This is a genomic window from Rubrivivax sp. A210 (genome assembly GCF_904426505.1).
GTDB lineage: Bacteria > Pseudomonadota > Gammaproteobacteria > Burkholderiales > Burkholderiaceae_C > Rubrivivax.
Genome location: NZ_CAJGBN010000071.1, coordinates 1 through 57,671, shown reverse-complemented (window position 1 = coordinate 57,671; position 57,671 = coordinate 1). Strand labels below are relative to the sequence as shown.

Here is a 57,671-nt window from a genome sequence, read left to right as displayed (position 1 = left end):
CTACAAGCGCGGCGCCACGCTGGAATTCGAGAAAGGCAGCGAGCCGCGCTACATCGAGCTGCGCATCCGCGACGTGCAGGCGCTGCTGCAGCCGGAATTCGAGGTCAAGGTCTGGCAGTGATGCGTCCGTTTCCGCGCCTGGTTGCGACGCTGCTGCTGGCCGGCTGCGCCGCCGGCGTGGGCGCGCAAGGCCAGGTGGCCGATGGCCTGAAGCCGCGCGCCGTCGCCGCCCCCCACTACGGCGACACGCTCTACCAGTTCTACCAGGGCCGCCATTTCGAGGCCCTCACCGGCCTCATGGTGTCGCAGCACTTCGGCCGCGTCGCCCCGCACGACGACGAGGCCGAGGTGCTGCGCGGCGGCATGCTGCTGTCCTACGGCCTGCACGACGAGGCCTCGGCGGTTTTCGCGCGCCTCATCGAGCGCCAGGCGCCACCGTCGGTGCGCGACCGCGCCTGGTACTTCCTGGCCCGCATCCGCCACCAGCGCGGCTTGAATGACCAGGCCGAGGCGGCGCTGGCCCTGATCCTGGCGCCGCTGCACGCTGCGCTGGAAGAAGAACGCCGGCTGCTGCAGGCCCAGTTGCTGCTGCAGCGCGAAGACTATGCCGGCGCGGCAGCCCTGCTCGAGCCGCTGAAAGGCAGTGCCGGCGCCGGCCTCTATGCCCGCTTCAACCTCGGCGTGGCCCTGGTCAAGAGCGGCGATGCCGAGGGCGGCCAGGCCCTGCTCGACGAGGTCGGCCAGGCGCCCGGCGCCGACGAAGAGATGCGCGGCCTGCGCGACCGCGCCAATGTCGCCCTAGGCTTCACCGCGCTGCAGGACAAGAAGCCGCGCGAGGCGCGCGCCGCGCTGCAGCGCGTGCGCCTGAACGCGGCCCAGTCCAACAAGGCGCTGCTCGGCTATGGCTGGGCGGCGGCCGAGTTGAACGACCCCCGCCTGGCCCTCGTGCCCTGGACCGAGCTGGCCCAGCGCCCGCTGTCCGACGCCGCGGTGCTGGAGGCCCAGATTGCCGTGCCCTATGCGCTGGCCGAGATCGGCGCCTTTGGCCAGGCGCTGGACAAGTACGGCCAGGCCGTTGACGCCTTTGCGCGCGAACGCGAGGCGCTGGCCCAGACCATCGCTGCCGTGCGCGGTGGCGCCCTGGTGCGCGCGCTGATGGCAGGCGGCCAGGCCGGCGAATCCGAGTCCGGCCTGGCTGCCTTTGCCGGCGTCGAGCGCCTGCCCGAGCTGCCGCACAGCGGCCACCTGGCGCCGCTGCTGGCGGGCCATGCCTTCCAGGAGTCGTACAAGAACCTGCGCGACCTGCAGTTCCTGCAGCGCAACCTGGGACGCTGGCAGGGCAATCTGGTGAGCTTTGCCGACATGCTGGAGGCGCGCGGCCGTGCCTATGCCGAACGCCTGCCGCGCGTGCGCGCCGCTGCCGGCGCCATGGATCTGCCGGCGCTGGTGCTGCGCCAGGCTGCGCTGCAACAGGATCTGGACCGCGCCCTCGAACACGGCCACGCCGCCGCCTTTGCCGATGCGCGTGAACTGGCGCTGCAGCAGCGCATCGACAGCGCCCGTGCCGCGCTGCGCCGCGCCGGCGACGACCCCGAGGCCGGCGCCGCCGCCGAGCGCCTGCGTCGCATAACCGGCGCGCTGGCCTGGCAGCAGGCGCGCGAACTGCCGGCACGCAGCTGGCAGGCGCGCAAGGGCCTGCGCGAAAGCGAGCGCACCCTGGCCGCGGCCCAGGCGCGCGACGCCGCCCTGCTGCAGGCCCAGCGCGACGAGCCGGCCCGCCAGGCCCGTTTTGCGGCGCGCATCGCGGCGCTGACGGCAGCCCTGGTGGGCCTGCAGCCGCGCATCGCGGCGCTGGACGCCGAGGTCGGCCGCCAGATGCAGGAGGCCGTGGTGGCCGAGTTGGAGGCCCAGCAGCAAAGGCTGGATGTCTATGCCGCCCAGGCGCGGCTGGCGATGGCGCAGATCCACGACCGCGCCCAGCTGGCGCGGCGCAGCGACGGGACGTTCGCCAAATGAGCGCGCGCCGCCACCTCGCCATCCCTCTGGCCTTGGCCGCGCTGGCGCTGCTGGCCGCCTGCGGTGGCACGCGCCGCCTGCCCGGCGACGACCAGCCCACGCTGGCCACGCTGGCCGCGCGCAGCATCAAGGTCGAGGCCGAGCCCGATCTCGTGGTCAGCGACGACCAGACCATCGCCGCCTACCGCAGCTTTCTCGAAGTGGCACCCAAGGCGCCGCAGCGCGCCGAGGCCATGCGCCGCCTGGGTGACCTTGAGATGGACCGCGCCGACCGCCAGGCCGCCGAAGGCGCCGGCGCCGAGCCCGACTACCGCGGCGCCATCGCGCGCTACGAAGAATTCCTCAAGGCCTACCCGAAAGACCCGCGCACCGACCGCGTGCTCTACCAGCTGGCCCGCGCGCAAGAGCAAGGCGGCCAGCTCGAACCGGCGCTCGCCACGCTGTCGCGCCTGGTGCAGCAGCACCCGGGCACGCTGCACGCCGACGAGGCCCACTTCCGCCGCGGCGAGCTGCTGTTCGCGATGCGCGACTACCCGCGCGCCGAGGCCGCCTATGCCAGCGTGCTGGCCAGCGATCAGGTCACGCCCTTGCGCGAGCGTGCGCTCTACATGCAGGGCTGGTCGCGCTTCAAGCAGGGGCGGCTGGACGAGGGGCTGCGCGCCTTCTTCGGCGTGCTCGACCTCCAGCTCGGCGGCCTGGCGCCGCTGGCGCGCGAGGAGGCCGACCTGTCCAAGCTGCGCGCGCTGAAGCGCGCCGACCGCGAGCTGGTGGAGGACACGTTCCGCGTCGTCAGCCTGAGCCTGGCGGCGCTGCAGGGCGCCGATGCGATTCCCCGCTACATCGACAGCGACAAGCGTGCCGGCTACGAGTTTCGCGTTTACCAGCAGCTGGGCGAGCTCTACATCCGGCAGGAGCGCATCAAGGACGCGGCCGACAGCTTTGCCGCCTTCGTGCGCCGCCAGCCCCTGCATGCCCAGGCACCGCTGCTGCAGGCGCGCGTGATCGAGATCTACCAGGCCAGCGGCTTCCAGGCGCTGGCGCTGCAGGCCAAGAAGGACCACGTCGAGCGCTATGGCGCCGAGAGCGATTTCCGCCGCGCCAACCGCAGCGGCTGGACGCGCGCCCAGCCCCTGGTCAAGACCCACCTGGGCGAACTGGCCAGCCACCACCACGCCCTGGCCCAGCAGACGCGCAACCCGGCCGAGGTGGCCGAGGCGGTGCGCTGGTACCGCGCGCTGCTGAAGTCCTTCGGCGACGATGCCGATGCGGCGAAGAACCGCTTCCTGCTGGCCGAACTGCTGTTCGAAAGCCGCCAGTACGGCGAGGCCGCGGCCGAGTACGAGTTCGTTGCCTACCGCCAGGCCCAGGATGCGCGCGCACCCGATGCCGGCTATGCCGCGCTGCTGGCCTATGCGGCGCTGGAGAAGGGCGCCGGCGCCGGTGCCGACGGGCGTGCGCTGCAGCGCCAGACCGTGGACAGCTCACTGCGCTTCGCCAAGGCCTACCCCAGGGACGCTCGCGCCGGCGCCGTGCTCACCAACGCCGCCGACAAGCTTTTTGCGCTGGGCGAGGGCGAGCGCGCCCAGGCCATCGCCCGCGAGGCGCTGGCGCTGCAGCCGGCGCCCGAGCAGCGCCGCGTGGCCTGGACCGTCATCGCCCACCAGACCTTCGAGGAAGGCACGGCCGCCGATGCCGAACAGGCCTATGCCGAAGTGCTGGCGCTGACACCGGTCGATGCGCCCGCCCGCGGCGCGCTGGTCGAGCGCCAGGCCGCGGCCGTCTACCGCCAGGCCGAAGAGGCGCGCGCCGCGGGCCGGCCGCGCGACGCCGTGGGCCATTTCCAGCGCGTCATCGCCATGCCCGGCCTGCCCGCCACAGCCGCGGTGCGCGCCAGCGCGCAGGTCGACGCCGCCGCGGCGCTGATCGCCCTGCAGGACTGGGAGGCCGCGGCGCGCACGCTGGAAGATTTCCGCCGCGAGCAACCCGGCCATGCGCTGCAGGCCGAGGTGGCGCCCAAGCTGGCCCTGGCCTACCTGGAGCTGGGCCGCGCGCCGCAGGCCGCGGCCGAGTTCGAGCGCGTGGCCGGCGCCGCCTCCGACCCCGAGCTGGCGCGCGGCGCGCTGTGGCAGGCGGCCGAGCTGCACCAGAAGGCGGCCGAGCGTGCCGGGCCGCGCTCGCCGCAGCTGGCCAACGCCATCCGCGCCTGGGAGCGCTACCTGCAGCAGCACCCGCAGCCGCTGGAGTCGGCGGTGCAGGCGCGCTGGCAGCTGGCCGCGCTGCAGCGCCAGGACGGCCAGCCGGCCCGCGCCACCGCCTGGCTGCGCGCGGTGCAGACGGCCGATGCCGAGGCCGGCGCGGCGCGCACGCCGCTCACGCGCAAGCTCGGCGGCCAGGCCACGCTGGCGCTGGCCGAGCCGGCGCTGGAGGCCTACCGCAAGGTGGCGTTGATCGAGCCGCTGGCCCGGCAGCTCAAGCTCAAGAAGACCCGGCTGGACGAGGTGCTGGCGGCCTATGCCGCCGCCGCCGAGGCCGGCGTGCTCGAGGTCACGACCCAGGCCACCCAGGCCACGGCCGCGCTGTACCAGGATTTCGGCAAGGCCTTGATGGGCTCACAGCGGCCCAGGAAGCTGTCCAAGCTGGAGCTGGAGCAGTACAACGTGATGCTCGAGGAGCAGGCCTTCCCCTTCGAGGAAAAGGCCATCGCGCTTTTTGAGACCAATGCCGGCCGCATCGCCGCCGGTGTGTGGGACGAGGCGGTGAGGCAAAGCCTGGCCGAGCTGGCCCGGCTGAAGCCGGTGCGCTGGGGCAAGGCCGAGCGTGGCGCCGCGCCTGTGGACACGACCCTGCTCGCGCTGCAGACCGCGCTGGCCGGCGCCGAGGGCACGGCGCGTGCGCCCCTGCTCAACCAGATCGCCATCAAGGAGCGCCAGGCCGGGCGCCTGACGCAGGCGCGCGAGGCCTATGCGGCGGCCATCACGGTGGACGCGACTGCCGTCGAGCCGCGCCTGAACCTGGCCATCCTGCTCGACCTCTACCTCGGCGAGCCGGCCGCGGCGCGGGCCCTGTACCAGCAGTGCCTGGAGCTGTCGCCGGCCGACGCACAGCCGCTCTCCCGCTGGCTGGCCGAGATGAAGACGCGCAAGCCGCCCATCGACGCGCCGCCCGTGGCCGCGGCCGGCGCTGCAGCGAATACCGCATCGGCTGCCGCGGCCAGCACCGCGTCCAACACCACGGCCCCGGCCAAGGAAACGCAATGAAGCGACTGCCCGCCGCGCTGCTGGGGATGCTGGCCTGCGCCGCCGCCTCGGCCCAGGACCGCGCCGATATCGACCGTACCCAGATCATCGGCAACCGCGAGCTGCCCAAGGTGCTGTACATCGTGCCCTGGAAGAAGCCGCTGCCCGGCGAGCTGTCGGGCCGCCCGGTGCGCAGCGTGCTCGACGAGGCACTTGCGCCGGTCGACCGCGAGGTCTTCCGCCGCCAGGTCGACTACGGCCTGCAGCTGCAGGCGCGTCAGGCCGGCAAGCCCGAATCCGCCCCTCCCCCCAAAACCCCCGCCCCCTGACGGAGCTTCTCGATGGATACCTTCAATACCGTGGTCAAGTTCTTCGTCGACTGCGGGCCCTTTCTCTACCCCAGCCTGGCCATGATGGCCGTGGGCCTGGCCATCGCCATCGAGCGCTTCGCCTTCCTTTCCAAGGCGCGCAGCCAGAACCGCAAGCTCTGGGACGAGGTGCTGCCGCTGCTGCAGGGCGGCAAGTTCAAGGAGGTGGCAGCCCTGGTCGAGAGGTCCGATTCGGCCATCGGCAAGATCGTTGCCAACGGCCTGGAGCGCATGCGCAGCGCCGGCCGCCGCGAGGACATCGACCACGCGATGGAGGAAGGCATGATGGAGATCGTGCCGCGGCTGGAGAAGCGCACCCACTACATCGCCACCTTCGCCAACACCATCACCCTGGTCGGCCTGCTGGGCACCATCATCGGCCTCATCAAGGGCTTCACCGCGGTGGCGCAGGTCAACCCGGCCGAGAAGGCCGAGCTGCTGTCGGCCAGCATCTCTGTCGCGATGAACAACACCGCCTTCGCGCTGATGGTGGCCATCCCCTTCCTGCTCATCCACGCCTTCCTGCAGGCGCGCGCCTCCGAGATCGTCGACAGCCTGGAAGCGGCCAAGATCACCTTCCTCAACCTGGTCGGCCGCCTGGCCGCCGAGAAGGCCAAGGAAAGCCGCCCGTCATGAGGCTGCGCCGCCTGCGCAAGGAGCCGGCGCATCTGGAAATCACGGCCTTCATCAACCTGATCGTGGTGCTGGTGCCCTTCCTGCTGTCGACCGCGGTGTTCACGCGGCTGGCGGTGATGGACCTGCGCCTGCCGGCCCAGCAGTCGGCGGTCGAGCAGATCAAGGCCGGCGAGTTGCAGCTCGAGGTGGTGGTGCGGCGCGACGCCATCGAGGTGGGCGACCGCATCGGCGGCCTCATCGAACGCATCCCGCGCAGCGCCGAGGCGCCCGCCAAGTCCTACCAGACGCTGGCGGCGCTGATGCTGATGATCAAGAAGCGCTTTCCCGACAAGACCGAGGCCAGCGTGCTGGCCGAGCCCGACACGCCCTATGACGAGCTGGTGCAGGTGATGGACGCGATGCGTTCCACCGTCACCGCCCAGGGCACGAAGCTGGTGCGCGCCGAGTTGTTTCCGTCCATCTCCATCGGCGACGCGCCCGTGCGCGCGCCGCAGAGCTGATGGCCGCGCTCACCGGCATCCAGCGCCGCGCCGCGCGCAAGGCCCGCGGCGGCGCGGCCATGGACATGAACCTGGTGTCGCTGATCGACGTCTTCACCATCCTCATCTTCTTCCTGCTCTCCAGCGCCGCCGGCGTCGAGACCCTGGTGAGCCCCAGCGCCGTCAAGCTGCCGCTGTCCAGCGCCGAGCAGGCACCCAAGGACAGCGTGGTGCTGGTGGTGAGCCGCGAAGAGATCCTGGTCGACGGCCGCCGCGTCGCGCTGGTGAAGGATGCGCTGGCCCAGGCCGACGACCTCATCGCGCCGCTCAAGGCCGAGCTCGACCTGCTGGCCACGCGCAAGGCGGTGCGCGCCGAGAACGCCAGCGAGGCCCAGGCCATCACCATCATGGCCGACAAGGAGATTCCCTACAGGCTGCTGCGCAAGCTGATGGCGACCTGCGCCCGCGCCAACTACAGCGATGTCTTCTTCGCGGTGCGGCGGAGGGACGTGTGATGGCCGCGCTGGCGATGGCCCATCCGGGCGTCTCTTTCCGCGTGCCGGCGCTGCCGTGGTCGGCCATTGCCGACGACGAGCGCCGCTTCAAGCGCATCCTCGGCCGCGTGCTGGCCCTGGTGCTGCTGCTGGGCGTCGTTCTGCCTTTCGTGCCGCTGCGCCAGGCCCAGCGCATCGAGGCCCAGCCGCTGCCGCCGCCCATCGCGCGCCTGCTGCTGGAACGCCGCACGCCGCCTCCGCCGCCGCCCAAGCCGGCCGAGGCGCCGGTCGACAGCGCCACCAAACCCCAGGCTCCCGCCGACAAACCGGTGCCGCAGGTGGCGGCCAAGCCGCGCCCGGTGCCCGAGGCGCGCAAGCCCGAGCCGGGCAAGGCGCCGGGCGAGGTGGCGCTGGACAATGCGCGCCGCAAGGCCAGCGGCGTGGGCCTGCTGGCGCTGAAGAATGAGCTGGCCGAGATGACCGGCGCGCCTCTGGCCGTCCAGCTCAAGCAGGACATCAGACCCGGTCCCGGCGTCGGCACGGCCACCGGCCCGGGCGTGGGCGCCGGCACCGAGCCCGGCGTGCCGGTGCGCGCCATGATCACCAGCAACGCCACCAAGGGCAGCGGCGGCATCAACACCGCCGGCTACAGCCGCGACACCGGCGGCGGCGGCCTCGCCGGCCGCGCCACCACCCTGGTCGAGGGCGTGGCTGGTGGTGGTGGGGGGGGCGGTCCGGGTGGCGGCGGCGGCTCGCGCGCCGGTGGCGCGGGCGGATCGGCCCAGGCCGGGGCCGGCGCGGCGGCTGGCGGCACGCTGCACAAGGGCAGCAGCGGCCGTGCCAGCCGTTCGATCGAGGAGATCAAGCTCGTCTTCGAGCGCAACAAGGGCGCGATCTACGCGCTCTACAACCGCGCACTGCGCGAAGACCCGGCGCTGCAGGGCAAGGTGGTGCTCGAACTCAAGATCGCGCCCGGTGGCCAGGTCGCCGACCTGCGCATCGTCTCGAGCGAGCTCAAGGCTGACGAACTGGAAAAGAAGCTGCTCGCGCGCATCCGCCAGTTCGATTTCGGCGCCAAGGATGTCGAGGTGATGGTCGTCACCTGGCCGGTGGACTTCCTGCCGTCCTGAGCCTTGGGCCGGGTGCAAGGCCCGGCGCCCGCTGCGCATCCCGGTTCCCTTGGTCATGGGGGTTGCGGGCGCTCGTGGCCACGGACTTGATCCGCCTCATGCGCGGCAGGGCCAGGCTTTGCCGGCCTGCCCCGGGCCGCGTTCGCGCGTCGAACTCGGCCTCGGGCCCCGGGCTTGAATCCTTGTTCACCCTCTGCCCAGCGGAAGCCCGTGCGAAGGCACCGTGACAGCATGCACGGCGCCTTCGCCCAACCGGATGTACCCATGAACCAACGCCGCCTGACCCGCCGCCTGACCCCGATTGCGCTCGCCGCCGCCCTGGCCCTGGGCCCTGGCGGCCTGAACGCCGCCGTGCGCAGCTTCAGCGGCCCGGGCAGCTTCTGGGACGTGGTGGCCAACTGGACCGGCGGCATCGTGCCCGGCGCGGCCGACGACGCGCTGCTGGGGGCCTTCAACACCGAGGTGCGCACCACCTTCACCATCCTGAGCTTCAGCGGCACCGGCACGCTGACGGTCAACGGGGGCACGCTGACCACCAGCGCCGCGTCCACCACCGCGGGCTTCACGCTCAGCGGCGGCGGTACGCTGGCCGGCACCGGCGCGGTGACGATCAGCGGCGCGGGCAGCTGGACCGGCGGCTTCATGAGCGGCACCGGCGTGACCACGTCCACCGGCAGCTTTGCGTTCAGCGGCGCCGGCCTCAAGGACTTGATAGCCGGCCGCACCCTGGCCACCGCGGGCACCACCACCTGGACCAATACCGCCGCCGACAACGGCCGCATCCGCACCGGCAACGGGGCCACCATCAACAACAGCGGCAGCTGGGACGACCAGCAGGCCTTCAGCAGCGCCATCTCGCCCGATTTCAGCGGCACGGCCAACTTCAACAACAGCGGCAGCTACACCAAGAGCGGCGCCGGCACCACCACCATCAGCATCGCGTTCAACAACACCAGCAGCGGCGCCGGCACCGGCGTGGTGGCAGTCAATGCAGGCGGCCTGCGCCTGCTGGGCGGGGGCAGCAGCAGCGGCAGCTTTGCCGCGCTGGCCGGCACCACGCTGGCCTTTGGCGGGGGCGCCACGCTGCTGGCGGCGTCCAGCATCAACAGCGCGGGCACGGTCGAGTTCGCCGGCTCGGGCAACAACACCGTCGCCGGCAGCTACAGCGCCACCACGTCCAGCGTGTTCAGCGGCGGCACCACCACTTTCACCGGCAACGTCGGCAACGTCGGCAACCTGGTCGCCAACGGCGGCGCGGCCGTCTTCAACAACGCGCAGGCGGTGAACAGCGGCAGTGTGACCCTCAGCTCCGGCAGCCTGGCCTTCAACAACACCGGCGGCCTGGCCGCCACCACGCTGGCGCTGAGCGGCGGCACGCTGGCGGGCACGTCCACGGCCAGCTTCAGCGGCAACGGCAGCTGGACCAGCGGCACCATGACCGGCGCCGGCCGCACCCAGGTGGCCGGGGCGATGACGATCAGCGGCGCGTCCTCCAAGGACCTGACCTCCGGCCGCACGCTGGGCACGGCCGGCACCACCACCTGGACCAACACCGCGGCCGACAACGGCCGCATCCGCACCGGCGGCGCGGCGGTCATCGACAACACCGGCAGCTGGCTGGACCAGCAGGCCTTCAACGGGGGCATCGGGCCGGACTTCAGCGGCAGCGCCACCTTCGTCAACAGCGGCAGCTACACCAAGAGCGGCGCCGGCAACACGACGATCAGCATCGCCTTCAACAACAACTCGGCCAGCCCGACCACCGGCGTGGTGGCAGTGCATGCCGGCAGCCTGCGCCTGACCGGCGGCGGCAGCAGCAACGGCAGCTTCACGGGCCTGGCCGGCACCACGCTGGGCCTGGGCGGCGGCCATGCGCTGCTGGCGGCATCCAGCGTCAGCACCGCGGGCACGGTCGACTTCACGGGCGGCAGCAACACCATCGCCGGCAGCTTCAACGCCGGCACCGCCACCCAGTTCAGCGGTGGCACCAGCACCTTCAGCGGCACGGTGTCCGGCGTGGGCTCGACCATCGTCGCCACGGGCGGCACGGGCGTCTTCAACATCACCCAGGCCTTCAGCGTGAGCGCGCTGCAGCTGAGCAGCGGCGGCCTGAGCTTCAACAACACCGGCGGCGTGACCACCGCCACGCTGAGCCTGACCGGCGGCACGCTGGGCGGCACAGCCACCGTCACCGTCAGTGGCGCCACCACCTGGACCAGCGGCACCATGACCGGCAGCGGTCGCACCCAGGCCGACGGCACCCTGGTGATCAGCGGCGCCGCGCTCAAGGACATGACGGATGGCCGCAACCTCGTCGCCGGCGACACCACCTGGACCAACACCGCCGCTGGCAACGGCCGCATCCGCACGGGCGGCACGGCCCTCATCACCAACACCGGCACCTGGGCCGACCAGCAGGCCTTCGACAGCAGCATTTCGCCCGACTTCGGCGGCTCGGGTCGCTTCGACAACCAGGGCGTGTACACCAAGTCGGGCGTGGGCACGACCAGCATGGGGGTCGCCTTCGACAACACCACCACCGGGGCGGGTACCGGCGTGGTCAGCGTGAATGCCGGCACCCTGGCGCTCAATGGGGGTGGCAGCAGCGACGGCCGCTTCCAGGGAACCGGCACGTTGGTCTTCGGCAGCGGCGTGTACAACCTGCTGACCGGCTCGAGCGTGGTCAACCCCAACGTGCAGTTCAGCGGCGGCACCACCAACGTGGGTGGCAGCTACAGCGTGGCCGGCACCACCACGGTCAATGGGGGCACGGCCAACTTCACCGGCACGGTGGCCGGCAGCGGTGGCAGCCTCATCCTGAGCAGCGGCACCGCCAACTTCAACAACCTGGCCGGCGTGAGCGTGGCCACGCTGGCCTTGTCCGGCGGCACCCTCAGCGGTACGCAGGATCTGGCCGTCAGCGGCGCCACCACCTGGACCAACGGCACCATGACCGGCACCGGCCGCACCTTGGCCAATGGCACCCTGGTGATCAGCGGCGCCGCCTTGAAGGACATGACCGGAGGCCGCCGCCTGGTGGCCGGCAATACCACCTGGACCAACACCGCCGCCGGCAACGGCCGCATCCGCACTGGCGGCACGGCCCTCATCACCAACACCGGCACCTGGGCCGACCAGCAGGCCTTCGACAGCAGCATCTCGCCCGACTTCGGCGGCACGGCGCGCTTCGACAACCAGGGCGTCTACAACAAGACCGGCGCCGGCACGACGACGATCAGCGTCGCCTTCGACAACACCCGCTCCGGCGCCGGCACGGGTGTTGTCAACGTCAACGCCGGCACGCTGTCGCTGGGGGGTGGCGGCAGCAGCAACGGCAGCTTCCAGGGCCCGGGCCTGCTGGTCTTCAGCGGGGGTGTCCACGACCTGCTGGCTGCTTCCAGCGTGACCAACCCCAACGTGCAGTTCAGCGGTGGCACCACCCACATGGGCGGCAGCTACAACGTGTCCGGCACCACCACCGTCAACGGCGGCACCGCCAACTTCATCGGCACGGTGGCCAACAGCGGCGGCAACCTGGTGGTGAGCAGCGGCACGGTCAACTACAGCAACCTGGCCGGCGTGACGGTGAGCGCCCTGACGCTGTCGGGGGGCACGGTCGGCGGCACGCAGGCGCTCACGGTATCGGGCAACACCGGCTGGACCAGCGGCACCATGACCGGCACCGGCAGCACCACGCTGCAGGGCGCGTTGAGCCTGAGTGGCGCCATCCAGAAAGACCTCACCGGCGGCCGCGTGCTCAACACCCAGAGCACCACCACCTGGACCAACACGGCCGTCAGCAACGGACGCATCCGCACTGGCGGCGGCGCGGTCATCAACAACAGCGGCAGCTGGCTCGACCAGCAGGCCTTCAACGGCCAGATCTCGCCCGACTTCGGCGGCATCTCCACCTTCAACAACACGGGCAGCTACACCAAGTCGGGCGCCGCCACCACCGACATGGCCGTGGCCTTCGTCAATGGCAATGCCACGCCGGGCACGGGCTTGGTCAACCTGAACGCCGGCACGCTGCAGCTCAGCGCCGGCGGCAGCAGCCTGGGCACGTTCAACGTCGCCGACGGCACGACGCTGGACTTCACCTCCGGCACCTACACCCTGGGCGGCACGGTGGCCAGCGGCGCCGACGGCCGCGTGCGGGTAAGCGGCGGCACGGTCAACACATCGGGCGTCAAGAGCTTCGCCGGCCTGCTGGAACTGGGCAGCGGCACGCTCAACGTGAACGCCGATGCCAGCGCGGCGCGCTACTCGCAGTCCACGTTCGGCACCCTGGGCGGCACCGGCAACCTGGCGATCAGCGGCAGCGCGGTCTGGACGGTCGGCACCATGACCGGCCCGGGCAGCACCACCAGCAACGGCACGCTGACGCTCAGTGGCGCCGGCCTGAAAGACCTCACGGCCGGCCGCACGCTCAACACCGCGGGCACCACCACCTGGACCAACACTGCCAACGCCAACGGTCGCATCCGCACCGGGGGTGCGGCAGTCATCAACAACAGCGGCAGCTGGCTCGACCAGCAGGCCTTCAACGGCCAGATCTCGCCCGACTTCGGCGCCGGCGGCAGCTTCAACAACACGGGCAGCTACACCAAGTCCGGCGCCGCCACCACCGACCTGGCGGTGGCCTTCGTCAACGGCAATGCCACGCCGGGCACGGGCGTGGTCAACCTGAACGCCGGCACGCTGCAGCTCAGCGGCGGTGGCAGCAGCCTGGGTACCTTCAACGTGGTCGACGGCACGACGCTGGCCTTCAGCGGCGGCACCTACACCCTGGGCGGCACGGTGGCCAGCGGCGCCAACGGGCGTGTGCTGGTGAGCGGCGGCGTCGTCAATACCCAAGGCAGCAAGAGCTTCGCCGGCCTGCTGGAGCTGAGCGGGGGCACGCTCAACGTCAATGCCGCCGCCAGCGCGGCAAGCTACCTGCAGTCCGTATCCAGCACCCTGGGCGGCACCGGAAACCTGACTCTCAGCGGCAGTGCGGTCTGGACGGCCGGCACCATGACCGGCCCGGGCAGCACCACCAGCAGCGGCACGCTGGCGCTCAGCGGCGCCGGCCTGAAGGACCTCACCGCCGGGCGCACGCTCAACACCGCGGGCACCACCACCTGGACCAACACCGCCAACAGCAATGGCCGCCTGCGCACCGGCGGCGCGGTCGCCATCAACAACAGCGGCGATTGGCTCGACCAGCAGGCCTTCAACGGCTCGATCACGCCCGACCTTGGCGCCGGCGGCAGCTTCAACAACAGCGGCAGTTATGCCAAGACCGGCACGGGTACCACGGACATCTCCGTTGCCTTCAGCAACCCGGGCCGCCTGAGCGTGAGCGCGGGCCAGATCAACCTGACCGGGGGTCTGAGCAACTTTGCCGGCAGCACGCTCACCGGCGGCACCTTCGAGGTCATCGGCAACAGCACGCTGCGCATCACCGGCGCCAACATCGTCACCAACGCCGCCACGCTGCTGCTGGACGGCGCCGGCTCGGCCCTGCTCAACGCCACCAGCAACGCCAACGCACTGGCCGGCTTCAACACCAACACCGCGGCCGGCAGCTTCAGCATCCGCAACGGGCGCAACTTCACGTCGGCCGGCGCCTTCGGCAACGCCGGCATCGTCAGCGTTGGCGCGGCCAGCACCTTCACGGCCGGCAGCGCGTTCACCAATCAGGTCACGGCGCAGCTGCAACTGGCCGGTGGCAGCTTTGCCGGCCCCAGCCTGGCCAATGCCGGGGTGACCAGCGGCTTCGGCAGCGTGGCCCCGGTGGTGTCCAACTCGGGCACGGTGCGCGCCAATGGCGGCATGCTGACGCTGGCCGGCGGCGTGCTGGGCGCCACCGGCACGGTGCAGGTGGACGCCGGTGCCACCATGTCCCTGGGTGCCGGCAGTAGCGCGCGCAACCTGGTCCACAACGGCACGCAGCTGGCGCTGGGCGCCAGCAACATCACCGTCTTCAACGACTACGACAACGCCAGCTTCGGCGTGGGCAACGCCTTCGACCGCCGCGCGGGCGTCAGCGGCAGCGGCCAGATCCTGGCTTCAGGCACGGCGCAGCAGACGCTGAACGGCGCGCTCGTCAGCGGCGGCGACACGGCCAGTGCCACGCTCACCCTGCCCAACATCCGCGTGGGCCTGGGCGGCCTGACCACCAGCTTCACCATCAACAACGTGGGCCTGGGCGGCCCGTTGCTGCGCGGCGCGCTGGTCACCACGGGCATCAGCAACCCGGGACTCACGGGCAGCGGGGTCACGGCGCAGAACTGGGGCGCGGTGAGCCAGTTCGGCCCCGGCCAGACCTTCAGCGTCCACTTCGACCCCAGCGTCGGCCAGGCGCTGGCCGGCCAGGTGCTGCAGGTGGTGAACAACTTCGACAATGTGGCCGGGCAGACGCTGGCCATCACCGGCCAGGCCTTCAACCTGGCCAGTGCGTCGGCCGCGACGCCGAGCCCGGTGGTGTTGGCCAACCAGCGCGTGGGTGGCACGGCCACGCAGGCGTTGACGATCAGCAACACCGCCGCGGCCGACGGCTTCAGCGAAGGGCTGAACGCCAGCATCGCCGCCAGCGGCGCGGCCACGGCCGGGGGCTCGTTCAGCGTGCTGGCCGCGGGCGCCAGCAGCAACGCGCTGTTCGTGGGCGTGGATACGTCCACGGCCGGCGCCAAGAGCGGCGTGGCCAGCATCAGCCTGGCCAGCGATGGCACCGGCACCAGCGGCTTCGGCGCGCTGGGCATCGCCGGGCAGGCGGTCAACGTCAGCGGCAACGTCTTCCGCCTGGCCCAGGCCAATGGGGCCACGCCCAACCCGGTGTTCATCGTCAACCAGCGCGTGGGTGACAGTGCCACGCAGGCACTGAGCATCACCAACACGGCGGCCGCCGACGGTTTCTCGGAGCGGCTGAACGCCAGCATCGTCGGCAATGGCAACGTCGTCGCCAGCGGTTCCTTCAGCCTGCTGGCCGCCGGCGCCACCGACAACACCTCGCTGCTCGTGAGTCTGGACACCCGCAGCGCCGGCGCCCGCGGCGGCACGGCCACACTGACGCTGGTCAGCGATGGCACCGGCACCAGCGGCCTGGGCGTGCAGGGCCTGGGCACGCAGACCGTCACCGTGAACGGTGGCGTCTACCGCCTGGCCACTGCATCGCCGGCGGCTCCCAACCCGGTGCTGCTGGCCAACCAGCGCATCGGCGGCACGCTGACGCAGGTGCTCACGCTGAGCAATACCGCACTGGCCGACGGCTTCAGTGAAGGACTGAATGCCAGCATCGCGGCTGGCGGCGCGGCCACGGCCGGCGGCTCGTTCAGCGTGCTGGCGGCGGGCGCCAGCAGCAGCGCGCTCTTTGTCGGCCTCGACACCAGCAGCGCTGGCGCCAAGAGCGGTACGGCGACCATCACGCTGGCCAGCGATGGCACCGGCACCAGCGGTTTCGGCGCGCTGGGCATGGCATCGCAGACGGTCAACGTCAGCGGCAATGTCTTCCGGCTGGCCAACCCGGTCGTCGACACCAGCCCGGTGACGCTGGTCGCGCGTGTCGGCGACACGGCGCCCTCGCGCACCGTGGCCGTCAGCAACGCCGGCGCCGACGCCTTCACAGAAAGGCTGGATGCGGGCTGGGCCTCGGCGCCGGCGGCGTTCAGCGGCCAGGGCGCCGTGGTCGGTCTTGTCAATGGGCAGAGCAGCTCGGCACTCGCGATCAGCCTGAACACCGCCAGCGCGGGCAGCTTCGCCGGCACGGCCCAGGTGGCGCTGGTGTCCAGCGGCGCCGGCACCACCGGCGCGGCCGATGCCGCCCTCGGCAGCGCCGGCGTGGCCGTGACCGGGCGGGTCTACGCACCAGCCGTGGCCCGCGTTGACACGCCAGCGCTCGACTTCGGCATCGTGCGCGTCGGCGATGTGGTGGCGGCCCGCAGCGTCACGGTCTCCAACACCGCGACCGGCACGCTCGCCGACACGCTGAGCGCCACCCTGGGTGGCGCGCCGGCCCCCTTCAGCGCCGGCGGCTCGCTGGCCGGCCTGGTGGCTGGCGGCAGCCATGCGGCAGCGCTGACGGTGCAGCTCGACACGCGCAGCGCCGGCGTCTTCAGCGGCAGCGCCGACCTGGCCTTCACGAGCCAGAACCCCGAGCTGGCCGACCTGGCGCTGGCTTCGGGCCGCATCACGCTGTCGGCCCAGGTCAACCACCTGGCCGAGGTGGCGCTGGCCAAGGCGGGCGGCGCCGGTGCCTTCAGCGGCGGTGGCCTCAGCTACACGCTGGACTTCGGCACCCTGGTCCTGGGCGCTGGCCCGCGCAGCGCGTCGCTGACGCTGAGCAACGCCGCCTTCGGCCCGGCCGACGCGCTGGCCGGCAGCTGGGACGTGTCTGCCGTCGGCGCCGGCGACGCCTTCTCGCTGGCCGGCTTTGGCAGCTTCAGCGGCCTGGCCGCCGGCAGTTCGCTGTCAGGGCTGACGCTGAGCTTTGCCGGCGCAACGGCAGGCAGCTTCGACCGCGTGCTGATGCTGCAGGGCCTGAGCACCAACGGCAGCGGCCCCGACCTGGCCCTCGGCCGGGTCGAGCTGCACCTGGTGGGCAGCGTGGCGGCGGTGCCGGAACCCGGCACCTGGCTGCTGATGGCGGGCGGCCTGCTGGCCCTGGCCGGCAAGGCCCGGCGCGGCGCCCGGGCGAACGCCCCGGTGGCCGCCGGCTGATCGCGCCCGGCCCGTCGCCGGGGTGCTCATACGGATTTGCATTCGACCGGATAACTAGGCGGGGAGCCGAAGACAGTGCGCCAGCACGGCGAGGCGACCCAACGACGTTAGGCGGTTGAAGGCGAATCCGTATCAGTCGGCCTTGAGCCGCTTGATCATCGCGGCGCCAGTGAGCAGCTCGAGCTGGGCCTCGAGCCGGATCACGCGGCCGGTGAGATCCTCGATCTTCAGCTGCTGGGCCTTCATGGCCTCGGCCTGGCGCTCGACGCGGTCTTCGAGCTTGATCATCGAGGTCAGCGCGGCCCAGACCTTGTCGGTGACGCCCATCAGGCGGCCTTGCGCGGGGCAGGGTGCGCCGCCTGCGCCTCCATCGCCGCGATGCGCCGGTTGCTGGCGGCGATGAAATCGAGGGCGTCGTCGATGGCGGCGCCGGCCTTGTCAGCGGCCGACTTGGCAGCATCGGCCAGCGCCGCCAGTTCGGCCTCGGACTCGTCGGCCTGGTAGGCAAAGGCGCCGCGGCGCATCAGCTCGGACAGTGGCAGATCGAGCCGGCGCGCCTTTTCGGCGAAGGCCTGTTTGTCCTGCAAGGTGGCCTGGACGACGATTCGCTCGACTGCGGCCATGGCAGGCCTCCCGGAATGATCATGGACATGGACAGTGTATGTACATGCCTGCGGACGGTCAAGGCGACGGTCAGGGTGGGGTGGGCGCCGCCGCCGCGATCTTGGCCGCCATCGCGTCGCGCAAGGCCTTGAGGCGGGCGCGCGGGTCTTCCTTGCTGCGGGCCTCGTCGAGCTTCATTTCCTGGATGAAGCGGCTGGGCACGCCCATCACGGTGTCGCGGCCCTTCTTGCGCCGCTTGAGCGTGCTCACCGCCAAGGTGTTGCGGGCGCGCGTGATGCCCACATACATCAGGCGGCGCTCTTCTTCCAGGCGCTCGGGGGTGAACTCGCTGTTCTTGTCCTCGCTGCCGCTGCGGAACGGCAGCAGGCCCTCGTTGACGCCGGCGAGGATGACGTGCGGCCACTCCAGTCCCTTGGCCGCGTGCAGGGTGGATAGCGTCACCACGTCCTGATCGTCGCCGCGCTCGGCCAGGCTGATGATGACGCTGATGCTCTGCGCCACCTGCAGCACGCTCTGGCGCTCGCTCTCGAAGGCGGCGCCGCCCTCCTGCGTGATCTCGCCGCCGCAGCGGCGTGCGATCCAGTCGACGAAGTCCAGCACATTGGCCCAGCGCGCGGCGGCCAGCTTCTCGCTGTCCTCACCGTCGTACAGGTGCTGCTCGTAGGCTATGTCCTTGAGCCAGCCCAGCAGCAGGGCCTTGGCCTCCTCGCCACCGCTGGCGTGGCGTGCGCGCTGCTCCAGCTCGTTGAGCTCGCGGCCGAACTGCTGCAACGCATCCAGCATCTTGCCCTTGAGCACGCTGCCGAGGCTGGGCGAGAACAGGGCCTCGAAGAGGCTCACCTTCCAGGTGGACGCAAACTCGCCCAGCGTCGCCAGCGTCTGATGGCCGATGCCGCGCTTGGGCGTGGTCACGGCGCGCAGGAAGGCGGGGTCGTCGTCGGCGTTCACCAGCAGGCGCAGCCAGGCGCACAAGTCCTTGATCTCGGCGCGGTCGAAGTAGCTCTGCCCGCCCGACACCTTGTAGGGGATCTGCGCCGCGCGCAGTTTCTGCTCGAAGACCTTGGCCTGGTGGTTGGCGCGGTAGAGCACGGCGAAATCGCGGAACTGCAGCGCGCCGCCGCTCGCGGAGCCGCCGCCGCGCAGCGCCTGGATGCGCGCCACCGCGCGCTCGGCCTCGTGCTCCTCGCCGTCGCACTCGATCACGCGCACTGGCTCGCCGTCGCCCAGGTTGCTCCAGAGCTTCTTCTCGTAGATCTTGGGGTTGGCCGCGATCACCGCATTGGCCGCGCGCAGGATGTGGCCGGTGCTGCGGTAGTTCTGTTCCAGCGCAATCACCTCGAGCTGCGGAAACTCCTGCGGCAGGCGCTTGAGGTTGTCGATGGTGGCGCCGCGCCAGCCGTAGATGCTCTGGTCGTCGTCGCCCACCGCGGTGAAGAGGGCGCGCTCACCCACCAGGGCCTTGAGCAGTTCGTACTGCACCGCATTGGTGTCCTGGTATTCGTCGACCAGGATGTGCTGGAACTGCGCCTGCCACCGGGCGCGCGCCTCGGCATCGCGCTGCAGCAGCACCAGGGGCAGCTTGATGAGGTCGTCGAAGTCCACCGCCTGGAAGGCCTGCAGCCGCTCCTGCACCAGGCGCATCACGCGCGCCGCGACGCGCTCGTCGTCGTTCTGGGCCGCGGCCTCGGCAGCGTCGGCGTCCAGGCCCTGGTTCTTCCACAGGCTGATGGTCCACTGCCAGCGCCGCGCCAGCGCGTTGTCGCTGCAGCTGCCGGCCTCGCGGATCACGCCCAGCACGTCGTCGCTGTCGAGGATGCTGAAGTTGGGCTTGAGGCCGACGCTGGGCCCGTCGGCGCGCAGCATGCGCACGCCCAGGCTGTGGAAGGTGCTGATGGCCAGATCCTTGGCGGCGCGCGGTCCCACCAGGGCACGGGCGCGCTCGCGCATCTCGGCCGCGGCCTTGTTGGTGAACGTGATGGCGGCGATGTTCTTGGCCGCCAGGCCGGCCTGCAGCAGGCGCTGGACCTTGTGTACGATGACCCGCGTCTTGCCCGATCCGGCGCCGGCCAGCACCAGGCAGGGGCCTTGCAGATGCTGCACGGCCCGCATCTGGGCGTCGTTCAGCGAGACGGGGACCGGGGCATTCATGGGGGACCGGGATCATAGCGGCCGGGTCTCGGCACAAGGCGGCCCTGTCCTACATGCGCGCCGGCCTGCCGGCCCCATGATCCGAGGGTCACGACAGGTGGCGCCGGAACCCCCATGCTCATCGAAATCGGCTACGACATCGAACTCGCGCTCAGCGCGCCCACCGCACTGATCTTTCTGCTGCGCGTCCACCCCAGCCGCGAGCACGACCTGCAGGCGCCCGAGAGCCTCGGCGTCCATCCCTTCCTGCCCACGACGCAGTACATCGACGCCTACGGCAACCGCTGCGGCCGCATCCAGGTGCCGGCCGGCGTGAGCACCGTGCGCCTGAGCAACCACGCCCGCATCTACGACAGCGGCCTGGCCGACCCGGTCTATGCCGACGCCTACCAGCATGCGCCGCAGGAACTGCCCACCGAGGTGCTGCACTACCTGCTGCCCAGCCGTTATTGCGAGGTCGACAGCGAACTGCTGCCCTTTGCCTGGGCTCAATTCGGCCACGCGCCGCTGGGCTGGGCGCGGGTGCAGGCGGTGTGCAGCTATGTACACCAGCGCATCCGCTTCGACTATGCCCAGGCGCGCGCCAACCGCAGCGCGCTGCAGGGCTTTCACGAGCAGACCGGCGTCTGCCGCGACTTCGCCCACCTGGCCATCACGCTGTGCCGCTGCCTCAACATCCCGGCGCGCTATTGCACCGGCTACCTGGGCGACATCGGCATCCCGCCGGTGCCGTCACCGATGGACTTCAGCGCCTGGTTCGAGGTCTACCTGGGCGGCCAGTGGGTCACCTTCGACGCCCGCCACAACAAGCCCCGCATCGGCCGTGTGCTGATGGCCCAGGGCCGCGACGCCGGCGACGTGCCCATCACCATGACCTTCGGGCCCAATACGCTCAACCGCTTTGCGGTGGTGACTGACCAGGTGCATTGAGGCTCATCAGCCCAGCACCGGCGCCAGCAGCCGCCGCGCCGCCGCCTCGTCCAGCCCCTGGCGCGCCGCCCAGTCGGCGAGCTGGTCGACGCCGATGCGGCCGACGTTGAAGTAGCGCGCCTCGGGGTGGGCCAGGTAGAAGCCGCTGACGCTGGCCGCCGGGGTCATGGCCAGGCTTTCGGTCAGGCCCATGCCGATCTCCTCGGCCGCCAGCACGCGGAACATGTCGCGCTTGACGCTGTGCTCGGGGCAGGCCGGGTAGCCAGGCGCGGGGCGGATGCCGCGGTACTTCTCGGCGATCAGATCCTCGGCCGCGAGTGCCTCGTCGGGCGCATAGCCCCACAGCTCGGTGCGCACGCGCTGGTGCAGGCGTTCGGCCAGGGCCTCGGCCAGTCGGTCGGCCAGGGCCTTGAGCATGATGGCGCTGTAGTCGTCGTGATCGGCCAGAAACTGGGCTTCCTTCTTCTCGACGCCCAGGCCGGCGGTGACGGCGAAGAGGCCGACGTGGTCGGGCTTTCCACCTTGGTCGGCCCGCGGTGCGATGAAGTCGGCCAGGCTGCGGTTGGGACGCTTCTCGCCATCCACCACCGGGCGCTCGCTCTGCAGGCGCAGCGGCTGCCAGCGCAGCGCCACGGTGCTGCGCGACTCGTCGGTGTAGACCTCGATGCAGTCGTCGTCCACCGTGTTGGCGGGCAGCAGCGCCAGCACGCCGGCGGCCTGCAGCCAGCGGCCTTCGATGGCGCGTTTCAGCAGGCGCTGTCCGTCGCTGTAGACGCGCTGGGCCTCGGCGCCCACCACCTCGTCGCTCAGGATCTCGGGGTAGCGCCCGGCCAGGTCCCAGGTCTGGAAGAAGGGGCCCCAGTCGATGCAGGTGGCCAGCTCGGCCAGGTCGTAGTTCTTGAACACGCGCCGGCCGATGAACTTGGGCGCCGGCGGCGCGTAGGCGGCCCAGTCGACGACATGCTTGTTGGCGCGAGCCGCCGCCAGGCTGACCAGGGGCGTGGCCTTCTTGCCGGCGTGCAGCTCGCGCACATGCTGGTAATCGGCGCGCAGCTCGGCGATGTAGGCGGCAGCGCGCTCATCGCTCAGCAGCTCGGCGCAGACGCCCACGCTGCGCGAGGCGTCGGGCACGTAGACCACCGGGCCCTCGTAATGGGGCGCGATCTTCACCGCGGTGTGGACGCGGCTGCAGGTGGCGCCGCCGATCAGCAGCGGCGTGCCGCGTGTGCGGAACCAGTCGTCGCGCTGCATCTCGCCGGCCACATGCTGCATCTCTTCCAGGCTGGGCGTGATCAGGCCCGACAGGCCGATGATGTCGGCGCCCTCGGCCTTGGCCTTGGCGAGGATGTCCTGGCAGGGGACCATCACGCCCATGTTGACGACCTCGAAGTTGTTGCACTGCAAGACCACGGTGACGATGTTCTTGCCGATGTCATGCACATCGCCCTTCACGGTGGCGATGACGATCTTGCCCTTGGCTTTGGCCTCGCCGCCGCCGGCGATGAGCTGCTTCTTCTCTTCCTCGATGTAGGGCAGCAGGTGCGCCACCGCGGTCTTCATCACGCGTGCGCTCTTCACCACCTGGGGCAGGAACATCTTGCCCTGGCCGAAGAGGTCGCCGACGATGTTCATGCCGGCCATCAGCGGGCCTTCGATCACATGCAGCGGCCGGCCGCCCCTGGCCTGGATGGCCTGCCAGGCTTCTTCGGTGTCCTGCGTGATGAACTCGGTGATGCCGTGGACCAGCGCGTGCGAGAGGCGGGCGTTGACGTCGCCGGCGCGCCAGGCCAGCTTGGCGCTGTCGTCGCGGGCCAGGCCCTTGGCGGTCTCGGCGATCTCGACCAGGCGCTCACCGGCATCGGGCCGCCGGTTCAGCACCACGTCTTCCACGCGCTCGCGCAGCACCGGCTCGAGGTCGTCGTATACGCCCACCATGCCGGCATTGACGATGCCCATGTCCAGGCCGGCCTGGATGGCGTGGTACAGGAAGACGGTGTGGATGGCCTCGCGCACCGGGTCGTTGCCGCGGAAGCTGAAGCTCACGTTGGAGACGCCGCCGCTGACCCGCGCGCCGGGCAGGTGGGCCTTGATCCAGCGCGTGGCCGCTATGAAGTCGACCGCGTAGTTGTCGTGCTCCTCGATGCCGGTCGCGATGGCGAAGATATTGGGGTCGAAGATGATGTCTTCGGCCGGAAATCCGACCTCGTCCACCAGGATGCGGTAGGCGCGCTCGCAGATGCTGATCTTGCGCTGGTAGGTGTCGGCCTGGCCCTGCTCGTCGAAGGCCATCACCACGGTGGCGGCGCCGTAGCGGCGCACCAGCGTGGCCTGGCGCTTGAACTCGGCCTCGCCTTCCTTGAGGCTGATGCTGTTGACGATGCCCTTGCCCTGGATGCACTTGAGGCCGGCCTCGATCACGCTCCACTTGCTGCTGTCCACCATGAGGGGCACGCGGGCGATCTCGGGCTCGCCGGCAACGAGCTTGAGGAAGCGCTCCATCGCCGCGGCGCTGTCCAGCATGGCCTCGTCCATGTTGACGTCGATGACCTGGGCGCCGTTCTCGACCTGCTGTCGCGCCACCGAGAGTGCATCCTCGAAGCGGCCTTCGAGAATCATCTTGGCGAAGGCGCGTGACCCGGTGACATTGGTGCGCTCGCCGATGTTGACGAAGAGCGCGCCGGCGTCCAGCGTCACCGGCTCGAGGCCGGAAAGCCGCAGCGGCGGCGGACGGTGTGCGGTGGGGGCGGCGGAAGCAGCGGCGGTGGTCATGCGGTCACCCAGGTCACGTGTGGAGTGGGTGAGCGCCGTTGCGGTGGGAGGCGGCTGGCCTCGAACGCCCCGAGCCTGGCGGCATGGCTGCCGTTGCAACGCTCCTCGGGAAGGCCCGCATTGTAAGGCGCCGGGTTGGCCGCCCTGTGGCCTAGAAAGGCATCAGCTTGAGGTCGAATACACGCTCGACCAGCCAGGCCGCGGCCACCGCGGCAATCAGCAGCGAGCCCAGGCGCAGCACGCCGATGCGGTAGAAGGCGCCGTGGCGCAGCGTGTAGGCCAGCGGCAGGAAGGCCGCGACGATGACCAGCTGGCCGCATTCGACGCCGACATTGAAGCCCAGCAGCGCCAGCACCAGTGCGCCCTGCGGCAGGCCCAGGTCGCCCAGCACGCTGGCAAAGCCGAAGCCGTGGATGAGGCCGAAGGCGAAGGCCACCATCCAGCGCCCGCGGTGGAAGACCGGCCAGACGTTGTTGAGTGCCGCCAGCACCACCGAGGCGGCGATGGACGATTCGACCCAGCGCGACGGCAGCGACACCAGGCCCAGCGTGGCCAGCGACAACGTGATCGAGTGCGCCAGCGTGAAGGCCGTGACCACGCGCACCACGTCCCAGAAGGCTTGCCTGAAGCGCGTCACGGGCCGCCAGCCCTGGCCGCGCAACGGCCAGTGGCCCACGCCGGGCAGCAGCAGCGCGAGCAGGAAGAGGATGTGGTCGAAACCGATCCAGATATGCCAGACGCCGTCGCGCACGAAGTCCGCCAGCTGTGCCAGGCGGTTGGCCGACTTGAGTTCGAAGCTCTGACGCGGCGCCTGCGGCCCCAGGATGGCCGTGCGGGTGGCGCCCTCCACCGTCAGCGCGAGCAGGCCGCGGTGCTGGGGGTCGAGCTCGGCGAAGAGCGCGTACTCGACGTCCAGTCGGGCGTCACCGCGGGCTGCCACGCAGCCCAGCGCCAGCGGCAGCACGGAGTAGGCGCCGTCGGTGTGGCTGTCGACCTGCTGCGGGCCAACCTGCAGCGCGCAGGGCTGGCCGTCCAGCGTCAGCTTGATGCGCGATGCCGCGTAGCCGGCGATCTCGGCGTGGCGGGCGCGCAGCTCGCCCCAGGTGATGGCGCCGTCGCCGTCGCCGTCCAGGCCGATGGCGAAGTCGAGGTCGCGCAGCGCGATGTCCCAGCGCCCGCTCAGCCGGCCTTCGCTGACCGTGAGCTTGAGATAGCTGTCAGACGGCTTGTGAGCCAGGGCTGCGCCGGCCGTCAGCAACAGGCACCACCACAGTGCGCGCACCAGCCCCCTCACCGTGCGTCTTTCAGCCTGGCCGCCAAAGCCTGCAGCGCCACGCTCTCGAAGCCTGAATCGGCCAGCCACTTCTGCACCGGCGCCGCGGCGGCCGGCTCCTGGGCCGCCAGCGCGGCTTCGAGCAGCACGCGGGCGTCGGCCGCCTCGCGCTGCTCGGCCCAGTTCTGGCGCGCCAGCGCCAGGGCGTCGGCGGTGCGGCCTCCCTGCGACAACAGGAAACGCGCCTCCTCCTTGAGGTGGCTGGTGTCGCCGCGCAGGCGGGCGGCGTCGAAGCGGGCTGCCAGCTCGGCCGCCCAGGCAGCGGCGCCGCGGTCGCCGCTGGCGCGCGCCGCCAGCAGCAGGCGCAACAGCAGCACGTCGGCACGTCCGCGGTCCTTCAGCAGCAGCAGAACCTCGGCGGCACGGCCGCGGTCGAGCAGGAAGTCGGAGTAGGCCGCCAGCAGGTAGACATCGGGTTCGCCGGTGGCCAGGGCGGCGCGAAAGGCGGCTTCGGCGGCGGGGAGGTCGCCCCGCCGCTCGTCGATCTCGGCCAGCCGCGTCCAGGCCCACAGCCGCAGGCCGGCGTCGGCCCCCTCCGACTGCGCCCGGGCGAGGGCCTGCTTCAGCGCCGTCGAGGCGGCGGCGGCGCGGCCGGTGGCGGCGTCAACCTGGGCGCGGCAGGCAGTGCCCACCAGGGGCTCGGCCAGGCGGGCCAGCTGCTCGCAGCTCGTGCGCGCAGCCGCATAGTCGGCCAGCACCATCTGGATCGCGGTCTGCCACGACCAGGCGCGCAGGTTGTCGGGTTCGACGGCCAGGGCCGCGCGCAGATCGGCCAGGGCCGGCTCGAAACGGTGGTCGAACTGCACCACCACGGCGCGCAGCACGCGCACCGCCACCGGCGGATCGGGCAGCCTCCACCAGGGTTGCAGCGCCGCCTGGGCGTAACCCATGTAGCGCGGATCGCCGGTGGCGGCCACCTCGTCCTGGTAGCGCGCGGCCAGGCGCAGCGCGGTGTCGAGGTCATCGGGCTGGGCCCGCCAAGCCTGGCGCAGCGCCAGCAACTCGCGCGAGCGCGGGTCGCTGGCACGGGAGGGCAGGCGCTCCACCACTTCGGCATCCGATGCCGGCGTGTAGGGCGCCGCCAGGGCCGGTGCGCTCAGGGCGGAAATGAGAATCAGCAGCAGGCACAGACGCGGGAGCACCCGGCGATGGTAGCCGCAGCGGCTGTCGCAACGGCCGTGTCAACCGAATCGCGGCGGGCGCGTTGTGGATGGGTCGGTGTCGCTTGGTGAACCTAACCAGAGCATCCCGGCGACTCCAAATCAACCACCTGAGAGAGTATTCCCATGTTCAAGCTCCTGACCTCCCTGATCCTGGCCGCCTTCGCCCTGAGCGCCCAAGCCGGCTCGCACGCCGGTGCCGCCCCGATGAAGGCCGGCGCTTCGGCCCCGGCCGCCGCCGCCAGCGGCGCCAAGAAGGCCGCCGCCAAGCCGGCCGCCAAGAAGGAAGAGAAGAAGGAAGAAGCGAAGAAGTAATTCTTCGTTCCCGAGTCAAGAAGGGCAGGCGCCTCGCGCCTGCCCTTTTTGCTTGTCGGGCCGCATTCAAGCGCTCCGGTCACAATGCTGGCGCGCTTTCTGCTTTTATGTTTGCGGGCGGCAGGTCAGGCCAACCCGCGCCCTGACCCAGGTTCTGCGTCACGAGTCCCGGGCCGTGGACCTTGCGCGCCGCTCGCCTCTTTCCACTTCAAGGGACACCCCGGCATGAGCCACATCCATTTCATCGGCGGCGAAAAAGGCGGCGTGGGCAAATCGCTGCTCGCCCGCGTGCTTGCCCAGCACTTCATCGACCGCCAGCTGCCCTTCGTCGGCTTCGACACCGACCGCTCGCATGGCGCCCTGCTGCGCTACTACGCCGATTTCGCCTCGCCGGTGCCGCTGGATGCCCACGACAGCCTGGACCGTGTGGTCGAGGCCGCCGCCGACCAGCCCACGCGCCGCGTGCTGGTCGACCTGGCCGCCCAGACCCAGGCCGGGTTGGTGCGCTGGCTTGATGACGCCGGCGTGGCCGAGGTCTGTGCCGAGATCGGCGTTGGCCTCAACTACTGGCATGTGATGGACGCCGGCCGCGATTCGGTGGACCTGCTCGCCAGCTGGCTGGACGGTGCCGGCGCTGCGCTGCCCCTGGTGCTGGTGCTCAACGAGGTGCGCGGCGAGAACTTCGGCCTGCTGGCCGAATCGGGCCTGCTTGAGCGCGCTCAGGCGCGCGGCGCGCGCACGCTGCGCCTGCGCAAACTGCCCGATGCGCTGCTGCAGAAGATCGATGGCGCCGGCATCAGCTTCTGGGCCGCCAGCCAGCCGGGCAAGCTGGGCCTGCTCGACCGCCAGCGCCTCAAGGGCTGGCTGCAGCGCACCGGCGCCGAGATCGAGGCCCTGGGCGCTTGATGCCGGCGGGGTCCGGCCCATGAACTAGGGCTTTCTGCGCCGGTGGCGCGGCGCGCATCATGCCGCGCCCCCACCCCACAGAAAGCCCGCCATGGCCACCAAAGCTGTTCCCGCCGCCGCCGCGCCCAAGGCGTTGTCGTTGCACCTCGGCCTCAACGCCGTCAGCGCGGCTGCCTACGGCGGCTGGTCCGGGCCGCTCGCCGCCTGCGAGTTCGACGCCAACGACATGGCGGCCATCGCCGTGTCCAAGGGCATGAAGCCCACCGTGCTGCTCACCAAGAAAGCCACGCGGGCGGCCCTGCTGGCCGGCATGCGCGGCGCGGCCAGGGCCCTGAAGGCAGGCGATCTGTTCTTCCTGAGTTTTTCCGGCCATGGCGGCCAGGTGCCCGACCGCAACGGCGACGAGGCCGACAGGAAGGACGAGACCTGGTGCCTCTACGACGGCCAGCTCATCGATGACGAGCTGTATCTCGAGCTCAGCCGCTTCGCCACCGGCGTGCGCGTGCTGGTGCTGTCCGACAGTTGCCACAGCGGCACCGTCACGCGCGAGCGCACGCCGGCCGCGGCGACGGGCGAGCAGCGCCCCCGGTTGATGCCTGACGCCGTGGCGATGCGCGCCTATGCCCAGAACAAGGCCTTCTATGACGGCCTGCAGGACACGGTGGCCAAGGCCGCCGGCAAGGCCGTGGTCGATCCCGACCAGGCCTTGGCCCAGCTCGGCGTCGTGGGCGCCGCGGCCCAGGCCACGGCCCTGATCGGCCTCTTCAGGCCCTCGATCCTCTTGATCTCCGGTTGCCAGGACAACCAGACCTCGATGGACGGCCAGCACAACGGCGCCTTCACCGAGAAACTGCTGCGCGTGTGGAACAACGGCGCCTTCGCCGGCAGCTACGCCCAGTTCCACGCCCGCATTCGCGCCGCGTTGCCGGCCACGCAGTCGCCCAATCTCTTCACCCTGGGGCCGGCCGCGGCCTTCCTGGCGCAGCGGCCCTTCAGCGTCTAGCGCCTCAGACGGCCGCCAGCCGCGCCCGCGGGTCGTGGCGGGCCAGGCGGGCGAGCAGGTGCTCGACCTCGGCCCGCGCTGCCGCCGTCAGCGCCGGGGCCGGCTGGCGCAGTGCGGCACTGCCCAGCAGGCCGCGGCGCATCAACAGGTACTTGCGCACCGCCAGGCCCACGCCCGGCTGCTGCTCGTAGCGCAGCAGCGGCAGGTGGGCGTCGAAGAGATCGTGGGCCGCCTCGCGCTCGCCGCTGCCGGCCAGGCGCACGACATCGCACAGCATGTCGGGGAAGGCGTAGCCGGTGTTGGCGCCGTCGGCGCCGCGCGCCATCTCGTAATCGAGGAAGAGGCCGTTGTTGCCGCACAAGATGGCGATGTGGCGCATGGCGCCTTCGCGCTCCCAGGCGCGCAGCGTGCTGATTTTCTCCAGCCCCGGCCAGTCCTCGTGCTTGAGCATCACGCACGACGGCAGCTCGGCGACGATGCGGCGGATCACGCCGGGCGTGATCTGCACCGAGAAGGTCAGCGGGTAGTCCTGCAGCACGAAGGGCACGTCGGCGCCGATGGCCTGCACCGCCTGGCGGTAGTAGGTGACGATCTGGTCGTCGGTGCGCAAGGTGTTGGGCGGGGCGATCATCACGCCGGCCGCGCCGGCCGCCATCACCTCCTGCGTCAGCTCGCGCATCGCGGCAAATCCGGGCGCCGAGACGCCGACGATCACCGGCAGCGTGGGCGCGCGGCGGATCATGTGCGTGGCCACCGCCACGCCCTCGGCGTGCGTGAGCTTGGGCGCCTCGCCCAGCTGGCCCAGCACGGTGATGCCGGTGGCGCCGATGGCGAGGTAGAAGTCGACCAGGCGGTCGATGGACGCGTTGTCGATGGCGCCGTCGTCATGGAAGGGCGTCGGCGCAATCGGGTAGACGCCCTGGGCGTCGGCGGTGAGAGGCATCGCTGATCTCATGTCGTCCTGCAGTGCCCGCATTCTGGGGCGGCGCCGACCGGCGGGCGGTCAGGCGTCCAGCGCGAGGGTGGTTTGGCGTTCACCCTCGATGCGGCCCTCGGCATCGAAGCTGCGCTCGACCACCTTCACCGCCAGCTGCATCGGCCGCAGGCGTTCGGCCACCACCACGGTGGAGCAGCGCGTGCCGTAGACGCGGCCGTCGACCGCCATGCGGATGAAGGCCGGCGACAGTGCGCGCTCGCGCTCCAGCGTCACGCCGGTGCGGGGCAGATCGGCGTCGGCGGCGGGTTCGGTGCTCGCCAGCGCCGCAAAGGCGGCGGCAATCAACGCGTCGGCATCGGGCGCTTCGAGTGCGGCGGCCAGGCGTTGCTTGAGTGCCACCACCTTGGGCCAGGGCGTGTCGAGCGCGGCATTCGACAGGCCCCGGATTGCGTGGCCCAGCGCGCGCCGCTGTGGCGGCCGGTTGCCCACCCAGTGGCCGGCGCCGCGGGCCAGATCGAGCGCGATCAGGTTGAAGCCATTGCGCGGCGCGGCGGCAATGGCGTCCAGCCAAGCGTCATCGCCGCCGGCCAGCCATTGCGGCACCAGTTCGCCGCGCGAGGGCGAGGCCGCGTCGTGGCGGCCGGGTTCGCGCACATTGGTCACCAGGGCCAGGCGGCCACGCCGGTTCAGGCCCAGCCAGGTGCCGCCGGCTTCGAGGTCGCGCCCGCCCAGGATTTCTTCGTCAGCGGGTGCCGGCCGCCACCAGGCCAGCGGCGCGCTCGCGCGGCCAAAGAATTCGTCGCGGTTGGATGCCGCGACAAAGGGATGGCGCGCGCTCACCCCCAGGGCCAGGGCCGCCAGGCACATCGGGCGGCCTCAGCGCGCCAGCCGCGGCGTCGCCTGCAGGAACTGCGCGAAACGGTCCTTCCAGAAGCGCGCCAGCGCCGTCGTGCCGTGGCCGCGCGTGTCGGCGCTGGCCGGGATCAGCAGCAGGCTGCCATTGCGCACGCGCTGCAGCTCGCGTTCCATGATGCCCAGCTCGGGCGGGTTGCGCTCGTCGTCGGCGGCATTGATGGCCAGCAGCGCGGCACGGATGCGTGCCAGGCCGGGCGCCGGGTTGTAGTCGCGCGAGGCCTCCCACTGGTAGAGCACGTCATTGGCATCGGCCTTGAAAGGCGCGGCCAGGCGCTCGTCGACGATGCGGTCGGCCTGCTCGCGCGTGGGCGCTGCCTTGTAGAGCGCCTGGTTGCCGCCGTTGGTGGCGAGGGCGAAGAACTGGTTGGCCAGGTTCAGCCCGCGTGGCTGGGTGGTGTACTGGCCGCCGTTCCAGTCGGGATCGCGGCGTATCGATTCGGTGAGCATGCGCCGCAGCATCCAGTTGCGGCCCGACATCTCGGTCGGCTGGGCCGCCATCGGCACCAGGGCGTCCATGAAGTCGGGGTGGTTCACGCCCCACAGCCAGGTGTGCATGCCGCCCATGGAGTTGCCGATTACCAGACGCAGGTGCTTGAGGCCCAGGCCTTCGGTGACAAGGCGGTACTGGGCCTTGACCATGTCCTCGTAGCCATAGCGTGGGAAGCGCGTGCGCAGGCCGTCGCTGGGCTTGGCCGATTTGCCGGTGCCGATGGCGTCGGGCAGGATGATGTAGTGGCGCGCCGCGTCCAGCGGCTGGCCGGGGCCGAAGAGCTCGCCGGCAAAGGCCGGCGTCAGCATCGTCGCGCCCGAGCCGGCCGTGCCGTGCAGCACCAGCACCGGCTCGCCATCGGGGTTGCCGATGGTGGTGTAGTGCAGCTTCAGCTCGGGCATCACCTCGCCGCTGGTGAAGCGGAAGTCGCGTGCGATCCAGTCGCCTTCGCGAGGCGCCGGGTAGTCGGCGGCCTGCGCAGTGCCGGCCAGGGCCAGGGCGGCGATGGCGTGGCGCAGCAGGCGCAGGCAGGGACGCAGGATGGCCATGGCGATGTCTCCTCCAGATTGCTTTTGACCCGGATGCAGGGCGCCCCGGGGCGCCGCATCATCGGGCCGAACCCGGCCAGCGGCAAGGGTGGCCCCCGGGGCGGCGGCCTTGGCGATTCCTCCTTACCATCGCCAGCTCCCGCGGCACGGCCGCGACACCAGGAAGCCTGTCCATGCCCCTGCCCGCCACCCGCTTCACAGCCGCCATCATTGACCTCGACGGCACCATGGTCGACACCGTGGGCGATTTCGAGGTCGCGCTGCGGCTGGCGCTGGCGGACCTGGGCTACCCGCCGGTGGGCCACGACTTCATCGCCCGCACCGTCGGCAAGGGCTCGGAGCACCTGCTGCGCAGCTCGCTGGCCGAGGTCGGTGCGCCGGCCTCTCTTTACGAGGACTCGTGGGCCCGCTACCAGCATCACTACCTGGCCATCAACGGTCAGCATTCGCGCGTCTTCGACGGCGTGGCCGAGGGCCTGCGGGCCTTGCGCGACGCCGGCCTGCGGCTCGCCTGCCTGACCAACAAGCCGACCGCCTTTGCGAGGCCGCTGCTGGCGCTCAAGGGGCTGGACGGGTTTTTCGCCCACGCCTTCGGCGGCGACGCCTTCGCGCGCAAGAAGCCCGATCCGCTGCCGTTGCTGGAAACTTGCAAGGCCCTCGGCTGCGCGCCCGCCAGCACGTTGATGGTGGGCGATTCGAGCAACGACGCCGCAGCCGCACGCGCCGCCGGCTGCGCCGTGGTGCTGGTGAGCTACGGCTACAACCACGGCGAGCCGGTGGCGGCGGCCGGCGCCGACGCGGTCGTTGACCGCCTCGACCAGATCGCGCCGCTACTGGCCCTCGCCTGAACCGCCGGGGCTGGGCGCGGCGCGGCCGAGCAGGGCGTCCTTGAGCAGCCAGTCGGCCGGGCTCGCGCCCAGCCAGATGCGCAGCAGCGCGTTGTAGAACTCGGGCTCCTTCACCGGCTCGCCCTGGGGCTGGCCGTTGACCAGGATCACCGTGCCGGCGCCGGGCAGCCAGTCGACCGAGAAGCTGTCGCCCGCCGCCAGCTTCTTGCGCGCCGAGAAGATCTCCGACATGCGCAGCGTGCCCGGGATCAGGCGGCTGAATTCCTCCTTGGGCGCGTTGTCCTGCAGGCCACGCGTGAACAGGCGCCCCAGTTCGTTGGCGTCGATGGCGCGCAGCATGGTCACATGCAGGCGGCGCGGGCCGGGTGAGGCCAGCACGGCCGCCGGCGTGGACGCTCGCGCGCCCAGGTAGAGGCCGGCGGTATAGACCTTGACGACGAACTTGTAGCGGATGCCGGCGCCATTCAGCAGCAAATCCTTGCCGCCCACCGTCATCGTCGGCGGGTGGCGCACGCCGGCCAGTTCGATCGGCTGCGGCTGTGCCGAGGCCGAGGTGGCGGCCATCAGGGTGGCGAGCAGGAGGATGCGGCTCTTCATCAGCTTCCTTGTTTCAGGCCCACAGACAGGGGGCTAGATCCTTCCCATGGTATCGGCCGTCGATGCACGGGCCTGATAAACTGGAACCGAGCTTTTCCATCTTTCACAAGTGCATTCTCCAGCCTACGCCGCCCGCCGGCCCGGTCCTCGCGACCGGGGAGCCTGGCCCTGGCGTCGCTTGCCCTGACCCCCTGACGTCCGCGCCTGCCAAGGCGCCTTCCGGGCCCCGCGCCCGGCCCCCCGTCCAGACCGTCGCCCGCCGTGGTGGCGGTCGCCGTGTCAGAAGGTAGCCCCGTGATCACTGAACTCGAATTCCAGAGCCTTGCCGCGCAAGGCTACAACCGCATCCCGCTCATCAAGGAGGCCTTCGCCGACCTTGAGACGCCGCTGTCGCTGTACCTCAAGCTGGCCGGCGGCGCGCCCTGCAGCTTCCTGCTCGAATCGGTGGTGGGGGGCGAGCGCTTCGGCCGCTACTCCTTCATCGGCCTGCCGGCGCGCACCCTGCTGCGCGCCAGCGGCTTCAGGAGTGAGGTCGTCACCGACGGGCAGGTGGTCGAGACGCATGACGGCAATCCGCTGGACTTCGTGGCCGCCTACCAGCAGCGCTTCAAGCCGGCGCTGCGCCCGGGCCTGCCGCGTTTCTGCGGTGGCCTGGCGGGCTACTTCGGCTACGACGCGGTGCGATTCATCGAGCCCAAGCTCGCCAAGACCTGGAAGAGCGGCGGCATCGCCACGCCCGACATCCAGTTGCTGCACTGCGAGGAACTGGCCGTCATCGACAACCTCTCGGGGCGCCTGTACCTCATCGTCTGGGCCGACCCGGCGCGGCCCGAGGCCTATTTCAACGGCAAGCGGCGGCTCTCGGAACTGGCCGACAAGCTGCGCTACAGCGTCACCGCACCGCCGGTCAAGCGCGGCCCCAGCTACAGCGTCGAGCGCGAGTTCGACAAGGCCGACTACCTGGCCGCCGTGGCGCGCGGCAAGGAGTACATCGCCGCCGGCGACATGATGCAGGTGCAAATCGGCCAGCGCCTGAAGAAGCGCTACACCGAGAGCCCGCTTTCGCTGTACCGCGCGCTGCGCTCGCTGAATCCTTCGCCTTACATGTATTTCTACGACATGGGCGACTTCCAGATCGTCGGCGCCAGCCCCGAGATCCTGGTGCGGCGCGAGCACACGCCGGCGGGCGACAAGGTCACGATCCGCCCGCTGGCCGGCACGCGCCCGCGCGGCGCCACGCCCGAGGCCGACAAGGCGCTCGAGGCCGAGCTGTCGGCCGACCCGAAAGAGCGCGCCGAGCACCTGATGCTGATCGACCTGGCGCGCAACGACATCGGCCGCATCGCCAAGACCGGCAGCGTCAAGGTCAGCGACGCCTTCGTGATCGAGCGCTATTCGCATGTGATGCACATCGTCAGCAATGTCGAGGGCCTGCTGGAAGATGGCATGAGCAACCTCGACGTGCTGCGCGCCACCTTCCCGGCCGGCACCCTGACCGGCGCGCCCAAGATCCGCGCGATGGAGATCATCGACGAGCTCGAACCCATCAAGCGCGGCATCTACGGCGGCGCCTGCGGCTACCTCAGCTATGCCGGTGACATGGACGTGGCCATCGCCATCCGCACCGGCATCGTCAAGGACAACACCTTGTACGTGCAGGCGGCCGCCGGCATCGTGGCCGATTCGGTGCCCGAGATGGAATGGCGCGAGACCGAGCACAAGGCGCGCGCCCTGATCCGCGCGGCCGAGCTGGTCGAAGAGGGGTTCTGACCATGCTGCTGATGATCGACAACTACGACAGCTTCACCTTCAACCTGGTGCAGTACTTCGGCGAGCTCGGCGAAGAGGTGAGGGTGTTCCGCAACGACGAGATCACCGTCGAGGGCATCGCCGAGCTGAAGCCGGCGCGCCTGGTGCTGTCGCCCGGCCCCTGCAGCCCGGCCGAAGCCGGCATCTGCATAGAAGCGATCCGCCACTTCACCGGCAAGCTGCCGCTGCTGGGCGTGTGCCTGGGCCACCAGGCCATGGGCGCGGCGCTGGGCGGCAAGGTGGTGCGGGCCCAGGTGCAGATGCACGGCAAGGCCAGCACCATCGCCACCGATGGCCGCGGCGTCTACGAAGGTCTGCCGCGGCAGTTCAGCGTCATCCGCTACCACTCGCTGGCCATCGAGCGCGCATCGCTGCCGGCCGTGCTGGAGGTGACGTCGACCTCGGAAGACGGCGAGATCATGGGCGTGCGCCACCGCGAGCTGGCCGGCACCGCCACGCCGCTGGAGGGCGTGCAGTTCCACCCCGAATCCATACTCAGCGAGCACGGCCACGCAATGCTGCGCAACTTCCTGCAGATGGGGCGCGCGCAATGACCATCGACCTGCGCAGCGACACCGTCACGCGGCCCACGGCCGCGATGCGCGCGGCGATGGCGGCGGCCGAGGTGGGCGACGACGTCTTCGGCGACGACCCCACCGTCAATGCGCTGCAGGCGCGTGTCGCGGCCGAACTGGGCAAGGAAGCGGCGCTCTTCATGCCCACCGGCACCCAGAGCAATCTGTGCGCGCTGATGAGCCACTGCCAGCGCGGCGACGAGTACCTCGTCGGCCAGATGGCCCACACCTACCGCTGGGAGGCCGGCGGCGCCGCGGTGCTGGGCAGCATCCAGCCGCAGCCGCTGGCCCAGGCGGCCGACGGCACGATGGCGCTGGCCGACATCGAGGCCGCGATCAAGCCCGACGATGCCCACTTCGCCGTCACGCGGCTGTTGGCGCTGGAGAACACCTGGGGCGGCCAGGTGTTGCCACCGGCCTACGTGCAGGCCGCCACCGCGCTGGCCCACGGCCGCGGCCTCGCCACCCACCTGGACGGCGCGCGCCTGTTCAACGCCGCCGTCGCGTCCGGCGTGGCGGCGGCCGAGCTGGCGCGGCCCTTCGACAGCGTCTCGATCTGCTTCAGCAAGGGCCTGGGTGCGCCGGCCGGCTCGGCGCTGGCGGGCAGTCGCGACTTCATCGCCCGCGCCCACCGCATCCGCAAGATGCTGGGCGGCGGCCTGCGCCAGGCCGGCGTGCTGGCGGCGGCGGCGCTGTATGCGCTCGACCACCACGTCGAGCGCCTGGCCGAAGACCACGCCCATGCGCGCCGCCTGGCCGAGGGCCTGGCCGGCCTGCCGGGCGTCACGGTGCTGCCGCCGCAGAGCAATATCGTCTTCGTCGACCTCGACCCGGCGCGCGCCGCCGGTGTCGTCGAACGCCTGCGCGCCCGCGGCCTGCTGTGTACCGGGCTGTACCGCCTGCGCCTGGTGACCCACCTCGACGTGGGCGCCGCCGACATCGCCGCCGCCCTGACCATCCTGCGCGAGACCCTCTAGGAAGCCCACCATGCCCATCACCGACAGCGAGGCGCTGACCCGCGTCATCGAGCACCGCGAGATCTTCCACGACGAGATGCTGGCGCTGATGCGCCGCATCATGAGCGGCGAGATGTCGCCGGTGATGATCGCGGCCCTGGCCATCGGCCTTCGCGTCAAGAAGGAGACCGTGGGCGAGATCGCGGCCGCGGCCCAGGTGATGCGCGAGTTCGCCACGCCGGTGCCGGTGGCCGACCGCCGCGGCCTGGTCGACATCGTCGGCACCGGCGGCGACGGCGCACACAGCTTCAACATCTCCACTGCCAGCACCTTCGTCGCGGCGGCGGCCGGTGCGCGCGTGGCCAAGCACGCCGGTCGCGCCGTCTCGTCCACCAGCGGCTCGGCCGACGTGATGGAGGCGCTGGGCGCCTGCATCACGTTGGCGCCCGCTCAGGTGGCGACGTGCCTCGAAGAGACCGGCATTGCCTACATGTTCGCGCCCAACCACCACGCGGCCATGCGCCACGCGGCGCCGGTGCGCAAGGAACTGGGCGTGCGCACGCTGTTCAACATCCTGGGCCCGCTCACCAACCCGGCCGGGGCGCCCAACCAGCTGCTGGGCGTGTTCCACCCCGACCTGGTCGGCATCCTGGTGCGCGTGCTGCAGCGCCTGGGCAGCGAGCATGTGATGGTGGTCCACGGCATGAACGGCATGGACGAGCTGTCGCTGTCGGGCGAATCGGCGGTGGGCGAGTTAAAGGACGGCGAAGTGCGCGAGTACGTCGTCCACCCCAGCGATTTCGGCCTGCCGGTCTACGACACGCGCGTGCTCAAGGTGGCCAACCGCGACGAATCGGTGCAGTGCATCCAGCGCGTGCTGGCCAACGAGGACGGCCCCCTGCGCGACATCGTGCTGCTCAACGCCGGCGCCGCGCTGCACTGTGCCGGCGTTGCCGCCTCGGTGGCCGAGGGCGTGAAGCGCGCCCGCGAGGCCGTGGCCTCGGGCAAGGCCCAGGCCAAGCTGAGCCAGTACGTCGCCTTCAGCAACAAGTTCCGCCCGGCCTGAGCCATGTCCGACATCCTGCAGCGCATCGTCGCCGTCAAGCACGAGGAAGTCGCCGCCGCGCGCGGCCGCCGCAGCCTGGCGAGCTGGCGCGACGAGGCCGAGGCGCGCAACCGCGCCGGCGACCTGCGCGGCTTCGAGGCCGCGCTGCGCGCCAAGGTGGCCGCCGGCCGCGCCGCCGTTGTCGCCGAGGTCAAGAAGGCCAGCCCCAGCAAGGGCGTGCTGCGCGAGCATTTCGTGCCGGCCGAGATCGCCGCCAGTTATGAGGCGGGCGGCGCTGCGGCCTTGAGCGTGCTCACCGACGAGCGCTTCTTCCAGGGCTCGGCCGCCTTTCTGCAGCAGGCGCGCGCCGCCTGCGCGCTGCCGGTGCTGCGCAAGGACTTCATGGTCAACGAATACCAGGTCGTCGAGGCGCGTGCGCTGGGCGCCGACTGCATCCTGCTCATCGCCGCCTGCCTGGACGATGCGCAGATGGCCGACCTGGAAGCCTGCGCGATGGCGCAGGGCCTGGCCGTGCTGGTGGAGGTCCACGATGCCGCGGAACTCGACCGTGCGCTGCGTCTGAAGACGCCGCTGCTGGGCATCAACAACCGCAACCTCAAGACATTCGAGGTGACTCTGGACACGACGATCACCTTGCTGCCGCGTGTGCCGGCCGACCGCCTGCTGGTCACCGAGTCCGGCATCCTGGTGCGCGGCGATGTGCAGCGCATGCGCGAAGCGGAGGTGCATGCCTTCCTGGTCGGCGAGGCCTTCATGCGCGCCCAGAACCCCGGCGCGGCACTGGCGGCGTTGTTCGCGTGAACCGGCTGGCGCAGCCGCTGGCCGGCCTGGTCGACGGCGTGGCCAACGATTGGGCGCCGCTGCTGCGCGCCTGGGCGGCCGGCGCCACCGGCCGGGCGCTGATCAATGCCGTTGATGCGCGCGTCGTGGCCGGCGCGGTGGTTTATCCGGCCCAGGTCTTTCGCGCGCTCGAACTCACGCCGCTGGCCGACACCCGCGTCGTCATCCTGGGTCAGGATCCCTACCACGGCGCCGGCCAGGCCGAGGGCCTGGCGTTCTCGGTTCCGGCCGGCCAGCGCATCCCGCCCAGCCTGCGCAACATCTTCAAGGAACTGCAGCGCGATCTGGGCCAGGCCACACCGGCCGGCGGCTCGCTGGCGGCCTGGGCCGGCCGCGGCGTGCTGCTGCTCAACCGGAGCCTGACGGTCGAGGACGGCCAGCCCGCCAGCCATGCCCAGCTGGGCTGGCAGGGGCTTGCCGACGCGCTGTGCGACGCGCTGGCGCGCGACGCCCGGCCCAAGGTCTTCCTGCTCTGGGGCGCGCATGCGCAAGCGCTGGCGCCGCGGCTGCAGGGCGGGCCGCATGCGGTGCTGCAGTGCAACCACCCGTCGCCGCTGTCGGCACTGCGCACGCCCGCACCCTTCCTGGGCTGCGGACATTTCGGCGCCGCCAGCCGCTTCCTGGCCCAGGCCGGACGTGGCGCCGTGGATTGGGCACTGCCCTGATCAAAAGCCGTGCTATACTCACAGGCTCTGCGAGGAGGGGTGCCCGAGTGGCTAAAGGGGGCAGACTGTAAATCTGTTGGCTTACGCCTACGCTGGTTCGAATCCAGCCTCCTCCACCAGAGACCAGTTGAGAGGTTAGTGGGTCGTTAGAAGGTCGTCAGAGACCGTTGTTCGGGGCTCGTCAGGTCATCCTAGCGGGAGTAGTTCAATGGCAGAACCTTAGCCTTCCAAGCTAATGACGCGGGTTCGATTCCCGTCTCCCGCTCCAGGCCGAGGTTCTTAGTTTTTCAGCGTCGTTACGGGTCTGCCGATCCGGCTGCCAGGTCGCCAGCCCCGTACCGATGCCCATGTGGCTCAGTGGTAGAGCACCCCCTTGGTAAGGGGGAGGTCGCGCGTTCGATCCGCGCCATGGGCACCACGTCTTCTTCGTGTATTCGGTTCCAGAACTCGTTTCAGCCAGGAGCGCTCAAGATGGCAAAAGGTAAATTCGAACGCACCAAGCCGCACGTCAACGTGGGCACGATCGGCCATGTGGACCATGGCAAGACGACGCTGACGGCGGCGATCACCTCGGTGCTGGCGGCCAAGTTCGGCGGCGAGGCCAAGGCCTACGACCAGATCGACGCGGCGCCGGAAGAAAAGGCCCGCGGCATCACGATCAACACCGCGCACGTCGAGTACGAAACCGCCAACCGCCACTACGCGCACGTCGACTGCCCCGGGCACGCCGACTACGTGAAGAACATGATCACCGGCGCGGCCCAGATGGACGGCGCGATCCTGGTGTGCTCGGCCGCCGACGGCCCCATGCCCCAGACCCGCGAGCACATCCTGCTGGCGCGCCAGGTGGGCGTGCCCTACATCATCGTGTTCCTGAACAAGTGCGACATGGTGGACGACGCCGAACTGCTCGAGCTCGTCGAGATGGAAGTGCGCGAGCTGCTGGACAAGTACGATTTCCCCGGTGACGCCACCCCCATCGTCCACGGCAGCGCCAAGCTGGCCATGGAAGGCGACAAGGGTCCGCTGGGCGAGCAGGCCATCATGAAGCTGGCCGACGCGCTGGACAGCTACATCCCCAACCCCGAGCGGGCGGTTGACGGCGCCTTCCTGATGCCGGTGGAAGACGTGTTCTCCATCTCCGGCCGCGGCACGGTGGTCACGGGCCGGGTCGAGCGCGGCATCATCAAGGTCGGCGAAGAAATCGAGATCGTCGGCATCCGCGCCACGCAAAAGACCATCTGCACGGGCGTGGAGATGTTCCGCAAGCTGCTCGACCAGGGTCAGGCGGGCGACAACGTCGGCATCCTGCTGCGCGGCACCAAGCGCGAAGACGTGGAGCGCGGCCAGGTGCTGTGCAAGCCCAACAGCGTCAAGCCCCACACCCACTTCACGGCCGAGATCTACGTGCTGAGCAAGGAAGAAGGCGGCCGCCACACGCCGTTCTTCAACAACTACCGCCCGCAGTTCTACTTCCGCACGACGGACGTGACCGGCGCGGTGGAACTGCCCAAGGACAAGGAGATGGTGATGCCGGGCGACAACGTCAGCATCACGGTCAAGCTGATCGCGCCGATCGCGATGGAAGAAGGCCTGCGCTTCGCCATCCGTGAAGGCGGCCGCACCGTCGGCGCCGGCGTCGTCGCCAAGATCATCGAATAACCGGAATTCGCCAAGTGTCGTACGCCTTGATTTGCGTCGCGAGCACCGTCAGCGTGGCCTGAACCGCGCACAGCCGTACTCCGGTACGGCGAGCACGTGAAGGTCGCGATGTCGGTGCGCAGCAGCAAAGCAAGGCGAACGGAAGGGGTATAGCTCAATTGGCAGAGCGTCGGTCTCCAAAACCGAAGGTTGGGGGTTCGATTCCCTCTGCCCCTGCCACCCGGTGATCCGGATGGCCCCGAAAAGCCAGCCCGCAGGGCCTGAAAAGGCTCGCGGGCTTTGCTGCTGATTGGCAGCACAGAGAACCCAAGGTCATGTCCACCCAAGAACCAACCGTCGAAACCGTTTCCACCGGTGCCGACAAGGCCAAGCTGGCCGGCGCCGCGGTGCTGTTGCTGGCCTCGGTTGTCGCCTTCTACTACCTCGGAAAGCAGGATCTGTGGCTGCGCGTGCTGGCCCTGTTGGCCCTGCTCGGCGCTGCCATCGCGCTGTTCTTCACGTCCGAGTCGGGCAAGCAGCTCATAGGCTTCGGCCGCGACTCGGTGCGCGAGGTCAAGAAGGTCGTCTGGCCGACGCGCAAGGAAGCCATGCAGATGACGGGCTATGTTTTCGCCTTCGTCTTTCTGATGGCGCTGTACATGTGGCTGACCGACAAGACGCTGGAATGGGTCTTGTATGACCTGATCCTGGGTTGGAGCCACTGAGGACACCCGATGAGCGAACAACTCGAATCACCGGCAGCCAGCGCTGCCCCGTCGACCAAGCGCTGGTACATCGTGCATGCCTATTCAGGCATGGAAAAGGCGGTCGAGCGCAATTTGCGCGAGCGCATCGACCGTGCCGGCATGCAGGACAAGTTCGGCCGCATCCTGGTGCCCACCGAGGAGGTGGTCGAGCTCAAGAACGGCAAGAAGAGCGTCACCGAGCGCCGCATCTACCCCGGCTATGTGCTGGTCGAGATGGAGATGGCCGACGACACCTGGCACCTGGTCAAGCACACCAGCAAGGTCACCGGTTTCATCGGCGGTGCGCGCAACCGCCCGGCGCCGATCTCCGAGGCCGAGGTGGCCAAAATCGTCAACCAGATGCAGGAAGGCGTGGACAAGCCGCGGCCCAAGGTTGAATGGACCGTGGGCGAGTTCGTGCGCGTCAAGGAAGGCCCCTTCACCGACTTCAACGGTGCGGTCGAAGACGTCAACTACGAGAAGAGCAAGGTCAAGGTTTCGGTCACCATCTTCGGCCGCGCCACCGGCGTTGAACTCGACTTCGCGCAGGTCGAGAAGATTTGATTCCCTTCGGCGCGCTGCCGCAGCCCCGGCGCGCCGCTTCAACCCAGGGCTGTTGCACGAGGAGCTGTTCCGCGGCGCGAGTCCGGCAGCGTTCGAACTCGAAATAGGAGCCATTCATGGCAAAGAAGATCGTCGGCTTCATCAAGCTGCAAGTACCGGCCGGCAAGGCCAATCCGTCGCCGCCCATCGGCCCGGCACTGGGCCAGCGCGGCCTGAACATCATGGAGTTCTGCAAGGCGTTCAACGCCCAGACCCAGCAGGGCTTCGAAATCGGCATGAAGCTGCCGGTGGTGATCACGGCCTTCGCCGACAAGAGCTTCACCTTCATTATCAAGTCGCCGCCCGCGACCGCGTTGCTGAAGAAGGCCGCCAAGATCGACAAGGGCTCCGGCAAGGCGCACCTGGACAAGGTGGGCAAGGTCACGCGCGCTCAGCTCGAAGAAATCGCCAAGATCAAGATGAAGGATCTGAACGCCGCCGATCTGGACGGTGCGGTCAAGATCATTGCGGGCTCGGCCCGTTCCATCGGCTTGATCGTGGAAGGAGTCTGAACATGACCAAGCTGACCAAGAAGACCAAGGCCCAGCAAGGCAAGGTCGACAGCAACAAGCTGTACCCCCTGGCCGATGCCCTGAGCATCGTCAAGCAGTGCGCCACCGCCAAGTTCGACGAGTCCATCGACGTCGCCGTGCAGCTGGGCATCGACGCCAAGAAGTCCGACCAGGTGGTGCGCGGTGCCGTCGTGATGCCCGCGGGCACCGGCAAGACCAAGCGCGTGGCGGTGTTCGCTCAAGGAGCGAAAGCCGAAGAGGCCAAGGCGGCCGGTGCCGACATCGTCGGCATGGACGACCTGGCGGCCGAGATCAAGGCCGGCAAGATGGACTTCGACGTCGTGATCGCTTCGCCGGACACGATGCGCATCGTCGGTACCCTGGGCCAGATCCTGGGCCCGCGCGGCCTGATGCCGAACCCCAAGGTCGGCACCGTGACGCCCGACGTGGCCACCGCGGTGAAGAACGCCAAAGCCGGTCAGGTGCAGTTCCGCGTCGACAAGGCCGGCATCATCCACGGCACCATCGGCCGCCGCTCCTTCGAAGACGGCAAGCTGGTGGACAACCTGCGCGCCCTGATCGACGCCCTCAACAAGGCCAAGCCGGCCTCCAGCAAGGGCATCTACCTGCGCAAGGTGGCGGTGTCTTCGACCATGGGCGTGGGCGTGCGCGTCGACACCCAGTCGATTGCGACCCAGGCCGCGGCGTAAATGTTTTTTGTGGCGGCGCGCGAGTCTGGCGCGCCGCCCCTGAATTGGTGGGCCGGTTGCCGCAAGGCGGCCGGGTCATCCAAGACCGTTGGCGGGATGCGGCGTGCAAGCGGCGCGCCCTTAATTGCGAGACAGGCCGCAAGGCCCGTCTCGCAGCCAGCGCAGATGGCGGTCCCGCTGTGAAGAGGAGTGCTTTTTGGGCGTTTCCTGTGAACAGATGGCTGCTGAATCCGGTGTGCCGGACGGGCTGCAAGGCCCCAAGGCACGTTTCGCACGTTTTGTGTGAGGAGCAGACCACTTGAGTCTCAATCGCAACGAGAAGGCAGCCGTGGTCACGGATGTGTCGGCGCAAGCCGCACGTTCGCAGACGCTGGCGTTGGCCGAGTACCGTGGCCTCACCGTGGAACACCTGAACAAGCTGCGCGTCGATGCGCGAGCCAAGGGCGTGTACCTTCATGTCTTGAAGAACACGCTGGCTCGCCGCGCCGTCGCCGGCACGCCGTTCGAGGTGGCCCAGGGTGCCATGGTCGGCCCGCTGATCTACGGCTTTTCCGAGGATGCCGTGGCCGCGGCGAAGGTCATTTCCGACTTCGCCAAGAGCAACGACAAGCTTGTCATCAAGGGCGGCGCCTATGCCGGCCGGGCACTGAATGCCGACGGGGTCAAGGCCCTGGCAGCCATCCCGAGCCGCGAGGTGTTGATCTCGCAGGTCGCCGGCTTGCTGAAGTCGCCGATCCAACGCCTTGCCGCGGTGGTGGCCGCGCTGGCCGAGAAGAAGGGCGGGGGCGCGAGCCCCGAAGTCGCGGCCGAAGCGCCGGCGGCAGCCTGATCCCGAGCTTTGCATCCCAATCATTGAACTGAACCGATTTAGAGGAATCCCAAATGGCATTCGATAAAGACGCATTCCTGAGCGCGATGGACAGCATGTCCGTCATGGAACTCAACGACCTGGTCAAGGCCATCGAAGAGAAGTTCGGCGTGTCCGCCGCATCCATGGCTGCCCCGGCCGCCGGTGGCGGCGGCGCCGCCGCCGCCGTGGTGGAAGAGAAGACCGAATTCAACGTCGTGCTGCTGGAAGCCGGCGCCAACAAGGTCTCGGTCATCAAGGCCGTGCGCGAACTGACGGGCCTGGGCCTGAAGGAAGCCAAGGATCTGGTGGACGGCGCTCCGAAGCCCGTCAAGGAAGCCATTCCCAAGGCCGATGCCGAAGCCGCGCTGAAGAAGCTGCTGGACGCCGGCGCCAAGGCCGAGGTGAAGTAAGGCAGTCGCTCCCCGGTGCGCGTCAAGCGCCCCAGGGAGCACCTGCAAGCGCGGCGTGCCGTGCTTGCAAGTGTTCTCTGATCCGACTGCAGGGAACGGGTTTGGTCGGGCTCCGGTGCAACGCCGGGGTTGTCCGCCAGCGGCAGGTAGTGGCCTGCCACCAAGCCTCGGACGCAAAGTCCGAGTCGCCAGTCGCCGACGAGCATCCGCTAGGCCAGCGGGTGCTCTCGACACGGAGAGTTCAATGGCGCAAGCAACCCCCTACACCTATACCGAGCGCAAGCGGATCCGCAAGAGCTTCGGCAAGCGTGAGAGCGTTCTCAAGGTTCCCTACCTGTTGACCATGCAGAGCGACAGCTATGTCGCCTTCCTGCAGAAGGATGTACCGCCGCAGAAGCGCAAGCCCGAGGGGCTGCAGGCGGCCTTTCTGTCCGCCTTCCCGATCACGTCGCACAACGGCTTCGTGGAGATGAAGTTCACGGAATACAACATCGCCAAGCCGGCCTTCGATGTCCGTGAATGCCAGCAGCGCGGCCTGACCTTCGCCGCCGCGGTGCGCGCCAAGCTGCAGATGATCATCTACGACCGGGAATCGCACCCGGCCAAGCAGGTCAAGGAGATCAAGGAACAAGAGGTCTACATGGGCGAGGTGCCCCTGATGACCGACTACGGCTCCTTCATCGTCAACGGCACCGAGCGCGTGATCGTGTCGCAGTTGCACCGCAGCCCGGGCGTGTTCTTCGAGCACGACAAGGGCAAGACGCACAGCTCGGGCAAGCTGCTGTTCAGCGCCCGCATCATTCCCTACCGCGGCTCCTGGCTGGACTTCGAGTTCGACCCCAAGGACATCCTTTACTTCCGGGTCGATCGCCGCCGCAAGATGCCGGTCACCATCCTGCTCAAGGCCATTGGCCTCAACCCTGAGCAGATCCTGTCGCACTTCTTCGTCTTCGACCATTTCCGCCTGATGGACACGGGCGCGCAGATGGAGTTCGTGCCCGAGCGCCTCAAGGGCGAGGTGGCGCGTTTCGACCTCACCGACAAGGCGGGCAACGTCGTCGTCGAGAAGGACAAGCGCATTACGGCGCGCCATGTGCGCCAGCTCGAGACCGCCGGCACCGGCTTCGTCAGCGTGCCGGAAGACTTCCTCGTCGGCCGCGTGCTTGCGCGCAACATGGTCGACACCGACACCGGCGAAATCGTCGCCAAGGCCAACGACGAGCTGACCGAGGCCGTGCTCAAGAAGCTGCGCGGCGCCGGCATCAAGGACATCCACTGCCTGTTCACCAACGAGCTGAACCAGGGCGCCTACATCAGCCAGACCCTGGCCAGCGACGAGACTGCCGATCAGCTGGCCGCCCGCGTGGCCATCTACCGCATGATGCGCCCCGGCGAGCCGCCCACCGAAGACGCCGTGGAAGCCCTGTTCCACCGCCTCTTCTACAGCGAGGACACCTACGACCTCAGCCGCGTCGGCCGCATGAAGTTCAACGCCCGCGTCGGGCGTGACGTGCCCGAAGGCAAGATGACGCTGTCCAACGAGGACATCCTGGACGTCGTCAAGATCCTGGTCGACCTGCGCAACGGAAATGGCGACGTCGACGACATCGACCACCTCGGCAACCGCCGTGTGCGCTGCGTCTGCGAGCTGGCCGAGAACCAGTACCGCTCGGGCCTGGCCCGCATCGAGAAGGCCGTCAAGGAACGTCTGGGCCAGGCCGAGACCGAGGCGCTGATGCCGCACGACCTGATCAACTCCAAGCCGATCTCCGCGGCGCTGAAGGAGTTCTTCGGTGCGTCGCAGCTGTCGCAGTTCATGGACCAGACCAACCCGCTGTCCGAGATCACGCACAAGCGGCGCGTCTCGGCCCTGGGCCCGGGCGGCCTGACGCGCGAGCGCGCCGGCTTCGAGGTGCGCGACGTCCACCCCACCCACTACGGCCGCGTGTGCCCGATCGAGACGCCGGAAGGCTCGAACATCGGCCTTATCAACTCGCTGTCGCTGTTCGCCCAGCTCAACGAGTACGGCTTCCTCGAGACGCCCTACCGCCGCGTGATGGACGGCAAGGTCACCGACCAGATCGACTACCTCTCGGCCATCGAGGAAGGCAAGTACGTCATCGCCCAGGCCAATGCCGGCCTGGACAAGGACGGCAAGCTTGTCGACGAGCTGGTGAGCGCCCGCGAGAAGGGCGAATCGGTGCTGCTCAGCCCCGAGCGCGTGCAGTACATGGATGTGGCGCCGGCGCAGATCGTGTCGGTCGCGGCCAGCCTCGTGCCCTTCCTGGAGCACGACGACGCCAACCGCGCGCTGATGGGCGCCAACATGCAGCGCCAGGCCGTGCCGGTGCTGCGCCCCGAGAAGGCCCTGGTCGGTACCGGCGTCGAGCGCGTCGCCGCGGTCGACTCTGGCACCGTGGTCACGGCCCGCCGCGGCGGCATCGTCGACTACGTCGACACCAACCGCATCGTGATCCGCGTCAATGACGCCGAGACGGTGGCCGGCGAGGTGGGCGTCGACATCTACAACCTCATAAAGTACCAGCGTTCCAACCAGAACACCAACATCCACCAGCGCCCCATCGTCAAGCGTGGCGATCTGGTGGCGGCGATGGACGTGGTGGCCGACGGCGCCAGCACCGACCTGGGCGAGCTCGCCCTGGGCCAGAACATGCTGGTGGCCTTCATGCCCTGGAACGGCTACAACTTCGAAGACTCGATCCTGATCAGCGAACGCGTCGTTGCCGAAGACCGCTACACCTCGATCCACATCGAGGAACTGGTGGTGATGGCGCGCGACACCAAGCTGGGCAGCGAGGAAATCACCCGCGACATCCCCAACCTGAGCGAGCAGCAACTGGCTCGCCTGGACGAGAGCGGCATCGTCTACATCGGCGCCGAGGTCAATCCCGGCGACGTGCTGGTGGGCAAGGTCACGCCCAAGGGCGAGACAACGCTGACGCCGGAAGAAAAGCTTCTGCGCGCCATCTTCGGCGAGAAGGCGTCCGACGTGAAGGACACCAGCCTGCGCGTCGACCAGGGCACGAACGGCACCGTCATCGACGTGCAGGTCTTCACCCGCGAAGGCATCCAGCGCGACAAGCGCGCCCAGCAGATCATCGACGACGAACTCAAGCGCTTCAGGCTGGACCTGAACGACCAGCTGCGCATCGTCGAGGCCGACGCCTTCGACCGTATCGAGAAGCTGCTGGTGGGCAAGCCCGCCAACGGCGGCCCGCAGAAGATTGCCAAGGGCACGGTCATCAGCAAGGACTACCTGGCCTCGGTCGAGAAGTACCACTGGTTCGACATCCGCCCGGCCGACGACGAGGTGGCCAACCAGCTCGAAAGCATCAAGAACGCCAACGATCAGACCCGCCACAGCTTCGACCTCGCCTTCGAAGAGAAGCGCAAGAAGCTGACGCAGGGCGATGAGCTGCCGGCCGGCGTGCTGAAGATGGTGAAGGTCTACCTGGCCGTCAAGCGCCGCCTGCAGCCCGGCGACAAGATGGCCGGCCGCCACGGCAACAAGGGCGTGGTGTCCAAGATCACCGCGGTCGAGGACATGCCCTACATGGCCGACGGCACGCCCTGCGACATCGTGCTCAACCCGCTGGGCGTGCCCTCGCGGATGAACGTGGGCCAGGTGCTCGAGGTCCACCTCGGCTGGGCCGGCAAGGGCATTGGCCAGCGCATCGGCAACATGCTGCAGGAGCAATCCCGCGTGGCCGAGTTGCGCAAGTTCTTCGACGAGCTCTACAACAAGAGCGACGGCAAGAGCGAGCGCATCGAGGAGCTGAGCGACGACCAGGTCATCGAGATGGCGCAGAACCTGCAGCACGGCGTGCCCTTCGCGACGCCGGTGTTCGACGGTGCCGCCGAAGAGGACGTGCGCGCGATGCTGCGCCTGGCCTACCCGGATGACATCGCCGCCAAGAAGGGCCTGACCGCCACGCGCACCCAGGCCTGGCTGTCCGACGGTCGCACCGGCGAACAGTTCGAGCGCCCGGTCACGGTGGGCTACATGCATGTGCTCAAGCTGCACCACCTGGTCGACGACAAGATGCACGCGCGCTCCACCGGCCCGTACTCGCTCGTCACCCAGCAGCCGCTGGGCGGCAAGGCGCAGTTCGGCGGCCAGCGCTTCGGTGAGATGGAGGTCTGGGCGCTGGAAGCCTATGGCGCCAGCTACATCCTGCAGGAGATGTTGACTGTCAAGTCCGACGACGTGAACGGCCGTACCAAGGTGTACGAGTCCATCGTCAAGGGCGAGCACGCCATCGAAGCCGGCATGCCGGAATCCTTCAATGTCCTGGTCAAGGAGATTCGCTCCCTTGGCATCGACATTGAACTCGAACGCAATTAAGGAGCCGTCGCATGAAGGGACTACTCGACCTTTTCAAGCAGTTCACCCCCGATGAGCATTTCGATGCCATCAAGATCGGACTGGCCAGCCCGGAGAAGATCCGCAGCTGGTCGTTCGGCGAGGTGAAGAAGCCCGAGACCATCAACTACCGCACCTTCAAGCCGGAACGCGACGGCCTGTTCTGCGCCAAGATCTTTGGCCCCATCAAGGACTACGAGTGCCTGTGCGGCAAGTACAAGCGCCTCAAGCACCGCGGCGTGATCTGCGAGAAGTGCGGCGTCGAGGTCACGCAGACCAAGGTGCGCCGCGAGCGCATGGGCCACATCGACCTGGCCGCGCCCTGCGCCCACATCTGGTTCCTCAAGAGCCTGCCTTCGCGCCTGGGCCTGGTGCTGGACATGACGCTGCGCGACATCGAGCGCGTGCTGTACTTCGAAGCGTATGTGGTGGTCGACCCCGGCATGACGCCGCTGAAGAAGTTCAGCATCATGTCCGAGGACGACTGGGAGGCCAAGCACGCCGAGTACGGTGACGAGTTCGTCGCCCTGATGGGCGCCGAGGGCATCAAGAAGCTGCTCGAGGAAATGGACATCGATGCGGAGATCGACAAGATCCGCAACGATCTCACCGGCTCCGAGCTGAAGATCAAGAAGAACTCCAAGCGCCTGAAGGTGCTCGAGGCCTTCAAGAAGAGCGGCATCCGTCCCCACTGGATGGTGATGGAAGTGCTGCCGGTGCTGCCGCCCGACCTGCGCCCGCTCGTTCCCCTGGACGGTGGCCGCTTCGCCACGTCTGACCTGAACGACCTCTACCGCCGCGTCATCAACCGCAACAACCGCCTCGCGCGGCTGCTGGAGCTGAAGGCGCCCGAGATCATCGTGCGCAATGAGAAGCGCATGCTGCAGGAAGCCGTCGACAGCCTGCTCGACAACGGCCGCCGCGGCAAGGCCATGACGGGCGCCAACAAGCGCGCGCTCAAGTCGCTGGCCGACATGATCAAGGGCAAGAGCGGCCGCTTCCGCCAGAACCTGCTGGGCAAGCGCGTCGACTACTCGGGCCGTTCGGTCATCGTCGTCGGCCCGACGCTCAAGCTGCACCAGTGCGGCCTGCCCAAGCTGATGGCCATCGAGCTGTTCAAGCCCTTCATCTTCAGCCGGCTGGAGGCGATGGGCATCGCCACCACCATCAAGGCGGCGAAGAAGGAAGTCGAGAGCGGCACGCCGGTGGTGTGGGGCATCCTCGAAGAAGTCATCAAGGAACACCCGATCCTCCTGAACCGCGCGCCGACGCTGCACCGCCTGGGCATCCAGGCCTTCGAGCCGGTGCTGATCGAAGGCAAGGCCATCCAGCTGCATCCGCTGGTCTGCTCGGCCTTCAACGCCGACTTCGACGGTGACCAGATGGCCGTCCATGTGCCGCTGTCCATCGAGGCGCAGATGGAAGCCCGCACGCTGATGCTGGCCTCGAACAACGTGCTGTTCCCGGCCAACGGCGAGCCCTCCATCGTGCCGAGCCAGGACGTGGTGCTGGGCCTGTACTACGCCACCCGCGAGCGCATCAACGGCCGCGGCGAAGGCATGATCTTCGCCGACCTGCTGGAACTGCAGCGTGCGCTGGACAACGGCGTCGTCGAGATCACCGCCAAGGTCAACGTGCGCCTGACCGAGTGGGTCAAGAACAAGGACACCGGCGAGTTCGTGGCCGAGACCAAGCTGGTCGAGACCACCGTGGGCCGCGCGCTGCTGAGCGAAATCCTGCCCAAGGGCCTGCCTTTCGCCAACATCAACAAGGCGCTCAAGAAGAAGGAAATCTCGCGTCTCATCAACGCCAGCTTCCGCAAGTGCGGCCTCAAGGACACCGTGATCTTTGCCGACAAGCTGCTGCAGAGCGGCTTCCGGCTGGCCACGCGTGCCGGCATCTCGATCGCCATCGACGACATGCTGGTGCCCAAGGAGAAGCCGGGCCTGATCGAACGCGCCGAGAAGGAAGTCAAGGAGATCGAGCAGCAGTACGTCTCGGGCCTGGTGACCGCCGGCGAGCGCTACAACAAGGTCGTCGACATCTGGGGCAAGACGGGTGACGAGGTGGGCAAGGTCATGATGGCCCAGCTCTCCAAGCAGAAGGTGGCCGACCGCCACGGCAAGATGGTGGACCAGGAGTCCTTCAACTCCATCTACATGATGGCCGACTCGGGTGCGCGCGGCTCCGCCGCGCAGATCCGCCAGCTGGCCGGCATGCGCGGCCTGATGGCCAAGCCCGACGGCTCCATCATCGAAACGCCCATCACGGCCAACTTCCGTGAAGGCCTGAACGTGTTGCAGTACTTCATCTCCACCCACGGCGCCCGCAAGGGCCTGGCGGACACGGCGCTGAAGACCGCGAACTCCGGCTACCTGACGCGCCGCCTGGTCGACGTGACCCAGGATCTGGTGGTTACCGAAGACGACTGCGGCACCCAGAACGGCATGAACATGCGCGCCCTGGTTGAAGGCGGCGAGGTCATCGAATCGCTGCGCGACCGCATCCTCGGCCGCGTTACCGCCATCGAGGTTCCGCATCCCGAGACCCAGGAAATCCTGATGGGTGGCGGCCAGATGCTCGATGAAGACGCGCTCGACGTGCTCGAGGCCGCCGGCGTCGACGAGGTCAAGGTGCGCACGCCGCTGACCTGCGACACGCGCTTCGGCCTGTGCGCCAAGTGCTACGGCCGCGACCTCGGCCGCGGCGGCCTGGTCAACACCGGCGAGGCCGTGGGCGTGATCGCCGCCCAGTCCATCGGCGAGCCGGGCACCCAGCTCACGATGCGCACCTTCCACATCGGCGGAGCGGCCTCGCGTGCGGCGGTGGCCAGCAGCGTCGAGGCCAAGAGCGACGGCATCATCGGCTTCAATGCCACGATGCGCTACGTCACCAACGCCAAGGGCGTGCTGGTGGTGATCTCGCGTTCGGGCGAAATCGTCATCAGCGACCAGCATGGCCGCGAGCGCGAGCGCCACAAGCTGCCCTATGGTGCGACGCTGAACATCAAGCCCGACCAGCAGCTCAAGGCCGGCACCGTGCTGGCCAACTGGGATCCGCTGACGCGGCCCATCATCACCGAGTTCGCCGGCCGGGCGAAGTTCGAGAACGTCGAGGAAGGCGTCACCGTCGCCAAGCAGGTCGACGAGGTCACCGGCCTGTCGACCCTGGTCGTCATCGACCCCAAGCGCCGCGGCGCTGCCAAGGTCGTGCGTCCGCAGGTCAAGCTGCTCGATGCCGCCGGTGTCGAGGTCAAGATCCCCGGCACCGACCACGCCGTGACCATCGGCTTCCCGGTGGGCGCGCTGATCCAGGTGCGCGACGGCCAGGACCTGGGCCCCGGCGAAGTGCTGGCGCGCATCCCGATGGAAGGCCAGAAGACGCGTGACATCACGGGCGGTCTGCCGCGTGTGGCCGAGCTGTTCGAGGCCCGTTCACCGAAGGACGTGGGCACGCTGGCCGAGATCACCGGCACCATCAGCTTCGGCAAGGAGACCAAGGGCAAGAACCGCCTGCAGATCACCAGCCCCGAAGGCACGGTGCACGAGGAACTGGTCGCCAAGGAAAAGAACATCCTGGTCCACGAAGGCCAGGTGGTCAACCGTGGCGAACTGGTGGTCGACGGCAGCGCCGACCCGCAGGACATCCTGCGCCTGCTGGGCATCGAGGAACTGGCGCGCTACATCGTCGACGAGGTGCAGGACGTCTACCGCCTGCAGGGCGTGAAGATCAACGACAAGCACATCGAGGTGATCGTGCGCCAGATGCTGCGCCGCGTGCAGATCACCAACGTCGGCGACAGCAGCTACATCGCCGGCGAACAGGTCGAGCGCTCGGAGTTGCTCAACACCAACGAGCGCCTGCGCGCCGAAGGCAAGCTGCCGGCGACCCACGCCGACGTGCTGCTGGGCATCACCAAGGCCAGCCTGTCCACGGACAGCTTCATCTCGGCCGCTTCCTTCCAGGAAACGACCCGGGTGCTGACCGAGGCGGCCATCATGGGCAAGCGCGACGAGCTGCGCGGCCTGAAGGAGAACGTCATCGTCGGCCGCCTGATCCCCGCGGGCACCGGCATGGCCTTCCACCTGGCGCGCAAGGCCAAGGAAGAGATGGACGAGAGCGAGCGCCGCGCCATTGCCATGCAGGAGGCCGAGGAACTGGCCGCCGTGCAGCTGTCCAAGATCGACGCCGCCGCCGGCAGCGAGACCGCCGAATAGGCCTCGCCGGCGACCACGGGAAGGGCGGCCTCGGCCGCCCTTTTTTTCCGTCTGGCGCCCTAGGCGCTCTCCATCCGCCAGGCCGCCGGGGTGACGATATCCAGCCCGCGAGGTTGTACTCGCCGCGCCAGCTTGAGCAGCGCGCGGTCGCGGGTGAAGAGCCAGCGCGTGCCGCGGGCCAGCGCAAGGTCGATGAAGACCTGGTCGTCGGGGTCGGTGCAGGCGGGATTCGTCGCCAGCGCCACCGGGGCCTCCACCATGCGGGCCCAGCGGTCATAGGCGGTCAGCAGGCGCTCACTGTCGGGCTTGTGAGCCACAAGCTGAGAATACTGCAGCACACGGGAGAATTCCTCGCGCATGCGAGGGCAGGCCAGCCAGCGCAACCGGCCCGTGCTGATGGCATCGCCCAGTGGTGCGACCGAGGCGTCGCCGAACAGCAGCCAGTCGAGCGCCACATTGGTGTCCAGCACCGCGGCGGGCGCCTCGGGCCGGGCTGTATTGAATTCCATGTCAGACAGGCTTGCCGCCCAGAGTTTCCCGAATATAATGGAAGGCTTTTCGGCGGATAGAGCCGCGCCCGCGTTCGACCCCTCCCGGCACCCTGGTGTGCGTCTGGCGATGGGCCGCGATGGGGTGCGGCGCCGGGTGCCCTGCTTTGCAGCCACCGCTCGCCCGAGAACGCGTAGCTTCAAACGGGAACAAGCAACAATGCCAACCATCAACCAGCTCGTGCGCCAAGGCCGCCAGGTCGAGGCCACCAAGAGCAAGTCGCCGGCGATGCAGAACTCGCCGCAGCGCCGCGGCGTCTGCACGCGCGTCTACACCACCACGCCCAAGAAGCCGAACTCGGCGCTGCGCAAGGTGGCCAAGGTGCGCCTGACCAACGGCTTCGAGATCATCAGCTACATCGGCGGTGAGGGCCACAACCTGCAGGAGCACAGCGTGGTGCTCGTGCGCGGCGGTCGCGTCAAGGATCTGCCGGGCGTGCGCTACCACATCGTGCGCGGCTCGCTCGACCTGCAAGGCGTCAAGGATCGCAAGCAATCGCGCTCCAAGTACGGCGCCAAGCGCCCGAAGAAGGCCTAAACAGCCATTGCGGCAAGCCCAGGATGGGTCTGCCGAGTAAGTGAAGGGCCTGCTGGCTCTTCGCGGTGCCGCCCGAACAGCGGCACCAACTGAAACCGAAAGAGGATTACACCCATGCCACGTCGTCGCGAAGTACCCAAGCGCGAGATCCTGCCTGACCCGAAGTTCGGCTCCGTCGACTTGTCCAAGTTCATGAACGTCATCATGGAATCGGGCAAGAAGGCCGTCGCCGAGCGCATCATCTACGGTGCGCTCGAGCAGGTCGAGCAAAAGGCGCAGAAGGATCCGCTCGAGATCTTCATGGTCGCGCTCAACAACATCAAGCCGATGGTTGAGGTCAAGTCCCGCCGCGTGGGCGGTGCGAACTACCAAGTTCCCGTGGAAGTTCGCCCCGTCCGCCGTCAGGCCCTGGCCATGCGCTGGCTCAAGGAAAGCGCGCGCAAGCGCGGCGAGAAGTCGATGGCCGCACGTCTGGCCAACGAGCTGCTCGAAGCCAGCGAAGGCCGTGGCGGCGCGGTGAAGAAGCGCGACGAAGTACACCGCATGGCAGAAGCGAACAAGGCGTTCTCGCACTTCCGCTTCTAAGAACCGACTCACGCAGCCCCCGGCCGCCTTTACGGGTTAGTACCAACCCGTCGGCGGCCCCTGCATTTGGAGATTGATCATGGCCCGCAAGACCCCCATCGAGCGCTACCGCAACATCGGCATCAGCGCGCACATCGATGCCGGCAAGACCACCACCACCGAGCGCATCCTGTTCTACACAGGTGTGAACCACAAGATCGGTGAAGTCCACGATGGCGCCGCCACGATGGACTGGATGGAGCAGGAGCAGGAGCGCGGGATCACGATCACCTCGGCCGCGACGACCTGCTTCTGGAAGGGCATGGACCTTTCCCATCCCGAGCACCGCATCAACATCATCGACACCCCCGGGCACGTCGACTTCACCATCGAGGTGGAGCGTTCGATGCGCGTGCTCGACGGTGCCTGTATGGTGTACTGCGCGGTGGGCGGCGTGCAGCCGCAGTCCGAAACCGTCTGGCGCCAGGCCAACAAGTACAAGGTGCCGCGCCTGGCCTTCGTCAACAAGATGGACCGCACGGGTGCCAACTTCTTCAAGGTCTACGACCAGATGAAGGCGCGCCTGAAGGCCAACCCGGTGCCCATCGTCATCCCCATCGGCGCCGAAGAAAACTTCACCGGCGTGATCGACCTCATCGTGATGAAGGCCATCATCTGGGACGAGGCCTCGCAGGGCATGAAGTTCGCGTACCACGAGATCCCGGCCGAACTGCGCGAAGAAGCGCAGAAGTGGCGCGAGAACATGGTTGAAGCCGCCGCCGAAGCCAGCGAAGAGCTGATGAACAAGTACCTGGAAACGGGCGAGCTGACCGAGAAGGAAATCCAGAACGGCATCCGCACGCGCACCATCGCGGCCGAAATCCAGCCCATGTTCTGCGGCACCGCCTTCAAGAACAAGGGCGTGCAGCGCATGCTCGACGGCGTGATCGACTTCATGCCCTCGCCCATCGACATCCCCCCGGTGCCGGGCACCGACGATGACGACAAGCCCACCGAGCGCCGCGCCGCTGACGACGAGAAGTTCGCCGCTCTGGCCTTCAAGCTGATGACCGACCCCTACGTCGGCCAGCTTACTTTCGTGCGCGTGTATTCCGGCGTGCTGAAGTCGGGCGACTCGGTCTTCAACCCGATTCGCGGCAAGAAAGAGCGCATCGGCCGCATCCTGCAGATGCACGCCAACCAGCGCGAAGAAATCAAGGAAATCCTGGCCGGCGACATCGCCGCCTGCGTGGGCCTGAAGGACGTGACCACGGGCGAGACCCTGTGCGATCCGGAAAGCATCATCACGCTGGAAAAGATGATCTTCCCCGAGCCGGTCATCAGCCAGGCCGTCGAGCCCAAGACCAAGGCCGACCAGGAGAAGATGGGCATCGCCCTCGGCCGCCTGGCCCAGGAAGATCCCTCGTTCCGCGTCAAGACCGACGAGGAAAGCGGCCAGACCATCATCTCCGGCATGGGCGAGCTGCACCTGGAAATCATCGTCGACCGCATGAAGCGCGAGTTCGGCGTCGAGGCCAATGTCGGCAAGCCGCAGGTGGCCTACCGCGAGACCATCCGCAAGGCGGTCTCCGATGTCGAAGGCAAGTTTGTGCGCCAGTCGGGTGGCAAGGGCCAGTACGGCCACGTCGTGCTGAAGATCGAGCCGCAGGAGCCCGGCAAGGGCTTCGAGTTCGTCGACGCCATCAAGGGCGGCGTGGTGCCGCGCGAGTTCATCCCCGCGGTCAAGAAGGGCATCGAGGACACGCTGCCCAACGGCGTTCTTGCCGGCTATCCGGTGGTCGACGTGAAGGTCTCGCTGACCTTCGGTTCGTACCACGAGGTCGACTCGAACGAGAACGCGTTCAAGATGGCCGCGTCCATGGGTTTCAAGGATGGCTGCCGCAAGGCCAGCCCGGTGATCCTGGAGCCGATGATGGCGGTGGAAGTCGAGACCCCGGAAGACTACGCCGGCGGCGTGATGGGCGACCTGTCCAGCCGTCGCGGCATGGTGCAGGGCATGGACGACATGCCCGGCGGCGGCAAGATCATCAAGGCCGAGGTGCCGCTGTCCGAGATGTTCGGCTACAGCACCACGCTGCGCTCGATGAGCCAGGGCCGCGCTACCTACACGATGGAATTCAAGCACTACAGCGAAGCGCCCAAGAACGTGGCCGACGCCATCATCACGGCGCGCGGCAAGTAAGGCCTTACCAGCAAGACATTACCAGCGGGCCGTGTTCAGCGCGGCCCCACCTCTGATGGTCTTCTGCGGTCCCCCGGCTGCTGCCAGTGGCAGCCGGATCAAGCGTCCGCCGGAAACCTAAACCCCCTCACTGGCACTGCTCTTTTCGGAGTGAACTGAAATGGCAAAAGGTAAATTCGAACGCACCAAGCCGCACGTCAACGTGGGCACGATCGGCCATGTGGACCATGGCAAGACGACGCTGACGGCGGCGATCACCTCGGTGCTGGCGGCCAAGTTCGGCGGCGAGGCCAAGGCCTACGACCAGATCGACGCGGCGCCGGAAGAAAAGGCCCGCGGCATCACGATCAACACCGCGCACGTCGAGTACGAAACCGCCAACCGCCACTACGCGCACGTCGACTGCCCCGGGCACGCCGACTACGTGAAGAACATGATCACCGGCGCGGCCCAGATGGACGGCGCGATCCTGGTGTGCTCGGCCGCCGACGGCCCCATGCCCCAGACCCGCGAGCACATCCTGCTGGCGCGCCAGGTGGGCGTGCCCTACATCATCGTGTTCCTGAACAAGTGCGACATGGTGGACGACGCCGAACTGCTCGAGCTCGTCGAGATGGAAGTGCGCGAGCTGCTGGACAAGTACGATTTCCCCGGTGACGCCACCCCCATCGTCCACGGCAGCGCCAAGCTGGCCATGGAAGGCGACAAGGGTCCGCTGGGCGAGCAGGCCATCATGAAGCTGGCCGACGCGCTGGACAGCTACATCCCCAACCCCGAGCGGGCGGTTGACGGCGCCTTCCTGATGCCGGTGGAAGACGTGTTCTCCATCTCCGGCCGCGGCACGGTGGTCACGGGCCGGGTCGAGCGCGGCATCATCAAGGTCGGCGAAGAAATCGAGATCGTCGGCATCCGCGCCACGCAAAAGACCATCTGCACGGGCGTGGAGATGTTCCGCAAGCTGCTCGACCAGGGTCAGGCGGGCGACAACGTCGGCATCCTGCTGCGCGGCACCAAGCGCGAAGACGTGGAGCGCGGCCAGGTGCTGTGCAAGCCCAACAGCGTCAAGCCCCACACCCACTTCACGGCCGAGATCTACGTGCTGAGCAAGGAAGAAGGCGGCCGCCACACGCCGTTCTTCAACAACTACCGCCCGCAGTTCTACTTCCGCACGACGGACGTGACCGGCGCGGTGGAACTGCCCAAGGACAAGGAGATGGTGATGCCGGGCGACAACGTCAGCATCACGGTCAAG

The 57,671-nt window shown here is 69.0% G+C and carries 44 protein-coding genes, 4 tRNA genes and 1 riboswitch (1 of these 49 running past the window's edge); of the genes, 37 read left to right on the top strand and 11 right to left on the bottom strand.

What is annotated here, in order from left to right; all coding sequences use genetic code 11:
* The 9 genes from JMV16_RS22515 to JMV16_RS24560 form a co-directional block, all read left to right on the top strand.
* A protein-coding gene (locus JMV16_RS22515) for an AraC family transcriptional regulator (protein WP_201496566.1) crosses the window boundary here: on the top strand, positions 1–121 show its 3' portion. It extends 476 nt beyond the left edge of the window; the window shows 121 of its 597 coding nt (coding positions 477–597); its start codon lies off the left edge, out of view; the stop codon is at positions 119–121.
* Complete coding sequence (locus JMV16_RS22510; protein WP_201496565.1) at positions 121–2,016, top strand: hypothetical protein; 1,896 nt, start codon at positions 121–123, stop codon at positions 2,014–2,016. The genes JMV16_RS22515 and JMV16_RS22510 overlap by 1 nt, the downstream gene beginning before the upstream one ends.
* Positions 2,013–5,273, top strand: a complete 3,261-nt coding sequence (locus JMV16_RS22505; protein WP_201496564.1) for a tetratricopeptide repeat protein — start codon at positions 2,013–2,015, stop codon at positions 5,271–5,273. Before JMV16_RS22510 ends, JMV16_RS22505 begins: the two co-directional genes overlap by 4 nt.
* A complete protein-coding gene (locus tag JMV16_RS22500; protein WP_236580663.1) occupies positions 5,270–5,581 on the top strand; it encodes a hypothetical protein in 312 nt (103 codons plus the stop codon). The genes JMV16_RS22505 and JMV16_RS22500 overlap by 4 nt, the downstream gene beginning before the upstream one ends.
* Before the next feature lie 12 nt (positions 5,582–5,593).
* Positions 5,594–6,256 (top strand): MotA/TolQ/ExbB proton channel family protein, encoded by a 663-nt coding sequence (locus JMV16_RS22495; protein WP_201496563.1) that lies wholly within the window; start codon positions 5,594–5,596, stop codon positions 6,254–6,256.
* Positions 6,253–6,756, top strand: a complete 504-nt coding sequence (locus tag JMV16_RS22490; RefSeq protein ID WP_201496562.1) for an ExbD/TolR family protein — start codon at positions 6,253–6,255, stop codon at positions 6,754–6,756. Before JMV16_RS22495 ends, JMV16_RS22490 begins: the two co-directional genes overlap by 4 nt.
* Positions 6,756–7,250, top strand: a complete 495-nt coding sequence (locus JMV16_RS22485) for an ExbD/TolR family protein (RefSeq protein ID WP_201496561.1) — start codon at positions 6,756–6,758, stop codon at positions 7,248–7,250. The genes JMV16_RS22490 and JMV16_RS22485 overlap by 1 nt, the downstream gene beginning before the upstream one ends.
* On the top strand, positions 7,250–8,359 hold the full coding sequence (locus tag JMV16_RS22480; protein WP_236580662.1) for a TonB family protein: 1,110 nt from the start codon (positions 7,250–7,252) through the stop codon (positions 8,357–8,359). Before JMV16_RS22485 ends, JMV16_RS22480 begins: the two co-directional genes overlap by 1 nt.
* A gap of 264 nt (positions 8,360–8,623) precedes the next feature.
* Complete coding sequence (locus tag JMV16_RS24560) at positions 8,624–17,059, top strand: choice-of-anchor D domain-containing protein (protein ID WP_201496560.1); 8,436 nt, start codon at positions 8,624–8,626, stop codon at positions 17,057–17,059.
* A 132-nt stretch (positions 17,060–17,191) separates the two neighbouring features.
* Here JMV16_RS24560 and JMV16_RS22470 read toward each other — a convergent pair whose 3' ends face one another.
* The 3 genes from JMV16_RS22470 to JMV16_RS22460 form a co-directional block, all read right to left on the bottom strand.
* Entirely contained in the window at positions 17,192–17,386 is a 195-nt protein-coding gene (locus tag JMV16_RS22470; RefSeq protein WP_201496559.1) for a hypothetical protein, read from the bottom strand.
* Complete coding sequence (locus JMV16_RS22465) at positions 17,386–17,682, bottom strand: hypothetical protein (protein WP_201496558.1); 297 nt, start codon at positions 17,680–17,682, stop codon at positions 17,386–17,388. The genes JMV16_RS22470 and JMV16_RS22465 overlap by 1 nt, the downstream gene beginning before the upstream one ends.
* Positions 17,683–17,752: 70 nt before the next feature.
* Positions 17,753–19,831: an ATP-dependent helicase gene (locus JMV16_RS22460; protein ID WP_236580661.1), complete on the bottom strand. Its 2,079-nt coding sequence runs from the start codon at positions 19,829–19,831 to the stop codon at positions 17,753–17,755.
* A gap of 114 nt (positions 19,832–19,945) precedes the next feature.
* Here JMV16_RS22460 and JMV16_RS22455 point away from each other — a divergent pair, with 114 nt between their 5' ends.
* Positions 19,946–20,761, top strand: coding sequence for a transglutaminase-like domain-containing protein (locus tag JMV16_RS22455; RefSeq protein WP_201496557.1), 816 nt, complete (start codon positions 19,946–19,948; stop codon positions 20,759–20,761).
* Between the two features lie 6 nt (positions 20,762–20,767).
* Here the strand turns inward: JMV16_RS22455 and metH are convergent, their stop codons facing one another.
* The 3 genes from metH to JMV16_RS22440 form a co-directional block, all read right to left on the bottom strand.
* Positions 20,768–23,530 carry a methionine synthase gene (gene metH / locus JMV16_RS22450; RefSeq protein WP_201496556.1) on the bottom strand — a complete coding sequence of 921 codons (2,763 nt, stop codon included), beginning with the start codon at positions 23,528–23,530 and terminating at the stop codon, positions 20,768–20,770.
* A gap of 23 nt (positions 23,531–23,553) precedes the next feature.
* Positions 23,554–23,643: riboswitch (S-adenosyl-L-homocysteine riboswitch) on the bottom strand.
* A 38-nt stretch (positions 23,644–23,681) separates the two neighbouring features.
* On the bottom strand, positions 23,682–24,815 hold the full coding sequence (locus JMV16_RS22445; RefSeq protein WP_201496697.1) for a HupE/UreJ family protein: 1,134 nt from the start codon (positions 24,813–24,815) through the stop codon (positions 23,682–23,684).
* A 5-nt stretch (positions 24,816–24,820) separates the two neighbouring features.
* Positions 24,821–26,005, bottom strand: coding sequence for a hypothetical protein (locus JMV16_RS22440; RefSeq protein ID WP_201496555.1), 1,185 nt, complete (start codon positions 26,003–26,005; stop codon positions 24,821–24,823).
* Between the two features lie 144 nt (positions 26,006–26,149).
* Between JMV16_RS22440 and JMV16_RS22435 the strand changes: the two genes are divergently transcribed.
* The 3 genes from JMV16_RS22435 to JMV16_RS22425 all read left to right on the top strand — a co-directional run bounded on the left by JMV16_RS22435 (position 26,150) and on the right by JMV16_RS22425 (position 28,247).
* Complete coding sequence (locus tag JMV16_RS22435; protein WP_201496554.1) at positions 26,150–26,338, top strand: hypothetical protein; 189 nt, start codon at positions 26,150–26,152, stop codon at positions 26,336–26,338.
* A 225-nt stretch (positions 26,339–26,563) separates the two neighbouring features.
* Complete coding sequence (locus tag JMV16_RS22430; RefSeq protein ID WP_201496553.1) at positions 26,564–27,244, top strand: mobilization protein; 681 nt, start codon at positions 26,564–26,566, stop codon at positions 27,242–27,244.
* A gap of 91 nt (positions 27,245–27,335) precedes the next feature.
* On the top strand, positions 27,336–28,247 hold the full coding sequence (locus tag JMV16_RS22425) for a caspase family protein (RefSeq protein WP_201496552.1): 912 nt from the start codon (positions 27,336–27,338) through the stop codon (positions 28,245–28,247).
* A gap of 4 nt (positions 28,248–28,251) precedes the next feature.
* Here the strand turns inward: JMV16_RS22425 and JMV16_RS22420 are convergent, their stop codons facing one another.
* From JMV16_RS22420 to JMV16_RS22410, 3 genes are read right to left on the bottom strand one after another with little or no spacing between them, the layout of a single operon-like run.
* Positions 28,252–29,190, bottom strand: a complete 939-nt coding sequence (locus JMV16_RS22420) for a dihydrodipicolinate synthase family protein (protein ID WP_201496551.1) — start codon at positions 29,188–29,190, stop codon at positions 28,252–28,254.
* A 60-nt stretch (positions 29,191–29,250) separates the two neighbouring features.
* On the bottom strand, positions 29,251–30,051 hold the full coding sequence (locus JMV16_RS22415) for an NRDE family protein (protein WP_201496550.1): 801 nt from the start codon (positions 30,049–30,051) through the stop codon (positions 29,251–29,253).
* A 9-nt stretch (positions 30,052–30,060) separates the two neighbouring features.
* Entirely contained in the window at positions 30,061–31,137 is a 1,077-nt protein-coding gene (locus JMV16_RS22410) for an alpha/beta fold hydrolase (RefSeq protein WP_201496549.1), read from the bottom strand.
* 173 nt (positions 31,138–31,310) lie between these two features.
* On the opposite strand from JMV16_RS22410, the gene gph reads away from it, so the two are divergent.
* Complete coding sequence (gene gph, locus JMV16_RS22405; protein ID WP_201496548.1) at positions 31,311–31,985, top strand: phosphoglycolate phosphatase; 675 nt, start codon at positions 31,311–31,313, stop codon at positions 31,983–31,985.
* Here gph and JMV16_RS22400 read toward each other — a convergent pair.
* The gene (locus tag JMV16_RS22400; RefSeq protein ID WP_201496547.1) at positions 31,968–32,582 is read right to left on the bottom strand and encodes a chalcone isomerase family protein; all 615 of its coding nucleotides are present in this window, start codon (positions 32,580–32,582) and stop codon (positions 31,968–31,970) included. The two genes, gph and JMV16_RS22400, sit on opposite strands and share 18 nt — an antisense overlap.
* Positions 32,583–32,876: 294 nt before the next feature.
* On the opposite strand from JMV16_RS22400, the gene trpE reads away from it, so the two are divergent.
* From trpE to rpoC, 19 genes are all read left to right on the top strand, one after another.
* Positions 32,877–34,352, top strand: coding sequence for an anthranilate synthase component I (trpE, locus tag JMV16_RS22395; protein ID WP_201496546.1), 1,476 nt, complete (start codon positions 32,877–32,879; stop codon positions 34,350–34,352).
* Between the two features lie 2 nt (positions 34,353–34,354).
* The gene (locus JMV16_RS22390) at positions 34,355–34,945 is read left to right on the top strand and encodes an aminodeoxychorismate/anthranilate synthase component II (RefSeq protein WP_201496545.1); all 591 of its coding nucleotides are present in this window, start codon (positions 34,355–34,357) and stop codon (positions 34,943–34,945) included.
* Complete coding sequence (gene ltaE, locus JMV16_RS22385; protein ID WP_201496544.1) at positions 34,942–35,943, top strand: low-specificity L-threonine aldolase; 1,002 nt, start codon at positions 34,942–34,944, stop codon at positions 35,941–35,943. The genes JMV16_RS22390 and ltaE overlap by 4 nt, the downstream gene beginning before the upstream one ends.
* A gap of 10 nt (positions 35,944–35,953) precedes the next feature.
* Positions 35,954–36,988 (top strand): anthranilate phosphoribosyltransferase, encoded by a 1,035-nt coding sequence (gene trpD / locus JMV16_RS22380; protein ID WP_201496543.1) that lies wholly within the window; start codon positions 35,954–35,956, stop codon positions 36,986–36,988.
* 3 nt (positions 36,989–36,991) lie between these two features.
* The gene (gene trpC / locus JMV16_RS22375) at positions 36,992–37,789 is read left to right on the top strand and encodes an indole-3-glycerol phosphate synthase TrpC (protein ID WP_201496542.1); all 798 of its coding nucleotides are present in this window, start codon (positions 36,992–36,994) and stop codon (positions 37,787–37,789) included.
* Positions 37,786–38,493 carry a uracil-DNA glycosylase gene (locus JMV16_RS22370; RefSeq protein WP_201496541.1) on the top strand — a complete coding sequence of 236 codons (708 nt, stop codon included), beginning with the start codon at positions 37,786–37,788 and terminating at the stop codon, positions 38,491–38,493. The genes trpC and JMV16_RS22370 overlap by 4 nt, the downstream gene beginning before the upstream one ends.
* A 33-nt stretch (positions 38,494–38,526) precedes the next feature.
* Positions 38,527–38,612: transfer RNA gene (locus JMV16_RS22365), tRNA-Tyr, on the top strand.
* A gap of 75 nt (positions 38,613–38,687) precedes the next feature.
* Positions 38,688–38,761: transfer RNA gene (locus JMV16_RS22360), tRNA-Gly, on the top strand.
* 75 nt (positions 38,762–38,836) lie between these two features.
* Positions 38,837–38,911: transfer RNA gene (locus JMV16_RS22355), tRNA-Thr, on the top strand.
* A gap of 53 nt (positions 38,912–38,964) precedes the next feature.
* On the top strand, positions 38,965–40,155 hold the full coding sequence (tuf, locus tag JMV16_RS22350; protein ID WP_201496540.1) for an elongation factor Tu: 1,191 nt from the start codon (positions 38,965–38,967) through the stop codon (positions 40,153–40,155).
* A gap of 143 nt (positions 40,156–40,298) precedes the next feature.
* Positions 40,299–40,374 (top strand) — tRNA-Trp (locus JMV16_RS22345).
* A 95-nt stretch (positions 40,375–40,469) separates the two neighbouring features.
* Positions 40,470–40,859, top strand: a complete 390-nt coding sequence (secE, locus tag JMV16_RS22340) for a preprotein translocase subunit SecE (protein ID WP_201496539.1) — start codon at positions 40,470–40,472, stop codon at positions 40,857–40,859.
* A gap of 9 nt (positions 40,860–40,868) precedes the next feature.
* On the top strand, positions 40,869–41,444 hold the full coding sequence (gene nusG, locus JMV16_RS22335; protein ID WP_201496538.1) for a transcription termination/antitermination protein NusG: 576 nt from the start codon (positions 40,869–40,871) through the stop codon (positions 41,442–41,444).
* A 116-nt stretch (positions 41,445–41,560) separates the two neighbouring features.
* A complete protein-coding gene (rplK, locus tag JMV16_RS22330) occupies positions 41,561–41,995 on the top strand; it encodes a 50S ribosomal protein L11 (protein WP_201496537.1) in 435 nt (144 codons plus the stop codon).
* Positions 41,996–41,997: 2 nt separating this feature from the next.
* Positions 41,998–42,705 (top strand): 50S ribosomal protein L1, encoded by a 708-nt coding sequence (rplA, locus tag JMV16_RS22325; protein ID WP_201496536.1) that lies wholly within the window; start codon positions 41,998–42,000, stop codon positions 42,703–42,705.
* A 298-nt stretch (positions 42,706–43,003) separates the two neighbouring features.
* Positions 43,004–43,534, top strand: coding sequence for a 50S ribosomal protein L10 (gene rplJ / locus JMV16_RS22320; protein ID WP_201496535.1), 531 nt, complete (start codon positions 43,004–43,006; stop codon positions 43,532–43,534).
* Positions 43,535–43,587: 53 nt separating this feature from the next.
* A complete protein-coding gene (gene rplL, locus JMV16_RS22315) occupies positions 43,588–43,965 on the top strand; it encodes a 50S ribosomal protein L7/L12 (protein WP_201496534.1) in 378 nt (125 codons plus the stop codon).
* 244 nt (positions 43,966–44,209) lie between these two features.
* A complete protein-coding gene (gene rpoB, locus JMV16_RS22310; RefSeq protein ID WP_201496533.1) occupies positions 44,210–48,331 on the top strand; it encodes a DNA-directed RNA polymerase subunit beta in 4,122 nt (1,373 codons plus the stop codon).
* Between the two features lie 11 nt (positions 48,332–48,342).
* Positions 48,343–52,566 (top strand): DNA-directed RNA polymerase subunit beta', encoded by a 4,224-nt coding sequence (gene rpoC / locus JMV16_RS22305; protein WP_201496532.1) that lies wholly within the window; start codon positions 48,343–48,345, stop codon positions 52,564–52,566.
* 59 nt (positions 52,567–52,625) lie between these two features.
* Here the strand turns inward: rpoC and JMV16_RS22300 are convergent, their stop codons facing one another.
* On the bottom strand, positions 52,626–53,075 hold the full coding sequence (locus JMV16_RS22300) for a putative toxin-antitoxin system toxin component, PIN family (protein ID WP_201496531.1): 450 nt from the start codon (positions 53,073–53,075) through the stop codon (positions 52,626–52,628).
* A gap of 199 nt (positions 53,076–53,274) precedes the next feature.
* Here JMV16_RS22300 and rpsL point away from each other — a divergent pair, with 199 nt between their 5' ends.
* The 4 genes from rpsL to tuf (JMV16_RS22280) all read left to right on the top strand — a co-directional run.
* Complete coding sequence (gene rpsL / locus JMV16_RS22295) at positions 53,275–53,652, top strand: 30S ribosomal protein S12 (RefSeq protein ID WP_201496530.1); 378 nt, start codon at positions 53,275–53,277, stop codon at positions 53,650–53,652.
* A 114-nt stretch (positions 53,653–53,766) separates the two neighbouring features.
* Positions 53,767–54,237 (top strand): 30S ribosomal protein S7, encoded by a 471-nt coding sequence (rpsG, locus tag JMV16_RS22290; RefSeq protein WP_201496529.1) that lies wholly within the window; start codon positions 53,767–53,769, stop codon positions 54,235–54,237.
* A gap of 79 nt (positions 54,238–54,316) precedes the next feature.
* Positions 54,317–56,419, top strand: coding sequence for an elongation factor G (gene fusA / locus JMV16_RS22285; protein ID WP_201496528.1), 2,103 nt, complete (start codon positions 54,317–54,319; stop codon positions 56,417–56,419).
* A 160-nt stretch (positions 56,420–56,579) separates the two neighbouring features.
* Positions 56,580–57,671 (top strand): elongation factor Tu (gene tuf / locus JMV16_RS22280; protein ID WP_201496527.1); only part of this gene is annotated, 1,092 nt, incomplete at its 3' end.

Bases quoted from the DNA above. Each gene is read 5' to 3' on its own strand.
- JMV16_RS22510 (WP_201496565.1), top strand. From the start codon at position 121: ATGCGTCCGTTTCCGCGCCTGGTTGCGACGCTGCTGCTGGCCGGCTGC.
- JMV16_RS22505 (WP_201496564.1), top strand. From the start codon at position 2,013: ATGAGCGCGCGCCGCCACCTCGCCATCCCTCTGGCCTTGGCCGCGCTG.
- JMV16_RS22500 (WP_236580663.1), top strand. From the start codon at position 5,270: ATGAAGCGACTGCCCGCCGCGCTGCTGGGGATGCTGGCCTGCGCCGCC.
- JMV16_RS22495 (WP_201496563.1), top strand. From the start codon at position 5,594: ATGGATACCTTCAATACCGTGGTCAAGTTCTTCGTCGACTGCGGGCCC.
- JMV16_RS22490 (WP_201496562.1), top strand. From the start codon at position 6,253: ATGAGGCTGCGCCGCCTGCGCAAGGAGCCGGCGCATCTGGAAATCACG.
- JMV16_RS22485 (WP_201496561.1), top strand. From the start codon at position 6,756: ATGGCCGCGCTCACCGGCATCCAGCGCCGCGCCGCGCGCAAGGCCCGC.
- JMV16_RS22480 (WP_236580662.1), top strand. From the start codon at position 7,250: ATGGCCGCGCTGGCGATGGCCCATCCGGGCGTCTCTTTCCGCGTGCCG.
- JMV16_RS24560 (WP_201496560.1), top strand. From the start codon at position 8,624: ATGAACCAACGCCGCCTGACCCGCCGCCTGACCCCGATTGCGCTCGCC.
- JMV16_RS22470 (WP_201496559.1), bottom strand. From the start codon at position 17,386: ATGGGCGTCACCGACAAGGTCTGGGCCGCGCTGACCTCGATGATCAAG.
- JMV16_RS22465 (WP_201496558.1), bottom strand. From the start codon at position 17,682: ATGGCCGCAGTCGAGCGAATCGTCGTCCAGGCCACCTTGCAGGACAAA.
- JMV16_RS22460 (WP_236580661.1), bottom strand. From the start codon at position 19,831: ATGAATGCCCCGGTCCCCGTCTCGCTGAACGACGCCCAGATGCGGGCC.
- JMV16_RS22455 (WP_201496557.1), top strand. From the start codon at position 19,946: ATGCTCATCGAAATCGGCTACGACATCGAACTCGCGCTCAGCGCGCCC.
- metH (WP_201496556.1), bottom strand. From the start codon at position 23,530: ATGACCACCGCCGCTGCTTCCGCCGCCCCCACCGCACACCGTCCGCCG.
- JMV16_RS22435 (WP_201496554.1), top strand. From the start codon at position 26,150: ATGTTCAAGCTCCTGACCTCCCTGATCCTGGCCGCCTTCGCCCTGAGC.
- JMV16_RS22430 (WP_201496553.1), top strand. From the start codon at position 26,564: ATGAGCCACATCCATTTCATCGGCGGCGAAAAAGGCGGCGTGGGCAAA.
- JMV16_RS22425 (WP_201496552.1), top strand. From the start codon at position 27,336: ATGGCCACCAAAGCTGTTCCCGCCGCCGCCGCGCCCAAGGCGTTGTCG.
- JMV16_RS22420 (WP_201496551.1), bottom strand. From the start codon at position 29,190: ATGCCTCTCACCGCCGACGCCCAGGGCGTCTACCCGATTGCGCCGACG.
- JMV16_RS22415 (WP_201496550.1), bottom strand. From the start codon at position 30,051: ATGTGCCTGGCGGCCCTGGCCCTGGGGGTGAGCGCGCGCCATCCCTTT.
- JMV16_RS22410 (WP_201496549.1), bottom strand. From the start codon at position 31,137: ATGGCCATCCTGCGTCCCTGCCTGCGCCTGCTGCGCCACGCCATCGCC.
- gph (WP_201496548.1), top strand. From the start codon at position 31,311: ATGCCCCTGCCCGCCACCCGCTTCACAGCCGCCATCATTGACCTCGAC.
- JMV16_RS22400 (WP_201496547.1), bottom strand. From the start codon at position 32,582: ATGAAGAGCCGCATCCTCCTGCTCGCCACCCTGATGGCCGCCACCTCG.
- JMV16_RS22390 (WP_201496545.1), top strand. From the start codon at position 34,355: ATGCTGCTGATGATCGACAACTACGACAGCTTCACCTTCAACCTGGTG.
- ltaE (WP_201496544.1), top strand. From the start codon at position 34,942: ATGACCATCGACCTGCGCAGCGACACCGTCACGCGGCCCACGGCCGCG.
- trpD (WP_201496543.1), top strand. From the start codon at position 35,954: ATGCCCATCACCGACAGCGAGGCGCTGACCCGCGTCATCGAGCACCGC.
- trpC (WP_201496542.1), top strand. From the start codon at position 36,992: ATGTCCGACATCCTGCAGCGCATCGTCGCCGTCAAGCACGAGGAAGTC.
- tuf (WP_201496540.1), top strand. From the start codon at position 38,965: ATGGCAAAAGGTAAATTCGAACGCACCAAGCCGCACGTCAACGTGGGC.
- secE (WP_201496539.1), top strand. From the start codon at position 40,470: ATGTCCACCCAAGAACCAACCGTCGAAACCGTTTCCACCGGTGCCGAC.
- nusG (WP_201496538.1), top strand. From the start codon at position 40,869: ATGAGCGAACAACTCGAATCACCGGCAGCCAGCGCTGCCCCGTCGACC.
- rplK (WP_201496537.1), top strand. From the start codon at position 41,561: ATGGCAAAGAAGATCGTCGGCTTCATCAAGCTGCAAGTACCGGCCGGC.
- rplA (WP_201496536.1), top strand. From the start codon at position 41,998: ATGACCAAGCTGACCAAGAAGACCAAGGCCCAGCAAGGCAAGGTCGAC.
- rplL (WP_201496534.1), top strand. From the start codon at position 43,588: ATGGCATTCGATAAAGACGCATTCCTGAGCGCGATGGACAGCATGTCC.
- rpoB (WP_201496533.1), top strand. From the start codon at position 44,210: ATGGCGCAAGCAACCCCCTACACCTATACCGAGCGCAAGCGGATCCGC.
- rpoC (WP_201496532.1), top strand. From the start codon at position 48,343: ATGAAGGGACTACTCGACCTTTTCAAGCAGTTCACCCCCGATGAGCAT.
- JMV16_RS22300 (WP_201496531.1), bottom strand. From the start codon at position 53,075: ATGGAATTCAATACAGCCCGGCCCGAGGCGCCCGCCGCGGTGCTGGAC.
- rpsL (WP_201496530.1), top strand. From the start codon at position 53,275: ATGCCAACCATCAACCAGCTCGTGCGCCAAGGCCGCCAGGTCGAGGCC.
- rpsG (WP_201496529.1), top strand. From the start codon at position 53,767: ATGCCACGTCGTCGCGAAGTACCCAAGCGCGAGATCCTGCCTGACCCG.
- fusA (WP_201496528.1), top strand. From the start codon at position 54,317: ATGGCCCGCAAGACCCCCATCGAGCGCTACCGCAACATCGGCATCAGC.